The 54,758-nt window shown below is 54.1% G+C and carries 66 protein-coding genes (1 of these 66 running past the window's edge); 45 read left to right on the top strand and 21 right to left on the bottom strand.

The window, feature by feature from the left end:
- The 16 genes from fabG to BTJ39_RS06150 all read left to right on the top strand — a co-directional run.
- On the top strand, positions 1–223 hold the end of the coding sequence (fabG, locus tag BTJ39_RS06225; RefSeq protein WP_078001821.1) for a 3-oxoacyl-ACP reductase FabG. It extends 512 nt beyond the left edge of the window; only the last 223 of its 735 coding nucleotides appear in the window; the start codon falls outside the window, past its left edge; the stop codon is at positions 221–223.
- A gap of 154 nt (positions 224–377) precedes the next feature.
- The gene (gene acpP, locus BTJ39_RS06220) at positions 378–614 is read left to right on the top strand and encodes an acyl carrier protein (RefSeq protein WP_078001820.1); all 237 of its coding nucleotides are present in this window, start codon (positions 378–380) and stop codon (positions 612–614) included.
- Positions 615–704: 90 nt separating this feature from the next.
- Entirely contained in the window at positions 705–1,946 is a 1,242-nt protein-coding gene (fabF, locus tag BTJ39_RS06215; protein ID WP_078001819.1) for a beta-ketoacyl-ACP synthase II, read from the top strand.
- Between the two features lie 140 nt (positions 1,947–2,086).
- Positions 2,087–2,896: an aminodeoxychorismate lyase gene (gene pabC, locus BTJ39_RS06210; protein ID WP_078001818.1), complete on the top strand. Its 810-nt coding sequence runs from the start codon at positions 2,087–2,089 to the stop codon at positions 2,894–2,896.
- 1 nt (position 2,897) lies between these two features.
- Entirely contained in the window at positions 2,898–3,914 is a 1,017-nt protein-coding gene (mltG, locus tag BTJ39_RS06205) for an endolytic transglycosylase MltG (RefSeq protein ID WP_078001817.1), read from the top strand.
- Positions 3,904–4,536, top strand: coding sequence for a dTMP kinase (gene tmk, locus BTJ39_RS06200; RefSeq protein ID WP_078001816.1), 633 nt, complete (start codon positions 3,904–3,906; stop codon positions 4,534–4,536). The genes mltG and tmk overlap by 11 nt, the downstream gene beginning before the upstream one ends.
- On the top strand, positions 4,533–5,528 hold the full coding sequence (gene holB / locus BTJ39_RS06195; protein ID WP_078001815.1) for a DNA polymerase III subunit delta': 996 nt from the start codon (positions 4,533–4,535) through the stop codon (positions 5,526–5,528). The genes tmk and holB overlap by 4 nt, the downstream gene beginning before the upstream one ends.
- A gap of 2 nt (positions 5,529–5,530) precedes the next feature.
- Positions 5,531–6,346 carry a metal-dependent hydrolase gene (locus BTJ39_RS06190; protein WP_078001814.1) on the top strand — a complete coding sequence of 272 codons (816 nt, stop codon included), beginning with the start codon at positions 5,531–5,533 and terminating at the stop codon, positions 6,344–6,346.
- A gap of 188 nt (positions 6,347–6,534) precedes the next feature.
- Complete coding sequence (hinT, locus tag BTJ39_RS06185; RefSeq protein ID WP_078001813.1) at positions 6,535–6,885, top strand: purine nucleoside phosphoramidase; 351 nt, start codon at positions 6,535–6,537, stop codon at positions 6,883–6,885.
- Positions 6,886–6,901: 16 nt separating this feature from the next.
- Positions 6,902–7,270, top strand: coding sequence for a YcfL family putative periplasmic lipoprotein (locus tag BTJ39_RS06180; RefSeq protein ID WP_078001812.1), 369 nt, complete (start codon positions 6,902–6,904; stop codon positions 7,268–7,270).
- An 11-nt stretch (positions 7,271–7,281) separates the two neighbouring features.
- Positions 7,282–7,887 carry a penicillin-binding protein activator LpoB gene (lpoB, locus tag BTJ39_RS06175; RefSeq protein WP_422386013.1) on the top strand — a complete coding sequence of 202 codons (606 nt, stop codon included), beginning with the start codon at positions 7,282–7,284 and terminating at the stop codon, positions 7,885–7,887.
- Positions 7,874–8,722 carry a phosphotransferase gene (locus BTJ39_RS06170; RefSeq protein ID WP_096777695.1) on the top strand — a complete coding sequence of 283 codons (849 nt, stop codon included), beginning with the start codon at positions 7,874–7,876 and terminating at the stop codon, positions 8,720–8,722. The genes lpoB and BTJ39_RS06170 overlap by 14 nt, the downstream gene beginning before the upstream one ends.
- Complete coding sequence (gene nagZ, locus BTJ39_RS06165; RefSeq protein WP_078001811.1) at positions 8,723–9,763, top strand: beta-N-acetylhexosaminidase; 1,041 nt, start codon at positions 8,723–8,725, stop codon at positions 9,761–9,763.
- Positions 9,764–9,802: 39 nt separating this feature from the next.
- Positions 9,803–10,345, top strand: coding sequence for an alpha/beta hydrolase YcfP (gene ycfP / locus BTJ39_RS06160; protein WP_078001810.1), 543 nt, complete (start codon positions 9,803–9,805; stop codon positions 10,343–10,345).
- A gap of 301 nt (positions 10,346–10,646) precedes the next feature.
- The gene (locus tag BTJ39_RS06155) at positions 10,647–11,951 is read left to right on the top strand and encodes an NAD(P)/FAD-dependent oxidoreductase (RefSeq protein ID WP_078001809.1); all 1,305 of its coding nucleotides are present in this window, start codon (positions 10,647–10,649) and stop codon (positions 11,949–11,951) included.
- A gap of 284 nt (positions 11,952–12,235) precedes the next feature.
- Complete coding sequence (locus BTJ39_RS06150; protein WP_078001808.1) at positions 12,236–12,775, top strand: glycine zipper 2TM domain-containing protein; 540 nt, start codon at positions 12,236–12,238, stop codon at positions 12,773–12,775.
- Positions 12,776–12,834: 59 nt separating this feature from the next.
- Here BTJ39_RS06150 and mfd read toward each other — a convergent pair whose 3' ends face one another.
- On the bottom strand, positions 12,835–16,278 hold the full coding sequence (gene mfd / locus BTJ39_RS06145; RefSeq protein ID WP_078001807.1) for a transcription-repair coupling factor: 3,444 nt from the start codon (positions 16,276–16,278) through the stop codon (positions 12,835–12,837).
- 169 nt (positions 16,279–16,447) lie between these two features.
- Positions 16,448–16,645 (bottom strand): hypothetical protein, encoded by a 198-nt coding sequence (locus BTJ39_RS06140; RefSeq protein ID WP_078001806.1) that lies wholly within the window; start codon positions 16,643–16,645, stop codon positions 16,448–16,450.
- 245 nt (positions 16,646–16,890) lie between these two features.
- Between BTJ39_RS06140 and lolC the strand changes: the two genes are divergently transcribed.
- From lolC to pepT, 5 genes are all read left to right on the top strand, one after another.
- The gene (gene lolC, locus BTJ39_RS06135; RefSeq protein ID WP_078001805.1) at positions 16,891–18,090 is read left to right on the top strand and encodes a lipoprotein-releasing ABC transporter permease subunit LolC; all 1,200 of its coding nucleotides are present in this window, start codon (positions 16,891–16,893) and stop codon (positions 18,088–18,090) included.
- Positions 18,083–18,787: a lipoprotein-releasing ABC transporter ATP-binding protein LolD gene (gene lolD / locus BTJ39_RS06130; protein ID WP_078001804.1), complete on the top strand. Its 705-nt coding sequence runs from the start codon at positions 18,083–18,085 to the stop codon at positions 18,785–18,787. The genes lolC and lolD overlap by 8 nt, the downstream gene beginning before the upstream one ends.
- Positions 18,787–20,031, top strand: a complete 1,245-nt coding sequence (gene lolE, locus BTJ39_RS06125; RefSeq protein WP_078001803.1) for a lipoprotein-releasing ABC transporter permease subunit LolE — start codon at positions 18,787–18,789, stop codon at positions 20,029–20,031. Before lolD ends, lolE begins: the two co-directional genes overlap by 1 nt.
- A 72-nt stretch (positions 20,032–20,103) precedes the next feature.
- A complete protein-coding gene (gene cobB, locus BTJ39_RS06120) occupies positions 20,104–20,937 on the top strand; it encodes a Sir2 family NAD+-dependent deacetylase (RefSeq protein WP_078001802.1) in 834 nt (277 codons plus the stop codon).
- A gap of 146 nt (positions 20,938–21,083) precedes the next feature.
- Positions 21,084–22,319: a peptidase T gene (gene pepT / locus BTJ39_RS06115; RefSeq protein WP_078001801.1), complete on the top strand. Its 1,236-nt coding sequence runs from the start codon at positions 21,084–21,086 to the stop codon at positions 22,317–22,319.
- 91 nt (positions 22,320–22,410) lie between these two features.
- On the opposite strand, the gene BTJ39_RS06110 is transcribed toward pepT, so the two are convergent.
- From BTJ39_RS06110 to rluE, 8 genes are all read right to left on the bottom strand, one after another.
- Positions 22,411–23,535, bottom strand: a complete 1,125-nt coding sequence (locus tag BTJ39_RS06110; protein ID WP_078001800.1) for a ribosomal protein uL16 3-hydroxylase — start codon at positions 23,533–23,535, stop codon at positions 22,411–22,413.
- A gap of 54 nt (positions 23,536–23,589) precedes the next feature.
- Positions 23,590–25,053: a two-component system sensor histidine kinase PhoQ gene (gene phoQ, locus BTJ39_RS06105; RefSeq protein WP_078001799.1), complete on the bottom strand. Its 1,464-nt coding sequence runs from the start codon at positions 25,051–25,053 to the stop codon at positions 23,590–23,592.
- Complete coding sequence (phoP, locus tag BTJ39_RS06100) at positions 25,053–25,727, bottom strand: two-component system response regulator PhoP (protein ID WP_078001798.1); 675 nt, start codon at positions 25,725–25,727, stop codon at positions 25,053–25,055. Before phoP ends, phoQ begins: the two co-directional genes overlap by 1 nt.
- Before the next feature lie 132 nt (positions 25,728–25,859).
- On the bottom strand, positions 25,860–27,230 hold the full coding sequence (purB, locus tag BTJ39_RS06095) for an adenylosuccinate lyase (RefSeq protein WP_078001797.1): 1,371 nt from the start codon (positions 27,228–27,230) through the stop codon (positions 25,860–25,862).
- A gap of 20 nt (positions 27,231–27,250) precedes the next feature.
- A complete protein-coding gene (gene hflD / locus BTJ39_RS06090) occupies positions 27,251–27,901 on the bottom strand; it encodes a high frequency lysogenization protein HflD (RefSeq protein ID WP_078001796.1) in 651 nt (216 codons plus the stop codon).
- A 37-nt stretch (positions 27,902–27,938) separates the two neighbouring features.
- On the bottom strand, positions 27,939–29,048 hold the full coding sequence (gene mnmA, locus BTJ39_RS06085) for a tRNA 2-thiouridine(34) synthase MnmA (RefSeq protein WP_078001795.1): 1,110 nt from the start codon (positions 29,046–29,048) through the stop codon (positions 27,939–27,941).
- 61 nt (positions 29,049–29,109) lie between these two features.
- On the bottom strand, positions 29,110–29,586 hold the full coding sequence (locus BTJ39_RS06080) for an NUDIX domain-containing protein (protein WP_078001794.1): 477 nt from the start codon (positions 29,584–29,586) through the stop codon (positions 29,110–29,112).
- Between the two features lie 78 nt (positions 29,587–29,664).
- The gene (gene rluE, locus BTJ39_RS06075; RefSeq protein ID WP_078001793.1) at positions 29,665–30,264 is read right to left on the bottom strand and encodes a 23S rRNA pseudouridine(2457) synthase RluE; all 600 of its coding nucleotides are present in this window, start codon (positions 30,262–30,264) and stop codon (positions 29,665–29,667) included.
- Positions 30,265–30,412: 148 nt separating this feature from the next.
- On the opposite strand from rluE, the gene icd reads away from it, so the two are divergent.
- A complete protein-coding gene (icd, locus tag BTJ39_RS06070) occupies positions 30,413–31,663 on the top strand; it encodes an NADP-dependent isocitrate dehydrogenase (RefSeq protein ID WP_078001792.1) in 1,251 nt (416 codons plus the stop codon).
- A 112-nt stretch (positions 31,664–31,775) separates the two neighbouring features.
- Here icd and BTJ39_RS06065 read toward each other — a convergent pair whose 3' ends face one another.
- The 7 genes from BTJ39_RS06065 to BTJ39_RS06035 all read right to left on the bottom strand — a co-directional run bounded on the left by BTJ39_RS06065 (position 31,776) and on the right by BTJ39_RS06035 (position 36,005).
- Complete coding sequence (locus tag BTJ39_RS06065) at positions 31,776–32,903, bottom strand: site-specific integrase (protein ID WP_078001791.1); 1,128 nt, start codon at positions 32,901–32,903, stop codon at positions 31,776–31,778.
- Positions 32,884–33,129, bottom strand: a complete 246-nt coding sequence (locus BTJ39_RS06060; RefSeq protein WP_078001790.1) for an excisionase — start codon at positions 33,127–33,129, stop codon at positions 32,884–32,886. The genes BTJ39_RS06065 and BTJ39_RS06060 overlap by 20 nt, the downstream gene beginning before the upstream one ends.
- A 43-nt stretch (positions 33,130–33,172) precedes the next feature.
- Complete coding sequence (locus tag BTJ39_RS06055; protein ID WP_078001789.1) at positions 33,173–33,742, bottom strand: 3'-5' exonuclease; 570 nt, start codon at positions 33,740–33,742, stop codon at positions 33,173–33,175.
- 2 nt (positions 33,743–33,744) lie between these two features.
- Positions 33,745–33,918 (bottom strand): hypothetical protein, encoded by a 174-nt coding sequence (locus BTJ39_RS24785; protein ID WP_176110247.1) that lies wholly within the window; start codon positions 33,916–33,918, stop codon positions 33,745–33,747.
- A gap of 165 nt (positions 33,919–34,083) precedes the next feature.
- Positions 34,084–34,617, bottom strand: a complete 534-nt coding sequence (locus tag BTJ39_RS06045) for a hypothetical protein (RefSeq protein WP_078002098.1) — start codon at positions 34,615–34,617, stop codon at positions 34,084–34,086.
- A 131-nt stretch (positions 34,618–34,748) separates the two neighbouring features.
- On the bottom strand, positions 34,749–35,576 hold the full coding sequence (locus tag BTJ39_RS06040; protein WP_078001787.1) for a YfdQ family protein: 828 nt from the start codon (positions 35,574–35,576) through the stop codon (positions 34,749–34,751).
- Positions 35,577–35,633: 57 nt separating this feature from the next.
- Positions 35,634–36,005, bottom strand: coding sequence for a hypothetical protein (locus BTJ39_RS06035; protein ID WP_078001786.1), 372 nt, complete (start codon positions 36,003–36,005; stop codon positions 35,634–35,636).
- Positions 36,006–36,610: 605 nt separating this feature from the next.
- On the opposite strand from BTJ39_RS06035, the gene BTJ39_RS06030 reads away from it, so the two are divergent.
- Positions 36,611–37,237: a hypothetical protein gene (locus tag BTJ39_RS06030; RefSeq protein WP_241825881.1), complete on the top strand. Its 627-nt coding sequence runs from the start codon at positions 36,611–36,613 to the stop codon at positions 37,235–37,237.
- Between the two features lie 145 nt (positions 37,238–37,382).
- Here BTJ39_RS06030 and BTJ39_RS06025 read toward each other — a convergent pair whose 3' ends face one another.
- Complete coding sequence (locus tag BTJ39_RS06025; RefSeq protein WP_078001785.1) at positions 37,383–37,844, bottom strand: hypothetical protein; 462 nt, start codon at positions 37,842–37,844, stop codon at positions 37,383–37,385.
- 125 nt (positions 37,845–37,969) lie between these two features.
- Here BTJ39_RS06025 and BTJ39_RS06020 point away from each other — a divergent pair, with 125 nt between their 5' ends.
- On the top strand, positions 37,970–38,209 hold the full coding sequence (locus BTJ39_RS06020) for a transcriptional regulator (protein WP_078001784.1): 240 nt from the start codon (positions 37,970–37,972) through the stop codon (positions 38,207–38,209).
- 259 nt (positions 38,210–38,468) lie between these two features.
- On the opposite strand, the gene BTJ39_RS25400 is transcribed toward BTJ39_RS06020, so the two are convergent.
- A complete protein-coding gene (locus BTJ39_RS25400; RefSeq protein ID WP_096777694.1) occupies positions 38,469–38,927 on the bottom strand; it encodes an ECs1072 family phage-associated protein in 459 nt (152 codons plus the stop codon).
- Between the two features lie 87 nt (positions 38,928–39,014).
- On the opposite strand from BTJ39_RS25400, the gene BTJ39_RS06010 reads away from it, so the two are divergent.
- The 3 genes from BTJ39_RS06010 to BTJ39_RS05995 all read left to right on the top strand — a co-directional run bounded on the left by BTJ39_RS06010 (position 39,015) and on the right by BTJ39_RS05995 (position 40,632).
- On the top strand, positions 39,015–39,572 hold the full coding sequence (locus BTJ39_RS06010) for a YmfL family putative regulatory protein (protein ID WP_078001782.1): 558 nt from the start codon (positions 39,015–39,017) through the stop codon (positions 39,570–39,572).
- Positions 39,573–39,746: 174 nt separating this feature from the next.
- Positions 39,747–40,451, top strand: coding sequence for a phage antirepressor KilAC domain-containing protein (locus tag BTJ39_RS06000; protein WP_078001780.1), 705 nt, complete (start codon positions 39,747–39,749; stop codon positions 40,449–40,451).
- A gap of 1 nt (position 40,452) precedes the next feature.
- Complete coding sequence (locus BTJ39_RS05995; RefSeq protein WP_078001779.1) at positions 40,453–40,632, top strand: DUF4222 domain-containing protein; 180 nt, start codon at positions 40,453–40,455, stop codon at positions 40,630–40,632.
- A gap of 43 nt (positions 40,633–40,675) precedes the next feature.
- Here the strand turns inward: BTJ39_RS05995 and BTJ39_RS05990 are convergent, their stop codons facing one another.
- The gene (locus BTJ39_RS05990; RefSeq protein ID WP_078001778.1) at positions 40,676–40,846 is read right to left on the bottom strand and encodes a BrnA antitoxin family protein; all 171 of its coding nucleotides are present in this window, start codon (positions 40,844–40,846) and stop codon (positions 40,676–40,678) included.
- Between the two features lie 6 nt (positions 40,847–40,852).
- Positions 40,853–41,200 carry an HVO_A0114 family putative DNA-binding protein gene (locus BTJ39_RS05985; protein ID WP_078001777.1) on the bottom strand — a complete coding sequence of 116 codons (348 nt, stop codon included), beginning with the start codon at positions 41,198–41,200 and terminating at the stop codon, positions 40,853–40,855.
- Here BTJ39_RS05985 and BTJ39_RS05980 point away from each other — a divergent pair.
- From BTJ39_RS05980 to BTJ39_RS24290, 18 genes are all read left to right on the top strand, one after another.
- Positions 41,199–42,383, top strand: coding sequence for a Rha family phage regulatory protein (locus BTJ39_RS05980; protein WP_422386022.1), 1,185 nt, complete (start codon positions 41,199–41,201; stop codon positions 42,381–42,383). The two genes, BTJ39_RS05985 and BTJ39_RS05980, sit on opposite strands and share 2 nt — an antisense overlap.
- The gene (locus tag BTJ39_RS05975) at positions 42,380–43,294 is read left to right on the top strand and encodes a conserved phage C-terminal domain-containing protein (RefSeq protein WP_078001776.1); all 915 of its coding nucleotides are present in this window, start codon (positions 42,380–42,382) and stop codon (positions 43,292–43,294) included. Before BTJ39_RS05980 ends, BTJ39_RS05975 begins: the two co-directional genes overlap by 4 nt.
- Positions 43,291–44,019 (top strand): replication protein P, encoded by a 729-nt coding sequence (locus tag BTJ39_RS05970; RefSeq protein ID WP_078001775.1) that lies wholly within the window; start codon positions 43,291–43,293, stop codon positions 44,017–44,019. Before BTJ39_RS05975 ends, BTJ39_RS05970 begins: the two co-directional genes overlap by 4 nt.
- Positions 44,016–44,921 carry a DNA adenine methylase gene (locus tag BTJ39_RS05965; RefSeq protein ID WP_078001774.1) on the top strand — a complete coding sequence of 302 codons (906 nt, stop codon included), beginning with the start codon at positions 44,016–44,018 and terminating at the stop codon, positions 44,919–44,921. Before BTJ39_RS05970 ends, BTJ39_RS05965 begins: the two co-directional genes overlap by 4 nt.
- Positions 44,918–45,985 (top strand): DUF968 domain-containing protein, encoded by a 1,068-nt coding sequence (locus BTJ39_RS05960; protein ID WP_078001773.1) that lies wholly within the window; start codon positions 44,918–44,920, stop codon positions 45,983–45,985. Before BTJ39_RS05965 ends, BTJ39_RS05960 begins: the two co-directional genes overlap by 4 nt.
- Positions 45,986–46,006: 21 nt before the next feature.
- Positions 46,007–46,702 (top strand): bacteriophage antitermination protein Q, encoded by a 696-nt coding sequence (locus BTJ39_RS05955; protein WP_078001772.1) that lies wholly within the window; start codon positions 46,007–46,009, stop codon positions 46,700–46,702.
- Positions 46,703–47,452: 750 nt separating this feature from the next.
- Positions 47,453–47,740 (top strand): DUF4406 domain-containing protein, encoded by a 288-nt coding sequence (locus BTJ39_RS05950; RefSeq protein WP_078001771.1) that lies wholly within the window; start codon positions 47,453–47,455, stop codon positions 47,738–47,740.
- A 226-nt stretch (positions 47,741–47,966) separates the two neighbouring features.
- Positions 47,967–48,308, top strand: a complete 342-nt coding sequence (locus tag BTJ39_RS05945) for a phage holin, lambda family (protein WP_078001770.1) — start codon at positions 47,967–47,969, stop codon at positions 48,306–48,308.
- Positions 48,295–48,705: a structural protein gene (locus BTJ39_RS05940; protein WP_078001769.1), complete on the top strand. Its 411-nt coding sequence runs from the start codon at positions 48,295–48,297 to the stop codon at positions 48,703–48,705. The genes BTJ39_RS05945 and BTJ39_RS05940 overlap by 14 nt, the downstream gene beginning before the upstream one ends.
- Before the next feature lie 3 nt (positions 48,706–48,708).
- On the top strand, positions 48,709–49,245 hold the full coding sequence (locus BTJ39_RS05935) for a DUF2514 domain-containing protein (RefSeq protein ID WP_078001768.1): 537 nt from the start codon (positions 48,709–48,711) through the stop codon (positions 49,243–49,245).
- Between the two features lie 45 nt (positions 49,246–49,290).
- A complete protein-coding gene (locus BTJ39_RS05930) occupies positions 49,291–49,830 on the top strand; it encodes a hypothetical protein (protein ID WP_078002096.1) in 540 nt (179 codons plus the stop codon).
- Between the two features lie 7 nt (positions 49,831–49,837).
- Entirely contained in the window at positions 49,838–50,491 is a 654-nt protein-coding gene (locus BTJ39_RS05925; RefSeq protein WP_139356319.1) for a hypothetical protein, read from the top strand.
- A complete protein-coding gene (locus tag BTJ39_RS05920; protein WP_078001766.1) occupies positions 50,488–51,552 on the top strand; it encodes a phage baseplate assembly protein in 1,065 nt (354 codons plus the stop codon). Before BTJ39_RS05925 ends, BTJ39_RS05920 begins: the two co-directional genes overlap by 4 nt.
- Positions 51,552–52,082, top strand: a complete 531-nt coding sequence (locus tag BTJ39_RS05915) for a phage baseplate assembly protein V (RefSeq protein ID WP_176110245.1) — start codon at positions 51,552–51,554, stop codon at positions 52,080–52,082. Before BTJ39_RS05920 ends, BTJ39_RS05915 begins: the two co-directional genes overlap by 1 nt.
- Positions 52,083–52,086: 4 nt before the next feature.
- Positions 52,087–52,500, top strand: a complete 414-nt coding sequence (locus tag BTJ39_RS05910) for a phage GP46 family protein (RefSeq protein ID WP_078001764.1) — start codon at positions 52,087–52,089, stop codon at positions 52,498–52,500.
- Positions 52,493–53,572, top strand: coding sequence for a baseplate J/gp47 family protein (locus BTJ39_RS05905; RefSeq protein WP_078001763.1), 1,080 nt, complete (start codon positions 52,493–52,495; stop codon positions 53,570–53,572). Before BTJ39_RS05910 ends, BTJ39_RS05905 begins: the two co-directional genes overlap by 8 nt.
- A gap of 2 nt (positions 53,573–53,574) precedes the next feature.
- Positions 53,575–54,162: a YmfQ family protein gene (locus BTJ39_RS05900; protein WP_078001762.1), complete on the top strand. Its 588-nt coding sequence runs from the start codon at positions 53,575–53,577 to the stop codon at positions 54,160–54,162.
- Positions 54,149–54,758, top strand: a 610-nt coding sequence (locus BTJ39_RS24290; protein WP_096777691.1) for a phage tail protein, incomplete at its 3' end; no start/stop codon positions are given. The genes BTJ39_RS05900 and BTJ39_RS24290, both read left to right, overlap by 14 nt.

The following is a 54,758-nucleotide window of genomic DNA, read 5'->3' as shown; positions in this document are numbered from 1 at the left end:
ACGGGGTATTACCGTTAACGTCGTGGCGCCAGGTTTTATTGAAACCGATATGACACGTGCATTGAATGAAGATCAGCGGGCAGGCATTCTGGCCGAAGTTCCGGCGGGGCGCCTCGGTGACCCTCGGGAAATCGCCAATGCCGTTGCATTTTTAGCCTCTGACGAGGCAGCGTACATCACTGGTGAGACGCTTCACGTCAATGGCGGAATGTATATGGTCTGATAATCACGAAATCTATTTGCGTTATTTGTGGTGATTCACGCAAAATAACGTCAAATCGTGGTTAGACCAGCCGGGATTTAGTTGCATCTTTTTCAACTTTTTATACACTACGAAAACCATCGCGAAAGCGAGTTTTGATAGGAAATTTAATAGTATGAGCGACATCGAACAACGCGTTAAGAAAATCATTGCTGAGCAGCTGGGCGTGAAAGAAGAAGAAGTGACTAACAGCGCTTCTTTCGTGGAAGATCTGGGCGCCGATTCTCTTGACACTGTTGAGCTGGTTATGGCTCTGGAAGAAGAGTTTGATATTGAGATTCCGGACGAAGAAGCAGAGAAGATCACTGACGTTCAGAAAGCGATGGATTACATCAACGCAGCTAAGCAATAAGTTAGTGAACTTCCCAGGCGGTCATTTGACCGCCTGAGTTTTATGCAGCGTCCCATATTATTCTAAGTTTACCCTCCCTGGAGGACGAACGTGTCTAAGCGTCGTGTAGTTGTGACCGGTCTTGGCATGTTGTCTCCTGTCGGCAATACCGTAGAGTCAACCTGGAGTGCTCTCCTTGCCGGACAGAGTGGCATCAGCCCGATCGACCATTTTGATACCAGTTCATATGCAACGCGTTTTGCAGGCCTGGTTAGAGATTTTAACTGTGATGACATCATCTCGCGCAAAGATCAGCGTAAGATGGATGCCTTCATTCAATATGGGATTGTTGCGGGCGTGCAGGCCATGCAGGATTCCGGTCTGGTTGTGACCGACGAAAACGCCGGGCGTATCGGTGCGGCAATTGGTTCCGGCATCGGTGGACTCGGGCTGATTGAAGAGAATCATAGCTCTCTGGTCAACGGCGGTCCGCGCAAAATCAGTCCGTTTTTCGTTCCTTCTACCATCGTTAATATGGTCGCAGGGCATTTGACGATTATGTATGGCCTGAAGGGACCGAGCATTTCCATCGCCACGGCCTGTACCACTGGCGTGCATAACATAGGTCATGCGGCGCGCATCATCGCTTATAACGATGCGGACGCGATGCTGGCCGGTGGTGCGGAAAAAGCCAGCACCCCACTGGGCGTTGGCGGCTTTGGCGCCGCGCGCGCGCTGTCTACGCGTAATGAAGACCCTCAGGCGGCCAGCCGCCCATGGGACAAAGACCGCGATGGCTTCGTGCTGGGTGATGGTGCCGGTATCCTGATGCTGGAAGAGTATGAGCACGCGAAAAAGCGTGGTGCCAAAATTTACGCTGAAGTCGTTGGTTTCGGCATGAGCAGCGATGCTTATCATATGACCTCGCCGCCGGAAAACGGCGCCGGCGCCGCGTTGGCGATGGTTAACGCCATTCGCGATGCGCAAATTAACCCTGAGCAGATCGGCTATATTAACGCCCACGGCACCTCAACGCCGGCCGGAGATATTGCTGAAGCCCAGGCGGTGAAATCCGTATTTGGCGCTGCCGCTGGTAAGGTGATGGTCAGCTCGACGAAATCGATGACCGGCCATTTGCTCGGCGCGGCCGGTGCGATTGAAGCCATATACTCGATTCTGGCGCTGCGTGATAACAGTATTCCGCCGACGATCAATCTGGATAATCCGGATGAGGGCTGCGACCTGGATTTTGTACCGCATACGGCACGTCAGGTTGATGCGCTGGAGTACACGCTGTGTAACTCCTTCGGCTTTGGTGGTACCAACGGCTCGCTTATCTTCCGGCGGGTTTAGTCGCTGCTTACCCGAAGTCATAAATCAGGGCCCGCCGCAGCGCGGGCCTTTTCATTTGCCAACAAATCCTTACCCTACAGGGATGACTCCTTCCTCCGGTGCGGGTACGCTTAGGCTAAAAGTACGACACGGGAAAGCCAATGATGCTGATTAACGGGGTTGCGCAACATCAGCTTGATGCCAGCGATCGCGCAATACAGTTTGGCGATGGCTGCTTTACCACCGCCAGAATACGCCGGGGAAAAGTGGTCTGGCACGAGGCGCATCTGGCGCGCCTTAAGCTGGCCTGTCAGCGGCTGATGATCGAGCAGACAGACTGGTCGCAACTTGACAGCGAGATGCGTACGCTGGCGTCGCAGCAGGATGATGCGGTGCTGAAAGTTATTATCACGCGCGGCGCCGGCGGCCGGGGTTACAGCATGGCCGGCTGCGGCTTACCAACGCGTATCCTCAGCTGCGCGCCTTATCCTGCCCATTATCCCGCTCTGCGTGAAAGGGGCGCCCGCCTGGCGCGGGTATCGACGCCGCTGGGGAGTAACCCCGTGCTGGCGGGGCTAAAGCACCTGAATCGTCTTGAACAGGTACTGATTCGCGCCGAGCTGGATGCAAAGCCAGCAGACGAAGCGCTGGTGCTTGACACTGAAGGTCGGCTGGTGGAATGCTGTGCGGCTAACCTGTTCTGGCGTAAGGGCACACAGCTTTTTACCCCCGATTTATCCCTCTGCGGCGTGGCCGGGCTTGCCCGTCAGCACCTGATACAGCAGGCGCAAACGCTGGGATGGCCGGTGGCATATGTGCGTCAGACGCCGGATGCACTGAGTGATGCCGACGAGGTGTTAATTTGTAACGCCCTGATGCCGCTGGTGCCGGTTATTCAGGCGGAGACATACCGTTATCAGTCCCGGGAATTTTACCATCAGCTGACGACAAACAACGACGAATGGAAATAACATGACGAAAAAGCGCAAAGTATTATGGAGCGCGCTGGTTGTGCTGGTCATTGCGACCGGCGGCGTTTACTGGAAGGTCAAACAGTTTGCGGCGTCACGATTGACGCTTAGCCAGGAGTTAATTTTTACGCTGCCCGCCGGCACCGGCCGGGTAGGGCTTGAAGATCTGCTTGAGCAGCAAAAGGTAATCGGTTCCGGTCCCTGGTTCGATCTGCTGTTGAAAATTGAGCCAGCCCTGGCGAAATTTAAAGCGGGAACCTACCGTTTTCAGCCGTCGATGACGGTGCGGGAAATGCTGGCGCTGCTGGTCAGCGGCAAAGAGGCGCAGTTCCCCATTCGCTTTGTCGAAGGTTCCCGACTGAGCGAATGGCTACAGCAGCTGCGGGCGGCACCCTATATTAAGCATACGCTTAAGCAGGATGATGCCGGGGCGGTAGAAAAAGCGCTTAATCTGAAAAACGGCGCCGAAGGCTGGTTCTATCCGGATACCTATTCCTATACCGCGAATACCAGCGATGTGGCGATCCTCAAGCGCGCTCATGAACGCATGAAGCAGATAGTGACCCCGCTGTGGGAGCAGCGCAAAGAAGGGTTGCCCTATGCTGACCCAACGGCAATGATAACCATGGCTTCGATCGTGGAAAAAGAGACGGCGCTGCCGGCGGAGCGCGCGCGCGTGGCGTCGGTGTTTATCAACCGGCTGCGGCTGGGGATGCGGCTGCAAACGGACCCGACGGTGATTTACGGTATGGGCGATAAATACAAAGGCATGCTAACGCGCAGCGATCTGGAAACGCCCAGCCCTTATAATACCTATACCATTAGCGGCCTGCCGCCCGGACCGATTGCGATGCCAGGTAAGGCTTCGCTGGAAGCCGCCGCGCATCCTGACACAACCGACTACCTTTATTTTGTCGCCGATGGTAAGGGTGGCCATACCTTTACCACCAATCTGGCCAGCCATAACCGCGCGGTAGATATCTGGCGGCAAATAGAAAAGGAAAAGCATGAAAAGTAAGTTTATTGTCATTGAAGGGCTGGAGGGCGCAGGTAAAACCACAGCCCGTGATGCGCTGGTGGCGGAACTGCAGCGTCACGGTATTACCGATCTGGTTTTTACCCGCGAACCGGGCGGTACGCCGCTGGCGGAAAAGCTGCGCGAGCTGATTAAACAGGGCATTGACGACGAGGTTATCAGCGACCGGGCCGAACTCCTGATGCTGTACGCCGCGCGCGTGCAGCTGGTAGAAAACGTGATTAAACCGGCGTTGGCGCGAGGCTGCTGGGTGATTGGCGATCGTCACGATCTCTCTTCGCAGGCTTATCAGGGAGGAGGGCGCTGCATGGACAGCGCGCTGATGACGACGCTGCGTCAGGCGGTGCTGGGGGATTTTACGCCGGATTTAACCCTTTATCTCGACGTTACGCCGGAAACCGGCCTGCAACGCGCGCGCGCGCGCGGTGCGCTGGACCGGATTGAGCAGGAATCGCTGAATTTCTTCCATCGCACCCGCGAGCGCTACCTGGCGCTGGCCGCTGCCGATGCTGATATCAGGACCATTGACGCCATGCAGCCGCTGGAGGCGGTAAGCGCGGATATTCGCCGCACCCTGGCGCAATGGCTGAAGGAACAGCAATGAATTGGTATCCCTGGCTGAACGCGCCTTACCGACAGCTGATTGAGCAGCATCGGCAGGGGCGAGCGCATCATGCGCTGCTGATACAGGCACAGCCGGGCATGGGTGAGGCGTCGCTGGTTTGGGGGATCAGCCGCTGGCTTATGTGCCAGCAGCGTGAAGGCCTGAAAAGCTGCGGCCGCTGCCACAGCTGCCAGCTGATGCAGGCATCCACGCATCCCGACTGGTACAAACTTAGCGCCGAACAGGGCAAAAGTTCGCTGGGGATCGATGCCGTGCGCCAGGTGGCGGAAAAGCTTTACCACCGTTCACAGCAGGGTGGAGAAAAAATCGTCTGGCTGCCGGATGCCGGTCAGCTGACGGAGGCCGCCGCTAATGCGCTGTTAAAAACGCTGGAAGAGCCGCCGGCTAATACCTGGTTTATTCTTTGCAGCCATCAGCCCGGACGCCTGCTGGCGACGCTACGCAGCCGCTGCATCTGTTGGCATCTGGCGCCGCCCGACGAGTCTTTCAGCCAGAATTGGTTGCAGAATCAAACGCAGAAAAGCGCGCAGGAAATCACCACGGCACTGCGTCTGAGCGGCGGAGCGCCGGCCGCGGCGCGCGATCTGCTACAGGATAAACCCTGGGCTGCCCGCCAGTCGCTGTGCCAGGGCCTGTATGACGGCCTGTCGCAGGATTTGTTAAGCCTGTTGAAGCATCTTAACTATGATGATGCGCCAGAACGCATTAGCTGGCTGAGCACTCTGCTGCTGGACGCGCTGAAATGGCAGCAGGGCGGCGAGATGGCGCTGGCTAATATTGATAGCCAGCCGCTGGTGGAACAGCTTGCCAGCCGTCTGCCGGCGAGCGTGTTGGATGAGAGTTTGCGCCAGTGGCTGCGCTGTCGCGAGCAGCTGCTCACCGTCACTGCCGTTAACCGCGAACTGCTGCTGACCGATCAATTATTACGCTGGGAGCAGCTGCTTGCTTCCAGCCCGCTACAGGGAAACTGACGATGTTCTTAGTTGACTCCCACTGCCATCTTGATGGCCTGGATTATGAAAACTTACACCATGATATCGATGATGTTCTGGCGAAAGCCGCCGCGCGTGACGTGAAGTTCTGCCTGGCGGTGGCGACGACGCTGCCGGGCTACCGGGCGATGGTGGAACAGATCGGCGAGCGGGCGAACGTAGCCTATTCCTGCGGGGTTCATCCGCTTAATCAGGATGAAGAATGGGATTTTAGCGAACTGCATCAGCTGGCGGCCGATCAGCGCGTGGTGGCGCTGGGAGAAACCGGGCTGGATTATTATTATCATCCGGAAACCCGTCCGCGCCAGCAGGCCTCTTTTCGTGAGCATATTCGCGTCGGCCGCCAATTAAACAAGCCGGTTATCGTGCATACCCGCGATGCGCGCGAAGATACTCTGGCACTGTTGCGCGAAGAGCGCGCCGATGAATGCGGCGGCGTTCTGCATTGTTTTACCGAAGATCGGCAAACCGCTGAACAATTGCTCGATCTGGGCTTTTATATCTCTTTTTCCGGCATCGTAACGTTTCGCAATGCAGAGGCGCTGCGCGATGCTGCGCGCTACGTACCGCTTGATCGCATGCTGGTAGAAACTGACTCGCCTTATCTGGCGCCGGTGCCGCATCGCGGCAAGCAGAACGAACCGGCCTTTACCCGCGACGTCGCCGAGTATATGGCGGTGTTAAAGGGCGTAAGCGTAGAGCAGCTGGCACGGGTAACCACAGAGAATTTTTCCCGACTGTTTCACGTTGCTCCGCAAAGGCTGGGGCTGAGCGCCGGTGGCCGATCATCCGACTGACGTCGACGGCGGCCTTTTCCGACTATGCTTAATGACTCACTATTGAATAATCCGGCGGCGCGCTAAAATACATTTTCCGCGCCTTAAGCCGGTTTTCAGCTTGAAAGAAAACAAATTTTTCGCTCATACTGACAGAATGAACCTACGGAAGTGTTTTCACATCCATTCTACCGCTAAGGATTTGCATCATGGCCGAAGAAACGATTTTCAGTAAAATCATTCGCCGCGAGATCCCCGCCGATATTATCTATCAGGACGAACTGGTGACGGCGTTTCGCGATATTTCACCGAGAGCGCCGACCCACATTCTGATTATCCCTAACGTTGAGGTGGAGACCAGTAACGATGTGCTGCCTGAGCATGAGGCGGCGCTGGGCCGTTTGTTTACCGTTGCGGCGAAAATAGCCCGTCAGGAAGGCATCGCCGAAGAGGGTTACCGGCTGATCGTTAACTGCAATAAGCACGGCGGTCAGGAAGTTTATCACATCCATATGCATCTGCTGGGCGGGCGTCCTTTAGGGCCGATGCTGGCTAACTGATCCGGAGCAAAATCCTATGCGCCTGGCCCTGCTTTCCCTGGTGATGCTACCGCTGCTGGTCGCCTGTAGCAGCGATCGCACCGTGATCAATACGTCGCAATCGCTGGTGATGGAGTCCGGCGTATTGTCTGCCGGTATTACAACTGACCAGCCCGCTATTTCAGAGAATAATGGCCAGCAGCAAGCCTCGGCAACGCTTTATAATGAGCAGGAGCATCCGGTGCGGGTCAATTATCGTTTCTACTGGTATGACGATAAAGGACTGCAAATCCTGCCCTTTGAAAAGCCTCGGCAAATTACGGTGCCGGCTCATGGCAAGGTCGACATTTCATCACTAACAGGGAATCTGACGGCCAGTAAGGTCAGACTTTATCTTTATCTTTGAGGGGGAAAGGCGTGGAAAAGCGTATAACCAGATTGGCCGGGTTGCTGTCGCTGTCATTGCTGCTTAGCGGCTGTATCGTTCAACAGCAAAAACCCGCACCCGTTGAGCCGACGCAGCCGACACCAACGCAGCCACCCGTTACGGCGCCTCAGGAACCACAGCAGCCTCAGCAGCCGCCCACCGTTCCTCAACCGCCTAAGCTCCAGACCCTTAACTGGGAGGCCAGCGTCCAGCCACTGATCGCGCAAATGTTGCATGCCGATGGCGTCACGCCCGGCAGCGTACTGCTGGTCGCCGGGACGCGCAACAACACCAATGGCAGCATCCAGTCAGCAAAAGTGACTAATGCGGTGGTCAGCGCGCTGAGCAATCAAAATCAGTTTAGCCTGGTGCCGCCGGAGCAGCTGCAGGCGGCGCGTCAAAGCCTCGGCCTGTCCGCTGAAGACAGCCTGTCTACGCGCAGTAAAGCCATCGGTATTGCCCGCGCGGCGAATGCGCAGTATGTGCTTTATACCACCGTCAATGGCGACGTGAAGAGTCCGACGCTGCAAATGCTGTTAATGCTGGTGCAGTCCGGCGAAATCGCCTGGTCTGGCAACGGCGTTGTACAAAACTGATCCCGCGCTGCAGCGCGTTATGCATCAGGTGTTTCCGGCGGCGCAGGCCGCCGGTTCTGTTTCCTCCCTGCACGGGCTGACCGGTCTGACTTATCAACTTGAGTGCGCCGGTCGCCCGCTGCTAGCGCGGCGTCAGCCAGAAGCAGGGCAGGAGATCCCCGGCGTTAATCGCCAGCGGGAATATCGTCTGCTGCGCAAGCTGTCTGCCGCCGACCTTGCTCCTGAACCGCTGGGCTGGCAATCGCCCTGGCTGCTGCTGGCGTGGACCCCGGGGGAGAACGCGGCAGAGATGCCGGGCGATAGCTTTGAGCAGCAGCTGCTGCCGCTATTGTGCCGCCTGCACCGTCAGCCGCCTGTTGGTGCTCCCCTTAATCTGCCGGCGTTGCTCTGGCGCTACTGGCAGCTTTGCCATCCGCGTGATAAAAGCGCCCGCTGGCTCAGGCAGTTGCGCCGGCTGACAAACCGGGGGGTGCCCTGTGCGCTGCGCAAGGCGCCCTTGCATCTGGATATTCACCGGGGAAATCTGCTGCAGACCCGCCAGGGCTTGCAGCTGATTGACTGGGAATATGCTGCTGATGGCGACGTGGCGCTGGAGCTTTGCATGCTGCAATATGGCGAGGTTATTACGCCCGCTGGCTGGGCGCGTTGGCTGCAGCGCTATGCCAGCGCAATGTCGCTCAATGCCGGGGTACTTTCGCAGCAGGTTGAACATTGGCGTCCCTGGGTGCGATTATTAATCGCCAGCTGGTACCAGCTACGCTACCAGCAGAGTCAGGATGGCGAATTAAAAATTCTGGCGCGCGAAGCCTGGCGTCAGATTGAAAAGTCACAATGAATGAAAGAGGTTGATGTGGGTCCGGTAATGCTAGATGTCTCCGGCTATGAGCTGGATGCCGAAGAGCGCGAAATGTTGCAACATCCGCTGGTCGGTGGGTTAATCCTGTTTGCTCGCAATTATCACGATCCGGCGCAGCTGCAGGCGTTAATCGCGCAGATACGTCAGGCTTCCCGTCAGCGGCTGGTGATCGCCGTCGATCAGGAAGGCGGGCGGGTACAGCGCTTTCGCGACGGCTTTACCACGCTGCCGGCCATGCAGTCATTTGCCGCGCTTTACCCGCAGCCACAAGCGCAACAGCTGGCTCAGGAGGCCGGCTGGCTGATGGCGGCGGAAATGACCGCGCTGGATATTGATATCAGCTTCGCACCGGTGCTGGATATCGGTCATATTTGTACGGCGATTGGCGACCGTTCATTTCATGAAACGCCGGCGATTGCCTTAGAAATGGCCCGTGCATTTATTGATGGTATGCACAGCGCCGGTATGAAATGCACCGGCAAACATTTTCCCGGTCACGGGGCAGTCACCGCCGATTCTCATAAAGAGACGCCGCGCGACGGCCGTGCTGCGGAACAAATTTTTAACCATGACATGACGATTTTTCGCCAGCTGATCGCAGAGCGCAAGCTGGATGCCATTATGCCGGCGCACGTTATTTATACTGATGTTGACCCGCGCCCCGCCAGCGGCTCTGAATACTGGCTACAGCAGGTGCTGCGCCAGCAGCTGAATTTTGACGGTGTTATTTTCTCTGATGATCTCTCTATGGAAGGCGCAGCCATTATGGGAAGCTATGCCGAGCGGGCAGCGGCATCCCTTAGCGCTGGCTGCGATATGATTCTGGTCTGTAATAATCGTCAGGGGGCGGTCAGCGTGCTGGATAATTTGCCGCAGATTAAGGCAGAGCGCGTCAGCGGGTTATATCATAGCGCGCGACATGACCGCCGACAGCTGCAGGAAAGCAGCCGTTGGAAAAGCGCCAGCGCAACGCTCAGCGATTTACAACAGCGCTGGCTGGAGTACAAAGCAGCCCGGTAGTGTTGATGCCGCCGGGGTGTATAGCATTGGAGGAAAGCAATGATTATCTATCTGCACGGTTTTGATGCCAATAGCCCCGGCAACCATGAAAAAGTACTTCAATTACAGTTCATCGATCCTGATGTGCGGCTGCTCAGCTACAGCAGCCGCCATCCAAAACATGATATGCAGCACCTGCTTAAAGAGACCGATAAAATGCTGCAGCTCAATGTCGATGAGCGACCGCTGATCTGCGGCGTTGGCCTGGGGGGCTACTGGGCTGAGCGAATTGGTTTTTTGTGCGACATCCGTCAGGTTATGTTTAATCCCAACCTGTGGCCGGTCGAGAACATGGTGGGAAAAATTGACCGCCCGGAAGAGTATCAGCATATCGCCACCAAATGCGTCAGCAATTTTCGCGAAAAAAACCGCGACCGCTGTCTGGTGGTTCTCTCGCGCCAGGATGAAGCGCTGGACAGCGCGCGCAGTGCTGAAGAACTGCATCCCTTCTATGAAATCATCTGGGATAATGACGCCGGACATAAATTCAAAAATATCTCTCCCCATTTACAGCGTATTAAAGCCTTCAAAACCCTTGGTTAACGCCCGTAACCGCGGGCGGGCTAATGACGCCGCGCCGCCTGTGTATCGCGTCCCGCGTGCTTTACCGTGCGGGACCCCTTGTTTCAGCCTGGCCGGTATTTTTCAAGCCTGAAAGCGCCCGTAAAGTCGTATTAATCTGAGTTATCAGCAATAAAGTTTGACCTGCGTCAATATTTGTACCCGTAGACAACGCCGCGTGATATTCTCCTCCCAGCTTGCGATTTAATGTCGCCAACCCTATGTTTAGTAAGGATATTTTTAACCTTTACTTAACTGTTGATTTACATTTCAAGGGGGTCGTTTGACTACAACTATGAAAAAAATAGTAATTATCGGCGGGGGAGCCGGTGGTCTGGAGCTGGCAACCCAGCTCGGAGACAAATTAGGCCGGAAGAAAAAAGCAGAAATTACCCTGGTGGATCGCAATCACAGCCATCTGTGGAAACCATTACTGCATGAGGTCGCCACCGGTTCACTGGATGAAGGCCTGGACGCGATAAGCTATCTGGCTCATGCGCGCAACCATCACTTCCTGTTTCAGCTAGGCACGCTTACCGATATCAATCGCGAAAGCAAATCATTACAGCTGGCTGAAATCCGTGATGAACAGGGCGAGCTGCTGGTTCCCGCCCGCGAGCTGCCCTACGATACGCTGATTATGGCGCTGGGCAGCGCGTCGAATGATTTCGGCACGCCGGGGGTAAAAGAAAATTGTATTTTCCTCGATAACCCACACCAGGCGCGGCGTTTCCACAATGAAATGCTGAATCTGTTTTTGAAATTCTCCGCCAGCAACGGGGCGCGTGAAAGGGTTAATATCGCCATCGTCGGCGGCGGCGCCACCGGCGTTGAACTCTCGGCAGAGCTGCATAACGCGGTTAAAGAGTTGCACAGCTACGGCTATCGGGGACTGGATAACCGGGCGCTGAACGTCACGCTAGTCGAAGCTGGCGAGCGCATTTTGCCGGCGCTGCCGCCGCGCATTTCGGCCGCTGCCCATCAGGAGCTAACCAAGCTGGGGGTGCGGGTATTAACCAAAACCATGGTGACCAGCGCCGATAGCCACGGTATGCATACTCAATCGGAAGAATTTATCGAGGCTGACCTGATGGTATGGGCGGCGGGTATTAAGGCGCCGGACTTTATGAAGGATATCGGCGGCCTGGAAACTAATCGTATTAATCAGCTGGTGGTGACGCCGACGCTGCAGACCAGCCGCGATCCGGCTATCTATGCCATTGGCGACTGTGCTTCCTGCCAGCTGCCTGACGGTAAGTTTGTACCGCCGCGCGCTCAGTCAGCCCACCAGATGGCTTCCTGCGTACTGGCCAACATACTGGCCGATATGAAGGGCGGCAGCATGAAAGCGTACGTCTATAAAGACCATGGCTCGCTGGTTTCTCTTTCCCGATTCAGTACCGTTGGCAGTCTGATGGGCAATCTGACCAAAGGCTCTATGATGATCGAGGGGCGAATTGCGCGTTTTGTCTACATTTCACTCTACCGTATGCACCAGATTGCGCTGCACGGTTACTTTAAGACCGGCTTAATGATGCTGGTGGGCAGTCTTAACCGTGTTATCCGGCCCCGGCTGAAATTACATTAATTATCAATGTGACCACTTGTGACGTGGTCACAAAATTTTATATTAAAAAGCAATATCTTAAGTTAACGTGTGACATTGTCACTTATATTAAGAGTCCTCTGAAAACCAGTTTTTCTTATCATCTTCTATGTATTTCCTCCCTTTTTCTTATAGCTCGCCTTAACAATTTCTTTCAAAATTTTGCTAAATACAGCGACGCGTCGCGCACGTCGGGTAGCCAACACCAGGACCATAGAGTTCGGAAGGCCATAATGCGCGGTAACTGTTTTTTCAGGAGGTTCCCTGTGAACAAATCAATGTTGGCGGGAATTGGAATCGGTGTCGCAGCGGCGCTGGGCGTTGCGGCTGTCGCAGGCATGAATGTTTTCGATCGCGGCCCTCAATACGCTCAGGTGCTCTCCGCAACACCCATTAAAGAGACAATTAAAAATCCACGTCAGGAATGCCGTAACGTCACCCTGACCCATCGCCGGCCAGTTCGTGATGAAAACCGCATTGCCGGATCGGTGCTGGGAGCGGTAGCAGGCGGCGTGCTGGGCCATCAGATTGGCGGTGGACGCGGTCGTGATGTCGCAACCGTTGCCGGCGCGCTGGGCGGTGGCTATGCCGGTAACCAAGTTCAGGGCTATATGCAAAATAGTGATACTTACACGACGCGTGAGCAGCGCTGTAAGACGGTCTACGACAAGCAGGATAAAATGTTGGGTTATGATGTGACCTATAAAATTGGTAACGAGCAGGGCAAAATCCGCATGGACAAAGACCCCGGCACCCGTATACCGATCGACAGCAACGGTCAGCTGGTGATCAACGATCAGGCATGATTTCAGCAGGGCGAAGGCTCAGCACAGCATCGCCGCCGGTTTCCCGGCGGCTTTTTTATTTATTCAGCCAGCAAAGGCATGTCATTTAGCAGGGTTTGCAGCCATTCCATGCGCACCTTGCGCTCGGTCAGGTCGCGGATAAATTTGAGCCGCGTCGGACCGTCCAGTTTCCACTGCGCAGGATCTTTTTGCAGCAGACCAATGAGCCAGTTTGGATCGACATTGTTTTTTGCCGCGAACTCGATGTAACCCCCTTTATCGCTGGCCTCAATACGGCGGATGCCGATACGCTGCGCCGTCAGACGCAACGCCGCGCAATCAAGCAGGTTACGGGCGGCATCAGGCAGTTTGCCAAAGCGGTCAATCAACTCTACCTTCAGCTCATTGAGCTCGGACTCCGTTGCCGCGCTGGCGATGCGTTTATACAGCGACAGCCGGGTATTCACATCGGGTATGTAGTCATCCGGCAGCAGCGCAGGCATGCGCAGCTCAACGTCGGTCTGATTGTTGATAAGATCTTCCAGCGACGGTTCGCGCCCGTCTTTCAGCGCCTCAACGGCGTTCTCCAGGAGTTCCATATAGAGCGAAAAGCCAATGCTTTCCATCTGGCCGCTCTGGCCTTTGCCCAGCAGCTCGCCCGCGCCGCGTATTTCCAGATCATGGGTTGCCAGCGCAAAGCCGGCGCCCAGATCCTCAAGGCTGGCGATGGCTTCCAGCCGCTTATGGGCATCAGCGGTCATAGCTTTCGGATGGGGCGTCAGCAGCCAGGCATAGGCCTGGTGGTGAGAGCGACCAACGCGTCCGCGCAGCTGATGGAGCTGAGCCAGACCGAAGTGATCGGCACGCTCAATAATGATGGTATTGGCGGTGGGAATATCAATCCCGGTTTCGATGATGGTGGTACATACCAGCACGTTGAAACGCTGGTGGTGAAAATCATTCATCACCCGTTCAAGGTCACGCTCGCGCATCTGACCATGACCCACGGCGACGCGGGCCTCCGGCACCAGATCGGCCAGGCGCTTAGCGGCCTTGTCGATGTTTTCCACATCGTTATACAGATAGTAAACCTGGCCGCCGCGCAGCACCTCACGCAGGATAGCCTCGCGCACCACGAGCGCATCATACTCGCGCACAAAGGTTTTTACCGCCAGGCGACGGGCGGGCGGCGTAGCGATAATCGACAGATCGCGGATGCCACTCATGGCCATATTAAGCGTGCGTGGGATCGGCGTCGCGGTCAGCGTCAGAATATCGACGTCGGCGCGCATGGCTTTGATTCGCTCTTTGTGCCGCACGCCAAAGCGGTGTTCTTCATCGACGATCAGCAGGCCGAGATCGCGCCACTTAATATCGCTTTGCAGCAGCTTATGGGTGCCGATGAGAATATCGATCTTGCCTTCGGCCGCCGCCTCTAATACCTGACTTTGCTCTTTGGCGCTGCGAAAGCGCGACAGCACTTCAATACGCACCGGCCAGTTGGCAAAGCGGTCACGGAAGTTTTCATAGTGCTGCTGAGCAAGCAATGTGGTTGGCACCAGTACCGCAACCTGCTTGCTGTTTTCTACCGCCAGGAACGCGGCACGCATCGCCACCTCCGTTTTGCCAAAGCCGACGTCGCCGCATACCAGACGATCCATTGCCAGCGGCTGGCACATATCGCTCAGTACCGCGTTGATGGTCTGAGTCTGATCGATGGTTGCCTCAAACGGGAAGCCTTCGCAAAATAGCTGGTATTGCTGTTTGTCGTGCTTAAAGGCAAAGCCGGGCTTGGCGGCGCGCTGGGCATAAATATCCAGCAGTTCAGCCGCCACATCGCGGACTTTTTCCGCCGCCTTTTGCCGGGCGCGCTGCCAGGCATCGCTACCCAGCTTATGCAGCGGTGCATTTTCTTCCGCGCCGCCAGCGTAGCGGCTGATCAGATGCAGCGATGAAACCGGCACGTAGAGCTTCGCATCGCCTGCGTAAGAGAGCATCAGATATTCTGCTTTGACGCCGCCGGTTTCCAGGGTCGTCAGGCCGTTGTAGCGTCCTACACCGTGTTCAAGATGTACTACCGGCTGGCCGGGGCGCAGTTCCGCGAGGTTGCGGATAAGCACGTCGGGATTAATGGTGCGGCGATTATCCTGACGTCGGCGATTGACGCGTTCGCCCAGCAGGTCGCCTTCACAAATCAGCGCGCGCTGGCGTTCGGCATCGATAAAGCCCTGCTCGCTGGCGCCCAGCATCAGCCAGTGTCCGTGCTGACCTGCATCGTCGATATGATCCAGCGCCTGCGGGCGCAGTTTGATGCGCGCCAGCAGCTCCTGCAACGTTTCACGCCGTCCTTCCGATTCCACCGAGAAGATCACCGCGCCGTCAAACTGCTCGATAAACTGACGCAGCGCATCCAGCGGCGCTTTGGCCTGCGGCTCAACCGCCAGCGGCGGTAGCGGCCGGTAATCGAGGTTGGTCACGCCGCCGCGCTGCTCAAGGGTTTGCTGACTAAGCTGAATGCGCGGCCACTTTTTCAGACCGGCAAAAAGCTGATCGGTTTTCAGCCACAGGCTCTCCGGGACCAGCAGCGGGCGCATCGGATCGACTCGCCGGCTTTCGTAGCGCGAGGTGACGTCCAGCCAGAAGCGGTCGGCGCTACTCTCAAGATCGCTACAGCAGATCAGCAGCGTATTGGCGGGCAGGTAGCTGAACAGGTCGGACAGGGGCTGTTCAAAAAACAGCGGTTGCCAGTATTCGATGCCGGCAGGAAGCGTGCCTTTACTGACCTGCTGATAAACATGCTCCGCGTCGCGCCTGACGTCAAAGTGTTCGCGCCAGCGGCTGCGAAACAGCTCAATGGCGTTTTTATCGGTTGGAAATTCGTGGGCCGGCAGCAGGTTAATTGCCGGAACTTCTTCCAGCGTACGTTGAGTATCAACATCGAACAGGCGCAGGCTGTCAATTTCGTCATCAAAAAAATCAATGCGATAAGGCTGTTCACTGCCCATCGGGAATAGATCAAGCAGCGCGCCGCGAGTGGCGTACTCACCATGTTCCATCACCTGATCAACATGCCGGTAGCCCGCCTGGTCGAGCTGCGTTATGAGCCGGTCACGAGCCACAGCCTGGCCTTTTTCCATCACCAGTGCATGGCCGTGCAGATAGCTGTGGGGACAGACGCGCTGCATCAGGGTATTGACCGGTAAAATCAGCAGGCCGCTCTTTAGCGTGGGGAGCTGATACAGAGTTGCCAGGCGCGAAGAAATAATTTCCTGATGGGGAGAAAAGCTGTCGAAAGGGAGGGTTTCCCAGTCTGACAGGCTGAAAACGGGCTGTTGGCTAAACTGGCTGATTTCGTCCTGCAGCCGCAGAGCGCTTTGCATATCCGGCGTAATCAGCAGCGCGGGTCCATCATGACGAGTGAGTATTTCTGCGCATTCTACCGCGCTGGCAGCGCCGGTGAGCTGCCCTAGCTGGCGGGTGTCGCCAGCTTTTACCGGCAAGGTATAACGATTTTTTTGTGGCATAGTCAGTTAAGCGATCTCTTCTCTGAATGGAGAGCGGTACAAACCTTTTCAGATCAGGCAATAAGCATACCGGCGGGAGTTTACGCAACTTCCGCCCGGCGGTCCAGTCTGGTCAATGTGGCTTGTTGCTGTTGGCTAACCTCAGTGTATCGCTATTAAGACGGTGCGGTTATTGCTGTGGATGGAACATCGGCCGGTTGGCGTCAGCCCAGTTAAGCTCCTGCTCTGCATGATAGCTGTGGCTGCCATCATCCCATTTTATATAGTAGCCGCAGGATTTTTCGCCCTGTTCAAAGGTGTTGACCACCTCGCCGGTGATATCACCGCTTTTGTGCTTAACGATGCTGCCTTTCGGGTATTTGATCATCGTATCACCTCCTGGTTAACCCTCCGTCGCGCTACGCAGGGTATAACCATCAGGGTAAGGCAGGGCGAGTTAATAATCCGTTAATAGCGACGCTTTTTGCTGGTTTTTTATGCGCCGGGCCATCGCCGTTAATAAGTTGACAAAACAAAGTCCTTAACTCAGAGGCTTAGAGGTTCCATATCACGCAGCGGTACTTTATGATGCGGGGTTAATTTCTCGCTTTGAGCGCCACAAAGACGGATCTCATGTATCAACCTGTTGCGTTATTCATTGGTCTGCGTTACATGCGTGGACGCGCCTCCGACCGCTTCGGGCGGTTTGTCTCCTGGCTATCTGCTATTGGTATTACGCTTGGCGTAATGGCGCTGGTAACCGTTCTGTCGGTGATGAACGGCTTCGAGCGGGAGCTGGAGAAAAGCACCCTCAGCCTGATGCCGCAGGCGCTTATCACCAGCGAGCAGGGATCGATTAATCCCGCCCAACATCCGGCCAACGAACTGAAACTTCACGGCGTCAGCGATATTACGCCGCTAACCACCGGCGATGTGGTTATGCAGAGTGCAGCCAGCGTTGGCGTCGGCGTGATGATCGGCATCAATCCTGGCGAAAAAGATCCGCTGCTGCGTTTTCTGGTTAACAGCAATGCCGATGTGCTGCAGCCCGGTAAGTACAATGTGATCCTCGGTGAACAGCTTGCCAGCCAGCTCGGCGTCAAGCGCGGCGACCGGCTGCGCCTGATGGTGCCCTCGGCCAGCCAGTTTACGCCAGTGGGGCGCATTCCCAGCCAGCGGCTGTTTACCGTTGCAGGTACTTATGCCGCTAACAGCGACGTCGACAGCTATCAGATTTTGGTTAATCAGCAGGATGCTTCGCGGCTGATGCTCTATCCGCCCGGCAATATTACCGGCTGGCGTCTGTGGTTGAATAAGCCGCTGGATGTTGACAGCCTCAGCCATCAGGCTTTGCCTGCCGGGATGGTGTGGAAGGACTGGCGCGAACGCAAAGGCGAGCTGTTCCAGGCCGTACGGATGGAAAAAAATATGATGGGCTTGCTGCTAAGCCTGATCGTTGCCGTCGCGGCTTTCAATATTATTACCTCCCTTGGGCTGCTGATTATGGAAAAACAGGGTGAAGTCGCTATTCTGCAAACGCAGGGCCTGACCCGTCGCCAGATCGTGGCGGTATTCATGGTTCAGGGCGCGAGTGCGGGTATCGTCGGATCGCTGTTGGGAACGCTGCTCGGCGTGCTGCTGGCCAGCCAGCTGAATAACCTGATGCCGATGATTGGCCTGTTCCTTGAAGGCGCGGCGCTGCCGGTGGCGATCTCGGTTTCGCAGGTGGTGACTATTTTACTGGTGGCGATGCTGGTCGCGCTGCTTTCTACGCTTTATCCCTCCTGGCGCGCCGCCGCCGTTCAACCCGCTGAGGCTTTACGTTATGAGTGATACATTACTGTTGCAGTGCGACAAGCTGTGTAAACGCTATCAGGAGGGCAGCGTGCAGACGGACGTGCTGCGCGATGTGTCATTCGGCATCAACCCCGGAGAGATGATGGCCGTAGTGGGAAGCTCAGGATCGGGTAAAAGCACGCTGATGCATCTGCTGGGAGGGTTGGATACGCCAACCTCCGGCGAGGTGATTTTTAACGGCAAAGCCCTGAGCAAGCTGTCCCAGGCGGCGCGGGCCGATTTGCGCAATAGCGATCTCGGTTTTATTTATCAGTTTCATCACCTGCTGCCGGATTTTAGCGCCCTGGAAAACGTGGCGATGCCGCTGCTTATCGGCAAAAAAAGCAGCGCTGAGGCCCAAAAACAGGCGCTGGAAATGCTGAAAGCGGTTGGTCTGTCACAGCGCGCAGCGCACCGACCCTCAGAGCTTTCCGGCGGCGAGCGCCAGCGGGTGGCGATTGCGCGGGCACTGGTCAACAATCCGCGCCTGGTGCTGGCCGATGAACCGACGGGGAATCTTGATGCGCGCAATGCCGATGCGGTATTCGATCTGCTCGGTGAGCTGAATGCGCGCCAGGGAACGGCTTTCCTGGTGGTGACGCACGATCTGCATCTGGCAAAACGTCTGCCGCGCCAGATGGAGATGCGCGATGGGCAGCTAAGCGCCGACGTTACCCTGGCGGATATGTTGTAATGGCGGGCTCTCTCTCTTTTCTGCTCGGATTGCGCTTTAGCCGCGGCCGACGTCGCGGCGGCATGGTGTCGCTGATCTCCGTCATTTCTACCGTTGGCATCGCGCTTGGCGTCGCGGTGCTGATTGTTGGTCTTAGTGCGATGAACGGTTTCGAACGCGAGCTGAATAACCGTATTCTTGCCGTGGTGCCGCAGGGGGAAATTGAGCCGGTCAATCAGCCATTTACCGGCTGGGCGCAGATGCTGCCGGTGGTGCGTAAAGTGCCGGGCGTGGCAGCGGCGGCGCCCTATATCAATTTCACCGGTTTGATTGAAAGCGGCGCCAAACTACAGGCTATTCAGGTTAAGGGCGTTGACCCGCAGCAGGAAATGCAGCTCAGCGCGCTGCCGCACTATGTGCAGAATAACGCCTGGCAAAGCTTCGCGGCGGGAAAACAGCAAATAATCCTCGGCCACGGCGTGGCCAACAGCCTGAAGGTGAAGCAGGGCGACTGGATCTCGATTATGATCCCCAACAGCGATCCGGCGCACAAATTATTACAGCCAAAGCGCGTTCGCCTGCAAGTCAGCGGTATTCTGCAGCTTAGCGGCATGCTGGATCACAGTCTGGCGCTGGTGCCGCTGGCCGATGCGCAAAAATATCTTGATATGGGCGACAGCGTCACCGGCATAGCCATCAAGGCGCAGGACCCGTTCAGCGCCAATAAGCTGGTGCGCGCGGCGGGAGAAGCGACCCGGGCTTACGTTTATATCCGCAGCTGGATTGGCACCTATGGCTATATGTACCGCGATATCCAGATGATCCGCGCCATTATGTACCTGGCGATGGTGCTGGTGATCGGCGTTGCCTGTTTTAACATCGTCTCCACGCTGGTGATGGCGGTGAAAGATAAGAGCAGCGATATTGCCGTGCTGCGAACGCTGGGCGCCAAAGATGGTCTGATCCGCGCTATATTTGTCTGGTACGGGCTGCTGGCCGGGCTGGTAGGCAGCCTGAGCGGGGTAGTGGTCGGCGTGCTGGCGGCGCTGAATCTGACGCCGATCATGCGCGGAATTGAAGCCGTTACCGGCTTTCATTTTCTGTCGGGCGATATTTATTTTATTGATTTTTTGCCCTCCGAACTGCACTGGCAGGACGTGGTAATCGTATTGGTAACCTCACTGTTATTAAGCTTGATCGCCAGCTGGTATCCGGCACGGCGCGCCAGCCGTATAGACCCGGCGCGGGTGCTCAGCGGCCAGTAACGGAGCGGCTATTGACCAGGGTAAGGCGGGCACATCCCGCCTTATCTGATTTCAGGAAGCAGAGGATTTTTTATGCGCATTTCCCGTCGGCGCCTGCGACTGGCTCGATATAAAAAGAGCCGCCGCCTGATGCATCAACGCTTCAGGCAGCGAATTTTTGAACGCGACCGCAACCTTGAAATCGCCCGCCATCCTTTACCCAGGGTGGTTGTGCTTACCGGCGCAGGGATTTCTGCGGAATCCGGTATCCGTACCTTTCGTTCAGCGGATGGCTTATGGGAAGAGCATCAGGTAGAAGATGTCGCCACGCCGGAAGGGTTCGCCCGCGATCCGGCACTGGTGCAGGCGTTCTACAATGCCCGCCGCCAGCAGCTGCAACAGCCTGACATCTCGCCTAATCCGGCGCACCAGGCGCTGGCCAGGCTGGAAACGGTGCTGGGCGATAACCTGCTGGTGGTAACGCAGAATATCGATAACCTGCACGAGCGCGCCGGCAACGGCAACGTAATCCATATGCATGGCGAACTGCTGAAGGTGCGCTGCAGCCAGAGCGGCCAAATTCTGCACTGGGCCGGAGACGTCGGCGTGAATGACCGCTGTCATTGCTGTCAGTTTCCCTCGCCGCTGCGCCCGCATGTGGTGTGGTTTGGTGAAATGCCTCTGCAAATGGATGATATTTATCAGGCAATTGCCGAGGCGGATTATTTTCTGGCTATCGGCACCTCAGGCCACGTTTACCCCGCGGCGGGTTTTGTACACGAGGCTAAGCTGCAGGGGGCGCACACCGTTGAACTCAATCTGGAACCAAGCCAGGTAAACAGTGAATTCGACGAGAAAATATACGGCCCGGCCAGCGAGGTGGTGCCCGCCTGGGTGAGCGAATTTCTCCAGCAGGTCGAGCGCTGAATCCCCGCCAGCCTGAGGCGTTTAAAGGCCGCCGTTTGCCGGTAGTTTGCGCCGGAAGAAATATAATTGCGCTTATATTTAACCTGCCGCAACATTTCTTTGTGAGCAGACGATAATAATAAACTCAATTCTCAACGGGGTGGCTTATGACGCAATTACTTGAACGTTTTCTTAATTATGTAGCGATCGATTCTCAGTCCAAACCCCAGGCAAAGCAGGTGCCCAGTAGTGAAGGTCAGTGGCAAATGGCTGAGCTATTGAAAAAGGAACTGCAGGAACTCGGCCTGGCAAACATTAGCCTGAGTGAGCACGGCATTTTAATGGCGACCCTGCCGGGTAACGTTGACTGGCCAGTGCCGACGATTGGTTTCATTGCGCATGTCGATACCTCACCAGATTTTACCGCTAAACACGTAGAGCCGCAGGTCATTGAAAACTATCGCGGCGGCGATATTGCGCTGGGCATTGGTGATGAAATCCTGTCGCCGGTGCGCTTTCCTGCACTGCATCAGCTAACCGGCCATACGTTAATCACTACCAACGGTAAAACGCTGCTCGGCGCCGATGATAAAGCCGGCGTGGCGGAAATCGTTACTGCGATTGCTGAACTCAAGGACAGCAATCAACCTCATGGCGATATTCGCATCGCTTTTACCCCGGACGAAGAAATCGGCCGCGGTACGCACTATTTTGACGTCGGCCTGTTCGGTGCCGATTGGGCCTATACCGTTGACGGTGGCGGCATGGGTGAATTTGAATATGAGAATTTTAATGCCGCTTCGGTGACGGTGAAAATTACCGGTAATAACGTCCATCCCGGTACGGCGAAAAACGTGATGGTCAACGCGCTGGAATTAGCGGTGCGTTTTCAGTCCGCGATCCCGCAAAAAGAGCAGCCGGAGCATACCGAAGGCTATGAAGGGTTTTATCATCTGCATGGCATAAAAGGCACGGTGGAATCGGCGGAAATGCATTACATCATTCGCGACCACCAGCGTGAACGCTTTGAGGATCGCAAGGCGATGATGTCGACCATTGCTAACGGCATCAACAGCACGCTCAGCGACGGCTGCGGTATCGAGCTGAGCATCAGCGATAGCTATTACAATATGCGTGAAAAAGTTGAAGCGCATCCGCATATTATTGAGCTGGCGCTGCAGGCGATGCGCGACTGTAACATCGAGCCGGACGTTAAGCCTATTCGTGGCGGCACTGATGGCGCCGCCTTATCCTTTAAGGGGCTGCCCTGCCCGAATTTGTTTACCGGCGGCTTCAATTACCACGGCAAGCATGAGTTTGCCTCGCTGGATATGATGCAAAAGTCGGTCGAAGTGATTAAGCGTATTGCGCTGCTGACCGCCGAAGGCGTGCGGCGTCGTTAACCGCAGCGGGATTGATGTGATGACATTGATGCCGTAGCGGGCATCAATCTGACCGGGCCTGATTTAAATTCAGGCCCGTTTTATTAACCGCTTACTCTGCGCTGAAATACCAGTAACCGCCGTTGACCAACGCGGTCAGCTGCGCCAAAAATGAGGGATCGTCCAGCGTTGCGCCCAGCGCGACCTTATCTAAGGTCAGATGCTGTGCCAGCGCTTGCAGACCGGCCTGATTGTCGCACTCCAGACGCTCGCCGTTAACAAACACGCTGTCGGCAATCATCAGCACCCGCAGGCCGCCCAGCCTGAACAGACTGTCGCCGTCGGCCAGCGCTTCGTAAACCTCATTTGGCTGATAGGGCGGTTCCGGCGGGGCGATGTCCAGCTCATGACGCGACTGCGAAATAAACTCACCGAACCACTGGCGGAAGCTTTCCGGCTGCTGAATTAACTGCAGCATTTTGGCCTGAATGCCCTCCAGCTCCTGCGGCAAAATCACGGCGGCCTGGCTGCGCTGCTGAATATCCGGATCGCTGTAGCGCTCGCCGCCCAGCTCATGCTGCAAGGTGTAATCGGCAAAGCCGCTGATAAGTTCGCGTCCGCTTGGCGCGCGAAAGCCAACAGAGTAGTTAAGCGCATTCTCCAGCGAGTATCCCTCATGAGGGAAGCCCGGTGGAATATAGAGTATATCCCCGGTCTCCATCTCTTCATCAATGATGGCATCGAACGGGTCAACCTGAAGCAGGTCGGGGTGAGGGCAGTGTTGCTTCATCGGGATCTTTTCCCCGACGCGCCAGCGCCGGCGACCGGCGCCCTGAATAATAAACACATCGTACTGATCGAGATGCGGACCTACGCCGCCGCCCGGCACGGAAAATGAAATCATTAAATCATCGATGCGCCAGTCCGGCAGCGTGCGAAAGGGATGCATCAATAAGGCCGCAGGTTCATGCCAGTGGTCGACCGCCTGCACCAGCAGCGACCAGTTTGTTTCGCCGAGATGATCGTAGCTTTCAAAAGGACCGTGGCTGACCTGCCATTGCCCCTGCTGGTGACTGACCAGACGACTGTCAACCTCGCTCTCCATTGCCAGCCCGGCCAGTTCGTCCGGCGAGATCGGGTCGACAAAGTTTTTAAAGCCCCGTTTTAAAACCACCGGACGTTTTTGCCAGTAGCGCTGAAGAAAGTCGGGCCAGTTTAGATCGAGCTGATAGTCCATATTGGCATCCTGAAGGCGGTAAATGACGGAAATTATAACAGCCTGGCCGGTCGGTCACACATTGTTATCGGCGATTTCCTGACGATGGAAATAAACTTCCATGCGCGCGCCGCCGAGCGCAGCGGCGCTGATTTGTATATCGCCCTGGTATTGTTCAAGTATCTCGCGCGCCACGGCCAGTCCAAGGCCCTGGCCGGGACGCATGGTGTCGACCCGCTGACCGCGCTGAAAGATGATATCCCGCTTGCTTTCCGGAATGCCGGGGCCATCATCGTCGACAATCAAACAAAGGGTATCGCCGTCCTGACGCGCGCTGATTTCGACAAACTCCAGGCAATATTTGCAGGCATTATCCAGCACGTTGCCCATGACTTCCATAAAGTCATTCCGTTCGCCGATAAAGGTAATTTCCGGGGAAATATCCAGCGTGAGATCGACACCTTTACGCTGATACACTTTATTCAACGCAGAGCAAAGGCTATCGAGTAAGGCCGGCACCGAGTGCAACTCGCGTTTCAACACGCTGTGGTCGGCCTGCATGGTGGCGCGGTTCAGGTAGTAGCCTATCTGATGAGAAATACGGCTGATTTGCTCCAGCATCACTGGCTCTGCCTGTTCGATTGACAGCGTTTTGCCGCCGCGCAGCGCGCGCAGGGTGCTTTGCAGCACCGCCAGCGGCGTTTTCATGCTATGCGTCAGGTCCGCAAGGGTGGTGCGGTAGCGGGTGTAGCGCTTGCGCTCATTTTCCAGCAGCAGGTTAAGATTGCGTACCAGACCGCGCAGTTCGCGCGGAGGCTGTGGATCGAGCGTTTCCCGCTGGCCGGTTTCCAGCTCGCGAACCTGACTGGCCAGAACGCCAATCGGGCGCAGGCTCCAGTTAGCCGCCAACCAAAGCAGCGGCACGACCAGCAGCAGATTAAGCAGCAGCACATAGCTAAACCATGACCAGACAACGTCTGAGTGCTGTAACTCCTGCGGCATTGAGTCGATCACCACGATGGTCAGCGCCGGCAGGCGTCCCGTTGCGCGGTAGCGGTTTACCGCTACCGAGTGCGTAAAGGTATCGTTGCCGTCATCATCATAAGCGGTAATTTGGTTCTGAGCGTCGGCGTTATTCCCCAGGGCTTCCCGGCTAGTCTGGTTGGTGGTATCGATCTCGTAGAAGTTAGACTTTTTCAACCATTCGGGCTGAATCTTATTGCGTATATCGGGCACGCTACGCTGCTGCCATAGCAGCTGCCCCTGGTCGTTATAAATGAAGATCAGGGTTGGGAAGTTAAGGTTAAAACCCTGTGGGTGGGCAATAGTCAGCTTGCCATCGCGCCACTGTGCCAGGCTGTAAACCAGATTGCTTTCACCACGCATGATGCGGTAGCCGTTCTTATCAAAGCTGACCACATAGCCCACGACCGCCACCATGCCATATGCCAGCGATAAAACCAGTACGATGACTGCCGTAGCCAGCAGGAAGCGCGCACGCAGTGAAAAGGGCCTGGCGCCCGTAAACCACCCTCTCATCAGGCTGGCAGATCGAAGCGATAGCCCTGACCTCTGACGGTGGTGATCACATCCGTCGGATATTGAGCCAGCATTTTTTTGCGCAGCCGACCCATCAGTACGTCGATGGTATGGCTTTCGCGCAGCTCGGCATCCGGATAGAGCTGTAGCATCAGCGAGTCTTTGCTGACGACTTTACCGGCATTGCGGATCAGCGTTTCAATGATGGTATATTCGAAAGCGGTCAGCTTGATTGGATGTTCACTAATGGTCAGCTCACGGCGTGATAAATCGACCTGGAAGGGGCTTAGCGTGATCACCTGTGAAGCCAGGCCGCTATTGCGCCGCATCAGCGCCTGCAGGCGGGCTGAAATTTCTTCAATATGAAAAGGTTTGGTGACGTAGTCGTCGGCGCCGGCTTCCAGCGCTTCGACTTTAGCCTGCCAGCCGTCACGGGCGGTCAGTACCAGTATCGGCTGCTTAATGCCATCGTTGCGCCAGCGGCGGATCAGACTCATGCCATCCTCATCCGGCAGGCCGAGATCAACCAGCGCAATATCCGGAATGTGCTCCTGCAGAAAGTAGTCTGCTTCCCGTGCGTCCTCGGCAGCGTCGACCTGATGGCCTAACTCACGCAGCTGCACGGCCAGATGGTGACGCAGCAGGGCATTATCTTCCACTACCAGAACGCGCATAGTCTGTTCCTTATTTATGACTTTAACCAAATGTATGATAACTGAATAATTATAGTCGTAGTGAGATAAACCACAGATTAACGTAAACGGGAAGTCAACCCCCTCATAAACGAAGGGGTGAAAAACTAGCGCTTATTTCAGATCGTCAACCATCTGACTGGCGCGTCCGAGATAATTTGCCGGGGTCATTTGCTTCAGGCGATCTTTTTCGTGCTCAGGCAGCGCCAGACCGTCGATAAACGCCCGCATTCCTGCGGCATCGACACGCTTGCCACGGGTCAATTCTTTCAGCTTTTCATAGGGTTTCTCAATGCCATAACGGCGCATTACCGTCTGCACCGGCTCGGCCAGTACCTCCCAGTTGACATCCAGCTCCGCAAGCAGGCGCTCATGGTTGACTTCCAGTTTGGAGATGCCTTTCAGCGTGGCCTGGTAGGCTATCAGCGCATAGCCGATGCCTACGCCGAGGTTACGTAACACCGTGGAGTCAGTCAGATCGCGCTGCCAGCGGGAAACCGGCAGCTTGCTGGCCAGATGCTGCATCATGGCGTTGGCCAGGCCAAGGTTGCCTTCGGAGTTCTCAAAATCAATCGGATTGACTTTATGCGGCATGGTTGATGAACCAATTTCCCCGGCGATGGTTTTCTGTTTGAAGTGATTCAGCGCGATGTAACCCCAGATATCCCGATCAAAATCAATCAGGATGGTATTGAAGCGTGCAATACAATCAAACAGTTCGGCAATATAATCGTGCGGTTCGATCTGGGTGGTGTAGGGGTTCCAGCTGATGCCCAGCGACGTGACGAAGTCTTCACTTAGCTGATGCCAGTCGACTTCCGGATAGGCGGCAAGATGGGCATTATAGTTGCCGACCGCGCCGTTGATTTTGCCGAGGATCTCTACGTGCTCCAGCTGGCGCAGCTGGCGTTCGAAGCGATAGGCGACGTTAGCCATCTCTTTACCCATGGTAGATGGCGTCGCCGGCTGGCCGTGAGTGCGACACAGTAGCGGAATATCGCGGTATTCCACTGCCAGCTTTTTCACGGCGCTGATAATCTGGTTCCAGAAGGGGATCAGTACCTCACGGCGAGCGGTTTCCAGCATCAGCGCGTGGGACAGATTGTTAATATCCTCAGAAGTGCAGGCAAAGTGAATAAACTCTGAAACCGCCTGTAGCGCCGGCACCTGCGCGACTTTCTCTTTGAGAAAATATTCCACTGCCTTAACGTCGTGGTTAGTGGTGCGCTCAATGGTTTTAATTCTGGCCGCGTCCTGTTCGGAGAATGTGCTGACTATTTGATCAAGGAAAGCGTTTGCGTCGCGATCAAATAGGGGAACTTCCTTAATTTCTGCGCAGTCGGCCAGCTTCTGTAACCAGCGAACTTCCACCTCAACGCGAAACTTCAGTAAGCCAAACTCACTGAAAATTGCGCGCAGCGGGCTGACTTTGTCGCCGTAACGGCCATCGACGGGGGATACGGCGGTCAGAGAGGATAACTCCATGGGGGCAACTCCTGGATTGGTTAACAGTTAGTTGAGTGCGACGTTAATCGGTCTAACATCTTTTTCGCCTCGCCGGTCAGGCGGGCGCGTGAAAACATCAATTGCAGGCGGCCTCCGCCAACCTGATGCCAAAGTACGGCTGAACGCATACCGGCCAGCAGCGACGCCCGCACCTTGCTTTGCAGCTGTGCATTTTGCAGCACCGTCGGTGAGCCGGTGACCTGAATGCGCGGACCTAGCGGGCTAATGACATCAACGTAGATGCCGGCCATGGCGCTGAGCAGGGTGGGCGACATCAACTCATAGTGCGCCAGCTGGCGGTCCAACTGGGCAATACGCTGGCCAAGTTCGTCCAGCGCGGTCTGATTTTTACTTAACTTGCGCTCCAGCATCATCAGACTCAGGGTATAGCGCGTTAGCTCGGCGCCCAGCCCCTGACGACTGCTGCTGTTAAGCACCGCCATCAGCGTTTCCAGCCCCGGACGCAAATTGGCTTCATCGTTGCCAAAAACCGCCAGGGTCGACGAAGGGCTGAGATCCAGCAAGCTGCTTAGCGATACTTTTAGCGCCTGCGAATCGCAGTGCCCATGATGCGCTAGCTGCTGAACCAGATGCGCAGCCTGGCAAATCCCAGCCAGCGCCAGGGTAATCTCATAATAGTTTTTTGCCATGTCCCGCTTACTCCATTAGCAGCCTTTTTACTGTGCTTCAGGCGTCGATCAGCGGCAAACGCTGTTCAATAATACCGCCGCCAAGACAAACTTCATTCAGATAAAATACCGCCGACTGGCCGGGAGTGACGGCCGCTACCGGCGCGTCGAAGCGCACTTCAATGCGATCTTCATCCAACGGCGTGACGCGGCAAGGGATATCAGCCTGACGATAGCGCGTCTTCACCGTGCAGCGTAGCGGCGCGTTCAGCGTCTGGCGATCAACCCAGTGTAATTGCTGGGCTATCAGGCCGACCGACATCAGCCGTGGATGATCGCCACCCTGAGCGACAATCAGCTGATTATTAGCGAGATCTTTGTCGACCACATACCAGGGTTCATCGCCGGCTTCTTTCAGCCCGCCGATGCCAAGCCCTTTGCGTTGGCCGAGCGTATGGTACATTAGCCCCTGATGTTCACCGACCACCTCGCCATCGACGCTGAGGATTGCGCCGGGCTGGGCTGGCAAATAGCGGCCGAGAAAGTCGCGAAACTTACGCTCACCGATAAAACAGATGCCGGTTGAATCTTTTTTCTTTGCGGTTACCAGCTGCTGCTCTTCGGCCAGACGGCGCACCTCAGGCTTTTCCAGCTCGCCGACCGGAAACAGGCTTTGGGCTAGCTGCTGGTGGCTCAGGGTATACAGGAAATAGCTCTGATCTTTATTCTCATCGCGTCCGCGTAGCAGCTGGCTTTTGCCGTTGCTGTCGGCACGACGAACGTAGTGTCCGGTAGCAATAAAGTCGGCGCCAAGATCTTCGGCGGCATACTCCAGAAAGGCTTTAAACTTGATTTCCTTGTTGCAAAGAATATCCGGGTTTGGCGTGCGGCCCGCTTTATATTCGGCAAGAAAATGTTCGAATACATTATCCCAGTATTCGGCGGCAAAATTAATGGTGTGCAGCGGAATGTTCAGCTTATCGCATACCGCCTGGGCGTCGGCCAGATCCTCAGCGGAGGTGCAGTATTCCTCTCCGTCATCTTCTTCCCAGTTTTTCATGAACAAGCCTTCCACCTGGTAGCCCTGCTGAAGCAGTAACCAGGCGGAAACGGAGGAATCAACGCCGCCGGACATGCCGACGATCACTTTTTTCTGGCTGTCATACATGGGTATTACTCAAGATTAGGGTCGTACTGGCGACCGCGAAAAAAACAGGCGGCATAGTCTATCATGCGTTGCCGGCCTGCGCATCTTCGTTGAATGGCCACTGAAAGGCGCTAAGCAAGGTGAGCGGATAGCGGGTTCCCTGCTGATAAATACGCAGGCTTTCGGCAACCAGCGGCGAGCGTAACTTCTTGCCAGCGTTGAAAATATCCTCTGCGCTTAGCCACCAGCCGCAGTCAATATCGCGATCGTTTGGATGCGGCTCCACGCGACGTGGCAGGTCGAGGGCAAAAAGAAAGCGCAGAAAAGGCGTATTATCCGGCGCGATCCACTGATGAAGGTGCAGGAAAGCTTGCGGAACCGCCTCGATGCCGGTTTCCTCATACAGTTCGCGCACGGCGGCCTGCAGCAGCGTTTCGTCCGCTTCAAGGTGGCCGGCCGGCTGATTCCAGGTCGCGCGGCCGCGTACCCGTTCTTCTACCACCAGAAAATGATTCTCAGCTTGTACCACGGTAGCGACGGTGACGTGGGGTTTGAACATACCAGGTTTCCTCAGGCAGAAGGCATAAATAGTTTTTGACAGTAGCAGAGTCGCCGGCAGTTCTAAAGCCGGGTGCCCTCAGGATAACGCCAGCCACTCACCGCAGGCCAGTTCCCCCAGGCTGTATTCACCCAGCGCATAGCGGATCAGGCGCAACGTCGGGAAGCCGATATGCGCTGTCATCCGCCGCACCTGGCGGTTACGTCCTTCATACAGCGTCACTTTCAACCAGCTGGTGGGGATCGATTTTCTTTCACGGATTGGCGGCTGGCGCGGCCAAAGCCAGTCGGGGGCGGCGACAAGCTCCACCAGTGCGGGCAGCGTCGGGCCATCTTTCAGATTAACGCCATCGCGCAGCTGTTGCAGCGCCGGTTCATCCGGTTCGCCCTCGACCTGAACGTAATAAATTTTGCCGGTTCGCTTACCCGGCTGGGTCAGCCTGGCCTGCAACGCGCCGTCATTGGTCAGGACCATCAGTCCTTCGCTGTCACGGTCGAGGCGGCCAGCGGCATAAATATCGCTGATGGCGATGTAATCTTTCAGCGTGGCGCGGCCTTGCTGGTCGGTAAACTGGGGCAGTACGTCGTAAGGCTTATTAAACAGCACGATGCGCTGCGGGGCAGCGGCTTTTTTACGCGGCGCCGCCTTGCGGCTGAAACGTTTAGGTTTATGAATCATAAAGGAAGCTTTTCACAGATCTATGCAGTGACGGATAACAAGCGCATTATAGCTTAACGGTGAGAAGATTGGCGCGAGGGTAATATTCAAGTAGTATTGACGCGCATCTTACAAATCATTAACAAAAGAGCGCTCGAAGGAGAGGTTAATGGAAAGCAAAGTAGTTGTTCCGGCGGAAGGTAAAAAAATCACCCTGGATCAGGGCAAACTCAACGTTCCAAATAATCCCGTCATCCCGTTTATCGAAGGGGATGGTATCGGCGTTGATGTCTCGCCTGTGATGATCAAAGTGGTTGATGCCGCCGTACAGAAAGCTTACAACGGCGAGCGTAAAATCTCCTGGATGGAAATTTACACCGGTGAGAAGTCCGTTGAGCTGTACGGGCAGGATGTCTGGCTGCCGCAAGAGACCCTCGATCTGATTAAAGAATATCGCGTTGCGATTAAAGGTCCGCTTACTACGCCGGTCGGCGGTGGTATCCGCTCCCTGAACGTAGCCCTGCGCCAGGAGCTGGATCTTTACGTATGTCTGCGCCCGGTTCGTTATTACAAAGGCACGCCAAGTCCGGTAAAACGTCCTGAAGATACTGACATGGTGATCTTCCGCGAAAACTCAGAAGATATTTATGCCGGCATTGAATGGAAAGCCGGTACGCCTGAAGCGGATAAAGTGATCAAATTCCTGCGCGAAGAGATGGGTGTGAAGAAAATCCGTTTCCCGCAGCAGTGCGGTATCGGTATCAAACCCTGTTCAGAAGAAGGCACCAAACGTCTGGTGCGCGCTGCAATTGAATACGCCATTACTAACGACCGCGACTCTGTGACCCTGGTACATAAAGGGAACATCATGAAGTTCACCGAAGGCGCGTTTAAAGACTGGGGCTACCAGCTGGCGCGTGAAGAGTTTGGTGGCGAGCTGCTGGACGGCGGTCCGTGGGTGAAAATCAAAAACCCGAAAACCGGCAAAGATATCGTGGTAAAAGACGTGATTGCTGACGCCTTCCTGCAACAGATTCTGCTGCGTCCGGCTGAATATGACGTTATTGCCTGTATGAACCTTAACGGCGATTACATCTCTGACGCCCTTGCGGCTCAGGTTGGCGGTATCGGCATTGCGCCTGGCGCCAACATCGGTGATGAGTGCGCGCTGTTTGAAGCTACGCACGGTACGGCACCGAAGTACGCCGGTCAGGATAAAGTGAACCCGGGTTCCGTTATTCTTTCTGCTGAGATGATGCTGCGTCATCTGGAATGGTTCGAAGCGGCCGACCTGATTGTTAAAGGCATGGAAGGCGCGATCGCGGCCAAAACCGTGACCTATGACTTCGAGCGCCTGCTCGACGGCGCTAAACTGCTGAAATGTTCAGAGTTTGGTGATGCGATTATCGCGAATATGTAATTGCGATAATTGTTAAATATTTTAACGGGGGCTTAACGTCCCCGTTTTTATTATTAGCATTCGAACGGTTATCAAAATTTTATCAAAATAATTTATCAAAACCCCCCTCAATTCAGACTGCAATAGTGGTCCAGCCTTTACCCCGATCGTCGTGATAACGAGCCGTCTGGTTTGGTGATTTATGGCCGAGCAGCTTTTGAGTATCGATCCCCTGCACCTCATAAAGACGCTCAGCAAGAGAGCGTTGTTCATGGAAGGTTGCCGGCGTACCAGATCCCCAGTCAATACTCGCCTTATCTCGCGCTTTGCTGAAATTCATGGTAATGGTGTTGGACTTTACCTGCGCTCCACGTTCTGCCTGTGACGTAGCCCTGAAGAAGTGAACCAGATAGGGGCTTACTGCATAATCACGGCAACGAGACACCACATCACGTAAACTCCAGTTAATCGCATTCAGGCGCAGGGAAAGGGGGATCGCTATCTTGCTGCCTGTTTTTTCCTGAACCACATGCAGATGATCATCCCAAACATCGCTAAATTTCATATTAGATATATCACCCAGGCGCTGACCGGTGACGAGTGCGAGCAGCATAGCATTCCCCATATACCGATGGTTTGCATCGGCAATTTCGAAAATTTTCTGCCATTCTTCCAGACTAAGTCGCTGCCGGGTAATACGACGCCGTGGCTGCTTTGTTGCCAGGGCTGGATTGTAGCCCGGCGGAACCTCGCCGAAATGCTGAGCCTCTTTAAAGACATCGATCAGCACAGAGCGAATAACTTGTGCCATTCGTGGCTGCCCATCTGAAATATATCCTTCAAGAATCTCTGCAATATCACGAACATTCACTGATGAAATAATCTTTATTCCAACCCGCTCCCGAAGCAGAGCAACAGGCTTTGCTTTTTGTTTATGGGTATTTGGTCTTATATCTCCGCTTTCCAGTCTTTCATCCTGAATTTTCCAGTATCGGTCAAGCCATGTCGATGTGGTAATGGCCTTTCCTTTACTGGTAGCGATCTTGTCGCTGATTGCTAATATCTGGCGCGTGTGCTGTTCAGCCAACCGGGTATTTGCTTCACTCGCTATCGCAATAGCTTCTTCCTCATTTGTTCCGAGGCTGTGAAATTTACCCGTAATAGGGTGTTTATATCTCCAGTAAACTTTATTCACTTTACGGCTGTATAACGGGTAAAGGTTTGGTACCTTTACATTGTTTTTACGTGGTCTGGCAGCCATCGGATAATATCCTCTGAAGCAGTAATGGATCTGATTTTTTAATCACTGGTTGAGTTATATTTCCGGTTATTTCTGCATCTTCTCTTACCCTCCAGAATTTCCCCTCTTTCCGGGCTGGTGGGGTGAACATGCTTTGCTTGGCATACCGTCGTAACGTATTAAGACTTGGTGGATTACTCCGGTATTTTTCTGCGGCCCATTCTTCTAAAGTCATCATCTGAAGCATGGTGATTTCTCCATATAGCCCGGCTGCACCCGGGCTGTCAGGTTTATTCTTCAGTGTTAGTAAGCAGCAGTCGCTGCCAGATTGCCGATACATATTTCACCTGGTGGCGGGCATCGGCCAGTGCGTTGTGGGCCACACCGTCAAATGGCATATCACGTTTGGGGTCGAAACCAACCTCTTTGCCGAGCAGCACCATGGTGCGCACATCACTATCGTTCCAGAATTGCCACGGACAGATTAGGCCGGCACGTTCATAGGCTGAACGCAAAATAACGTTGTCGAAGTTGGCGCCATTTCCCCAGACTTTCAGATAACGCGGGTTGTCAGAGTTACGGCTGATAAACGAGTTCAGTTCAGAGAGAACTTCGGTGATGTGTCTGGTATCGTCGGTACAAATTGCGGCGCGAGCCTCCTCTGATTGCTTCAGCCACCACAAGATCGTGTCACCGTCAGGCGTTGCCCCCTGATCCATGGCGCTGGCGAGGTTGACGGCCACATGGAACTCGGCGCCCAGCTCACCGCTTTTAGGGTCGAAGAATACAGCGCCGATCGCAACTATTGGCGCGGCAGGCTTATTGCCCATTGTTTCGAGGTCAATCATAAGATGGTTCATTTTTAGCTCTCAAATTTCCAGGTATGGTTAACGATTTCAGTGGCACCGCCACGGCATGGGTTGTCCAGCTTCATCCCGTTACACTGACCGTACTCAACATCCACCCAATCAGAAATATCTTTGTCGGTAGCGTACTCAGGAACGTCAATTTCCAGTGTTATGACGATGGTTTTCATGCCAGTATTCTCACAGGCAGAGGAGATAAACCTGGAAAACATAATAACCCGGCTGTCAGCCATGTCCCTGCAAGACTTGAAAAGAACATGGTAAACATTACCGGTTCAGCTATTTTTTTCATTACTGAGGCTCCCAAAACGGTTGCTTAATATGTTGTTGTGGTATCAAAGTCTTCTTCCTGTAAGCTCGTTATATCGGGCTAAAAAAAGACCATAAGCCTGACCGGGCTTGAGCGGGTTAGTGATGATAATAAGGTCGGAGGGAGGGATCCCTTCCAGCACTGGCCAGCCAGAGCCATCATCCAGATCAAGGTCACGGCGTTCTGTTGCCAGCATGACGAGATCGGCATATCTGACCGGCCCGCTCATGGTGGCGGGTAATCCGTATCTCTCGCGGATCACAATATCCACCGTTTCTTCCAGACGCTGGTAATCAGGCAGCAGACGCTTTAAGGGTGCCGGAATATCCTGGCAATAAGCCTCTGCGGCATCGTGCAGCAGCGCTTCCAGTGCAAATTCAGCCGGTACAATTTGGCTACATAACACTGCATGCTGAGCGACGCTGTAAAATTCCGGGACATGCCCTGCAAAACGGCAAATATTAGACAAAGCAACGGCTATATCTTCCGTGATGATTTGACTGGTCGTCATATTCCGGTAATCAATATGTTGTCCGGTAAAGGTTGTAAGGAAAGGCATATATTCTCCATATATTTGCAGCTGCACCTGCGGCCGATTTCGGGTGTGCGCATCCCTCGCCAGATGGCGATAAATAATGGAATTACGCTTCACTAATTGCCCCGCAGGGCAGGGCAATTAAGGCTGAGCAATTACGCTTTAAAGTTACCGATAAAGGTTTCCACTTGCTCGCCGTCGAATTTACCGATCAGCAGGTCGCGGAATTCATTGGCGATCGCTTCTTCCTGCGCTTCCAGTTGAACAATGCGCAGTACAAAACGCGGTTCGTCACCAGTGAGCAGACTATTGCGAAGGCTGAATGCACGCTCACCGAGTCCTTCATACGGCACGCATTTGAACTCAAACGCTACCGGCATAACATCTTTGCTGCTGGCCTCAACACTCTGCATCAGCGATTTTTTCCCGCTGAAATCACCGTCTTCATGATCCTGCTGGGTGGCCTGCTGTATAGTGATGCGTCGAACAGCCTGAGCAGCCTGTGAAATTTGCATGGTATTTCCGTCAGCATCAAAGGCCAGCAGGTAATCACTCCAGTCTTCCAGCCATTCAGCGATTTGCTTTTGCTTCAGGCGGTCGCCGTTAATCGCCAGCAGCGCGCGGAAAGGCGCAGTCTGCTTCAGGGTGATTGCAGCAACGTTATCAGCATGGCCCGGATTATCCAGCGTGCCGATATTGAACACGGAACGTGCAGTCATATTGTCCGCATCAATAAAGCAGCGGGCAGGTTCCTCAGCGCTGGCGTAGCCTTTAGAATAACGGGCAAAATCATCGATGCTGGTTGTGGTCATGGCGCCACGGAAACGAAAGCGCTCAAGAGAAAAGCGCTCGAGGCTTTCAACGCGAGTTTCTTCCGGGAGTAATGCTGTTGGGCAAGCAAGGCCGTTAATATCATTCAGGTGATAACCAGAAAGAACCAGATCTTTAACCTGCTTAAAAGTACCGCTGTCTACCTGAGACATAAAAATTCCTTATTAACAAATGATCGAATTGGTGGCAGTGAATTAGTTGTCAGCGGTTCACTGAGCCGCTTTAAGCTTTCCGTCTGTGGCACCGTTGATACTGAACAATTGCCCCTGATCCTCCTGCAGGATGGTGAGCTTGCCACCTTTGTTAACCCACATTGGCGTTTCAGTGGTGTCCTCTTCGGAGGCTTTACCGCGCGGTGTCGGGGTGCTGAAGTTCAGCTTGTGCTTGATCTTGACGCGCTTCTCTTCAACGGAATTACCCATACGCTCAAAATCAAAGGTGAGGACCACTTTGCCTTTGGTGCCATTATTCAGAACGCCCAGCGCGGTGATATTCAGCGCGGCGGCGATTTTGTTCATGAATACGCCGGCATCCAGCTCGCCCAGAAAGTCGGGCACTACGGTCATGCGATCATTACTCATAGCATTTCCTCTCGGTTAAGCGGCTGCCGCCGCCGTAAGTTTCTCCATACACAACAGAGAAGGGCACCTGCGTAGCACTGACGTTGGCAACCGCCATTTCTGCGCCCGGGTGGCTTGGGTTATGAACCCGTCGCCTGGTGATGCTCTTTTCTGTTGCGTAAAAAGGACGGTGATCGGCAGAACATTATCTTCGCTCCTCCTGGTGTTGGTTGGTTGAAGATCCGATCACCGCCAAGACTACACACAGCAATACACAACGGAGTGTTGTGGCGGGGTAACCACTGAGGCGTATGGTCAACCTGGTTACCCGGTGTACAAATTCAGGGAAGGAAGGCCCTGCCATACTTACCGCCGCGCCATTTCACGGATTACCACAACGAAGAGAGCACTGCCGGTGTCCGAATTGAACGGACCTTTTCGCTGCCCATCACCGCCATCTGTATAGCGGTGGCAGGAATTGAACCTGCCGTTATGCCTTGCTCGTCAATGCTCTCATCGTTGTGTGCCTGTCTTTTAACCACATCAGGCTCGGTGGATCCTGCTATTCCCCAACAACAAGGATTCGGTTAATCTGGATATCCCCAGCAATAAGATGAGTATTAAAAGTGATCGCTGAATTCACAGCGGCAATGTCCGCTATTAAAGAAACAGCAAGCCTGGCAAAAGTTATTTCTGATGCGAAAACAGAGTCAGAGGTGAATGCTGCTGTAAGTGATTTGGTATCAAAACTTACGTCGGTGCAAAGAGAATGCATGTCTCTCATTGAGCTTGCACGCTCTTATCAGGAAGAAACCGTAACGCTCAAAGCAAAAATTACAGAGTTCGAAGACTTTAAAGCCCAGACGGAAGGTTATGTGTTGTATCAGCTTGATTCTGGTTCTCTTGTTTACTCGAAGAAGCAAGCCGTGGGCGAACTGGAAATAACTGTGCATCTTTGCCCACAGTGTTTTCAGCAACATGTAGTAGCGATACTTCAGCCAATGTCTGTAAATTGGGCGGCTGTATACGGTCAATGTTTTTGCCCTCATTGCAAAACAGAATACCGAATGAACAAACTTCCTCCGGTACAAAAAAAAGATGCCTTCACCGTCGAAAAGACTGCCTTATTAGGAATATCCAGATTGTTAAAGAGCGAAGCGTTCATTGGGCGCTTTTTTGTTACCCGCGAATCAACCGGTCATTCTTATGCCCCGGGCGGCTACTTCGTGGGCGTCCTGCCTCTTCGCTGTTGATGATCTAAATGTAGCGCCGCGCTATTATTAAGTCAATAGCGTTGCGCTATTGTTATTGCGGGGGATAAAAAAAAATCCCGAAATTCGGGATTGGGTGCGGCGTGGGGGGGGTTAAGAAATCATATTGCCGTCTGACCAGACGAGTTTAAGCTCTCGCTTTATGCTGACTGCCGGAGCTTTTATTTTGATCTAACCATTTCCTGATCTTTAGCTCAATAGAGTCGATGTAGGCCCTTGCGTCGCCATCCGCCCAGGCTGGGATATGTGAATTATCACCTTCTAATAGGTAATCAACCAGAGCTTTAATTGCTTCATCTGCATTTTGGTATGCTGCCCATTGATCCGTTTCTTGCTCAGATAAAGGGTGATCTAGAGCACCAAGCTGAAGCCCTAGCTTATTTTCAATCTCTCTGGCAAGAGGTGACCCCATGTTACGCGGTTTACCACTTTTACTGTCTACGGCCTGATTTTTTATCTGAGAGAGCGTTGCATCAGTTTTAGTTCTACCGAGTGCAAGGTTCAAATTGGCGATAGTCTTATGCCGCTTAATAAGCTCAATCAGCCACTCACGCCTGATTTCCTCAACTGTCTGCATATCAACCGTCATTGTTTAATTTTAACTTCCCCTATTGAATAGCACTTCGCTAAGCATAGGAAGAAGCGCATCGCTATTGACTATTAATAGCGTGGCGCTATTATAATTATGTTGTTAATGGAGAGAGCCTAATCCACATGAACTTAAAAAAATACACCACACAAGAGCGGGGTAAAGCAGCGAACTTAGGCCGCAAACTGGACGTACCGTCTGTTCTCATCTCCCAATGGGCAAATGGCACACGGCAAGTCCCTGCTGAACGATGCCCGGAAATAGAGAAAGCTACACAAGGCGATGTTACATGCGAGGAATTACGTCCTGATGTCGATTGGGCATATTTGCGGCGTTCTAACGATCATAAAACAAACGCAGCCTAGCACGCACTCAGGCTGTTTCAGTACTACAGAAATAAGGGGATAACCGTGGGTAACAACAGTGAGGTAAGCAACGTTAACGAAAAAGTAACCCTGACAGTTTTCAGGGCCAGCCCGCACGTCTGGGCTGGCGGGCTGGAAGGAGAAGAGTTAGCTAACTGGCTTATCGGTAAAGCTAATGCAATCCGTTGGTTGGTATCACAACAAAGCAGAGCAGAAATCTGTCGGCAACATCTTGATGATCTGCAGATGACGGAGTCACTCACGATGGCTTACGCAAACCTTGGATTATCTCATAGCGAACAGGATCCCATTCGTCCGCTGAGTGAGGAGGCCATTCAATTTGATAAGGCTGTCGTTGCCTCTGCATTAGATCATAAGAAATGTGCTGAGGATACTGTAATTCCCCCTCTGGAATACTCGCTGTTACCAGATCTCGCTGAAGAACGAGAAGTATTTCTTCAAAAGAAAGAAGCGAAATCTGCTCCGGACTCCAGCCAGTTTTCACAAAAAGAAAATGAGTTAGCGCCTTGTTGCCGGAAAGTGGCTCCCATAACGTGCCGTGTTCTTTCCGGTGCAGATTGAGCAGGACATCAAGCCTTACGAGTTGCTCAGCCCGAACCCACGCTTTGAGTGTCGGTGTTCCTTCTTCTGTGTGCCACTTGTGGGATATTGCAACGTTCCGGGAGTGGTGGTTGAAAAGTTCTTGTAATTCAGACATGTCGAACCTCCTTTGGTTCTTATTGGCCCAGGAACCATAAGGATATACCGGAGGAAGGTTCGGCACCAATTAAGTGAGGTGGTAATCATGAGACAAAAACCAAATTGGCAAGCGGAGAAACAACCAGCATGGCTGGTGGCCGCCATCAGGAAAACCATTGCCGCTTTACCTGGAGGTTATTCCGAGGCTGCAGAGATATTAGATGTCACCCAGGACGCTATTTTCAACCGCCTGCGTGCCGATGGCGATCAGATTTTCCCGCTTGGCTGGGCAATGGTGCTGCAGCGTGCTGGTGGCTCAAACCACATTGCCAACGCCATAGCACGCCATTCCAACGGTGTATTTGTCCCGATTGCGGATATTGAAGACGTTGATAACGGCGATATCAACCAGCGTCTGTTAGAGGCAATAGAGCAGATTGGTTGTTATTCGCAACAGGTAAGAATGGCAATTGAGGACGGCGTAATTGAGCCGCACGAACGCGCTGTTATTGAGGATGAGCTTTATCTGGCCATCGCCAGATTGCAGGAACATACGACGTTGCTTTATCGCGTGTATTGCAGACCAGAAAAGAGTGACGCCCGCGAGTGTGCAGCTCCGGGCGCCGTGGCAGATAAATCTATGTGTATGGAGAAATCCGCATGAGCAATTTAACAGCAAATTATCAGTGTTCGCAACTTCGCGTATTACCGATTCGGGGCGGTAAAGGCAAGGTCGCGTTTTGCTATGCCGCAAGAGTACCCGGTGGCTGGGCATCGGTGAACCACAGCTTCACTGAGTGGGCTGTGGGTGACTTTATTTATAGGGGAGGGCAGCAGCATGTCGCAGCAGCTAAATAATTTGACTGCATCGCCAGGCATTATGCCTTTAGTTGGTGGCGCTGTGACGATGAGCAGCCGGGAAATTGCCGCTCTGGTTCAGAGTAAACATGGTGATGTGAAGCGGTCAGCCGAGCGTCTTAATACTGCTGGAATTTTAACCGCGCCGTTGGCGCAGTTCGATTTTGAGCACAACGGCAACGTGTATCAGGAGTATCGGTTTAATAAACGTGACTCTCTCGTATTGGTTGCCCGTCTGTCCCCTGAGTTTACTGCGGCGGTTGTTGATCGCTGGCAGGTGCTGGAGAGTACGGCTGGAATTCCTCAAACCCTCCCCGAAGCGCTCCGACTGGCCGCTGATGTGGCAGAACAGAATGCGCATCTGTCGCAGAAGGTACAGCAAGACGCGCCAAAGGTGGCGTTCGTCAACCACTACGTGGAAGCCAGCGGTGCGAAAAGTCTGCGTGAGACGGCAAAAATCATGAATATGCCGGAAAAGTCGATGATCGACGCGCTGGTGCGTGACAAGGTTCTGTTCCGTCAGTCTGGCAATCTTCTGCCGCACGCCCTGCGCCAGCGTGATGGCTTGTTCAGCGTCAAAACCGGCATGTCCGATTTCGGTCATGCCTACACCCAGACGCGCGTCACGCCTCGCGGCGTCCAGTGGATAGCTGAACGTTACGCTTCTGAACTGATGGGAGGCTAACGTGACAGAGCATATTCAACCCCTGAACGGATATTACCGGGATCATCACGGCATCATTGTGAATGTTATTGACTATGACGCCGCCGGGCAGCGTGTGATTTATCGTAGGGATGGCTATGAGTGGGAATACGCGGCACCGCTTATTGTGTTCCGGGCAAGATTTAAGAGGATGGAAAAGTGATGGAGAAAGTAAGAAGCGGCGCCGTGCAGGGCGCCGCAAAGGGTCAGATTTTTACATCTGAAGGATTGTGGTGTTTCAGCCAGTCTTTAAGTGCTGCGTTTATCCGTTCTTCCCAGCGATCACCAGTAGACTGGAAAGCCTCAAGCACTTCAGTGGACAATTCCATCGTGATCGCTATCAGGCCATCACTTCCTGCTATATCGTCGTCATTCATTGCCGATCAGGCCGCCTTGCCGAGAGTGAAGTCGAAGTGGATATCATCGTATGGAAAAACGATGCCACTTTCCCCTTTATCAATGACACCCTGGGTAATTAGTTTCGTTATATCAGAATGCACGGCCCGGACATCACGATTAACACGGCGGGCAACCTCACGGATAGAGAGTTCCCCTGCACCGGTCATAGCATTGATGATATTCATTCGGTTAGGGGATAGCGTGTCGTGCAATGATTCCCAGCTCAGAAATGAGAGGAAATGTCCCCTCGCTGACTTATCGCCATCCCATGCAGCTGCATATCGCGAACTGATTTCATCAATCGTGGTTACGGAAATGTGTAATGTGGTCATGTTGTTACCCTCCATACATTTTGACATCAGCCCAGAAATCGTTAAGAAGTTGCTGGACGGTTGTGAACGTAGTTTCAACTTCGTCATCGCCGATATGTTTATGATCGCCTTTGCCTGCCTCGTTGTCGTAGCGCAGAACGCATGTATTGGACACGATATAGGCCAGTCGGTATTTATATTTGTGGTTGCTGGCTCTTACTGCTGGATCAACTTCCCAGATAACCAGTTCCGCTTTGCTGTCCGGGGAGATAGTAACCACTTCTCTCATAATCAGTTTGGATGGCATGGTGCTCTCGTTGCTTCCCTTCGGGGTGTTGCTAATGATAGCAACACTGAAAGCGTGTTGTCAACAAAAGCAACACTTGATTCTCTGAATTCCGGGCGCTATAGTGCTCTGGCAGCGGCAAAATTCGCTGTCGGGCGTGAGAACCCGGATTTCACCATAGCGCACAACCGCGCTTACGCGGTTTTTTTGTGCGCTAAGCATTGTCACATCAGCACAATGGTGGGGCGTGCAGGGCAGCCGAAAGGCTGGCCGGGTTCTATGGTGACCGGTTTCTCACCCCTGTACGTCTCACCACCCTTAGCCGTGAGAAGCCCCGGTGGTGAGTTATCAAAATTCACCATAGAGGCTGCCATCATGGCTACTGTCCCCGCTATTACTCAACCTGAAATCACCGTTATCAAAGGCCAGGCCGTTACTTCTTCCTTGGCTGTCGCCGACTACTTCACCAAGCGTCACGACGGTGTACTGAAAAAAATCCGTTCGTTGGAATGCTCGCCAGACTTCACTGCCCGCAATTTTGCGGTGAGTGAATACACCGACGCTACCGGGCGCAAACTACCCTGCTACCAGATTACCCGCGACGGCTTCGCGTTTCTCGCTATGGGCTTCACAGGTAAACGTGCCGCGCAGTTCAAAGAGTCGTACATCACGGCCTTTAACGCCATGGAGCAGAGCCTGATTAAACATCCGTATCAGGCGGACCCTCGTTTTGGCTGCATTCTGACCGACGCACAACGCCTGCACGACAATCTTGGCGTCCTCATGGCTATCTGGACCGATAACGTTCAGCCTCTGAATCCGCCGATAGTTGTGAGTGGCACGGTCATGGACTCGTATCACCGTTCCGGCTTGATAGCTGCGGATATAGCCCGGGCAATGGGGAGGGATGCCAGGTGAGTCTGTTAATGACATCTCGTCCGATAGTGATAAATCCTGATCTTGCACATAACATCGGCCTTAATGAAGCGATTGCCTTGCAACAGGTTAACTATTGGCTGAAAGAAACGACCTCAGGACTTGAACGTGACGGTGTGCGCTGGATTTATAACACCACAGAGCAGTGGCTGGAGCAGTTCCCCTTTTGGTCAGAGTCCACTCTGAAGCGTACCTTCACCCGCCTGAAGTCTCTCGGCGTGCTCAAAATTGAGCAGTTGAATAAGTCTCAGCGTGACATGACTAACTACTACACGATCAACTATGAGAGCGATCTTTTAGATGAAGTCAAAGTGACTAAATCGAACGGTTCAAAATGCACTCTTCCATCGGGTCAAAATGACACGATGGAAGATGCCAAAGTGAAACGATCCAATGGGCCAAAAAGAACCGCTGTCATCGGGTCAAATTGCACCGATGATCCTACAGAGATTACAACAGAGAATACTACAGAGATTAAAACCCCTTCTTGTCCGGTTGCGGCGCAACCCGACCCGGAAGTGTTGATCACCGATCAGGCGAAGATTGCGTTATCGAAACTGAACCTGGCGACCGGTTCACGTTTTCAGGTATGCAAAACCTCTCTCGAACATATCCGCGCCCGACTCCGCGAGCAGTTCACCCTCGACGAACTGGTGCTGGTGATTGACTACAGCACGGAGAAGTGGGGCAAAAGCATCAAGATGGCGGAATACCTTCGCCCGACCACGCTATTCCTGCCGTCAAATTTCCCTGGTTATCTCCAGTCCGCGACGAAGTGGGCCGCTGCTGGCCGCCCGCAGTGTGTGAACGGCAAATGGCAAACGCAGCAGCAATCCGGCCCCGTCAGCGGCGGTCACTGGAATAGCCCTGAAGCCTGGGAGAACACGCTATGAACAAACTGATTTCAGCAGTCAATAACCGTGACGCTGGCATGCTGGCGCACATGATGGGCCACCAGCCACAGCGAGTGGTCAACGCCGATGCCGAAAAGCTGGTGGATGCTCTGTTTGAAAACCTCCTGCGGATCTTCCCGGCGGCGCAGAACACGGTATTGCGGACGGCTGAGGATGTGGCCGCTATGAAGCGGCAGTGGATTCTGGCTTTTGCCGAGAATGGTATTACGACCGTTGAGCAGCTTCGTGCCGGGATGCGCATGGCGCGCCAGCAGGGTAATGACTTCTGGCCGTCCTGCGGAAAATTCATCGGGTGGTGTCGTGAGAGCGCCCGCCTCGCTGCTGGTTTGCCTTCTGATGATGACGTTATGGCTGAATTTCAGCGCTATGCGCGCGAGCGCAATCAATACGCAACGCCGGAAGCCTTCCCGTGGGCCCATGATGTGATGTACTGGGTTGTCCTGGATGTTCGCCATCTGATGCGCCAGCACAACTACACCGAAGCTGAGGTGTTACGGTCGATCAAATTCCATATGCGCAAGTGGGAGCGTGAGATGGAAGCCGAAAGGGGGATCCCGAAACCAGTAATGCAACTGGCGGATAAACGCCGCCCACCATCAGCGGCAGACCTTCTTGATCCTACAGGCTCAGCGGCATTTCGGCAGTCCGGTGAGGCATTTCTGGCACGTATCAGAGCAAGACAGCAGGGCGGGGCGGGTAAATGAGATACGGATCTGTATGTAGTGGCATTGAAGCCGCAAGCGTTGCCGCTGCACTGCCAATAGAAGAACCCTCCCCACGCAGCTGGCAGCGCCCGTTCCTGAAATGGGCTGGCGGCAAATATTCGCTGCTGCCAGAACTGGATCGCCTGATCCCTGCGGGTAAACGGCTGATTGAACCATTTGTGGGTGGCGGTGCAGTATTCCTGAACAGCTACAACCACGCTGATTTTCTGCTGGCAGACGTTAACGCCGATCTGCTCAACCTGTATCAGATGCTGGCTGTGGTGCCTGATGAAGTTGAGAAACACGCTCGCGTAATGTTTGAAAGATTATGTAATCCGGAGGGTTACGAGTCGATCAGGAGTGAGTTCAATGCACAGACATTAAGCGCTGTTGAGCGCGCTGCCGCATTCCTGTATCTCAACCGGCACTGTTTCAACGGATTGACGCGATATAACCTGTCGAACCAATTTAATGTTGGCTGGGGCAAGCCAAAAGCGCCGTATTTCCCGGAAAGCGAGATCAAAGCGTTCGCTGAAATGGCTCACAACTGCGTGTTCATGAATGCCGGGTTCCGTCACACTCTGGCCTTGGCCGGTTCCGGGGATGTGGTTTATTGCGATCCTCCGTATGAGCCGTTGCCTGGAACCAATGGGTTTACGGCCTATGCTGCTGGTGGGTTCAATTGGGATGAGCAGGTAGCGTTGGTTGAATGCTGTGTTGCTGCTCACCAGCGTGGAGCCAGCGTAGTCATTAGTAATTCCGGTTCCCCGCGCATAGCCGAACTATACAGCCAGTATGGTTTTACGCTGCATCATATCAAGTCCCGTCGCTCTGTATCCTGTAAGGGCGCCACTCGTGGTACTGCAACGGATGTTATAGCAACGATGGTAGGTTCTGTATGAGAGCGCTGCTAACCCCTGAAGTTGTGCCACGCCTTGGCGTGGTCCTGCTCAAACCGGGCAAAGAGTTAATGCGCCTTTTTTCCGCGGGGCGGGTGCTGGTGGAGCCTGAGCCGGAGCACATGACCAGGCTGTCAACCGGGCGTGTACCAGACGCCCGACAGCCGCTGGCGGAGGATGAAGCGCTGATACCATTTTTCACTGATGAGCGGGTTATCTGTGCCGCTGGTGGCCTTTCAGGCCTGGAATACTGGCTGAAGCGTAACGCCTGTGAATGTCAGTATCCGCGCTCGGATTATCACCATCATGAGCTGGTGACCATGCGACACGCCCCGGGCGCGATGATGCTTTGCTGGCACTGCGATAACAAACTTCGTGAGCAGTCAACCGGGCTGTTGGCTGGTATAGCGCGCCGTAACGTTATTGACTGGATTATTGATACCGTGCTGACCGGTCTCCGATTTAACCGCGAACGGGAATTGTCGATCGCTGAGCTGTGCTGGTGGGCTATTTATGTCGGTGTGGTTGATGCCATCCCTGAATCACTGGCGGCCCGGGCGATGCAGATGCCCTGTGAAACGTTTCCATCTGTATATAAAGAAAGCGACATTATTGCCGTAGATAACAGGTCAACCGTCGCTCTGCAGAGGAGGATAAAAACTGCTGGATCGTTAAAAAGGTGCAGGCCCCAGGGAAATCAGCAGGTAATGCAGGAGCAGCAGCCAAAGGTTTTAGCATTGAGCGCAGATCCTGAGTCACCGGAGTCGTTCATGTTACGGCCTAAGCGCCGCCGCTGGGAGAATGAGAAGTACACGCGCTGGGTAAAAAGCCAGCCCTGCGAGTGTTGTCGCCGTCCGGCAGATGATCCGCATCATGTCATCGGTCATGGGATGGGTGGCACCGCGACCAAAGCCCACGACCTGTTCGTGTTCCCTCTGTGCAGAGAGTGTCACGACAAATTGCATGCCGATGTTGCGGCGTTCGGGCAGAAACATGGCACGCAGCTGGAACTGCTGTTTCGTTTTCTGGATCGGGCGCTGGCGATCGGCGTAATTGTTAAAGCGTAAGTGTATGGAGCGCTGATCTGAATGAACTTACAGGCCATTGAATATACCCGTACAGAAGTAAGGCGCGCCCTGGCGAATTTATCTGAAGGGACAAAGGGGCAGCTGCAGGCGTTTAGCGAACATCCACCGGCAGACAAAAATAAAACGCCCCGCTGCGGGCAGCCTCTTATCGAACTGGAGGGCGGGGAAGGCTGTGGACACTCGCTTGTAAAGGCATTAACCACGCCTGTTTATGTGCCGGAAACGAGAAGCCGGCGGCGACCATTCCCGCCAATGCAGGATCTGGAATTCAGTTACGCACCGTGGCGCCGGGTAATCAATTCCCTGGATGACTACCAGCAGGCATGGATCCGTTACTGCTATGGTTTCGATCTGAACTTCAGGTACCAGACGCTGATGTGCCAGCATGTATGGAATGAGTTTCAGAATTGCCGGGTGGAGAAGAAGCTGCAATCACGGGTAGTGAAAAAACTGGTCGGCCTTGTCTGGCTGGCCGCGCAGGAGGTGGCAGCGGCCAGAAGCAATGACACCTGTAAAGAATACGCCGGCGCGGCGCTGGCACGTATGATGTCTGTGGAGCGTTCAACCTGGTTACGGGTGTATGCATCGCACTGGGCGAGATTTAAAGCGGCATTCGTCGAACTTGACAATCAGGCGCTGCAAACGATCCTCATCAGGCGCGAAGGGCTGGAAGTGGCTAATGCGCTGGAAATGTGAACTGAATTTCCTTATCTCCGCCTGACGGGCTTGCAAAATGCAACAAAATAAGCCATATTCAGGACTAATTTGAGATAATGTTGATATTTTAATCAGAGTTTTTTTGTGACTGTCCGCATAGCGTATTGACACGACAGAATCAGTATTGTAGAAAATAATCACCTTCCGTTACCTGTTTAACCCTGAGTCCAGTCTGTAGCGTGTACGGAAGGTAACAGCCCCGGCAGAAATGTGCGGGGCTTTTTAATTTTCAGGCAGAAAATTTATTCCGGGTATGCAGGCATTTATTTGGTCTTTACTGGACTTAAGTTCAGGTATGGACGACCCTTAAGTGCAGGTGGCTGTCTTATGGAAATGCGACTAATATAATTTTTTCTTATAAAAAAATCCCCGCAGTCATCACGTCGGGTCAGACAGTGGAATGAAAGCGGGGTGCCACATTGGCCAACACCAGGGAAATACTCAGGTACTGCGTGAGTAATGTTTACTCTTTTTGAAACGTCAGTAAAGTGAAAAGTTAAGAAAAACTGATCAATATCAGTTGGTTATTAAATTTTTCATGTCAACATTCAGGTTTACTCATTGATAAGGCTCATTTTTTTGTGGGCTTTTTTTATTTCGTGTCAGAATTCAGCCGCCGGTAGTCAGTTGCGGCAGCAGGTTATCCGCTGACGCTATTTCCCCCATCGACATCGCGACCATGACAGCCCGGGTACATGCCCGGGCATTTTTATTTCAGGAACCCGACACATGAAAACCTATATTGCCGGCCCGATGACCGGTCTGCCCGATTATAACCGTGCTGCATTTTTCGCAGCGGCAGAGGAAATTACGGCATCCGGCGGAATTCCGCTGAATACCGCATTTTTACCCGACGGGCTTAGTGACGCTGATTACATGGCGATTTCGCTGACGATGCTGCAATGCGCCGATGCGATTTATCTGCTTGACGGCTGGCGTGGTAGTGCTGGCGCACGCGCTGAGTATGCCCTGGCCGAAAAGCTGGGTATCAGAATTTTACCGGCGGGACATGCGTGACCTCAACTGCGGCGGGCAGCGCATGCCGGCCATTACGGTATTTAAAATACCGCATCGATATACTGCCATTTAAGTCTGGTTCCTTTGTCTGAGGGGAATTTCCGGCGATTTAACAATAATCAGACACGGGAATACGCTGCCAGACGCACTCTGGCACTTAACTCAGGGCTGCGCTGATGCGTGGCCTTTTTTATTTTAACGGCACCACCCGTCCGGGAGGTGGAGAATGAAAATGCACAATAACCCTCACTCCTGGCCGGGCCTGTTCGAACTTTTACAGGACTGGTGGCGGGGAGAGACCCCACTGGGTGCGGTACTCATGGCCGTTATCATGGCAACACTGCGCATTGCCTACACGGGCGGGGGCTGGAAGAAGATGATACTGGAAGGACTGCTGTGCGGTGCGCTGACGCTGACGTTTGCCTCCGCGCTGGAGTATCTGGAATGGCCGAAATCCATCTCAATTGCGATAGGTGGCGGCACGGGTTTTATTGGTGTGGATGCTTTTCGCGCCTTCGCACTGCGTTTTATTGGTAATCGTTTAGGTGTGGACAATGACAACAGGTAGAGGCATTCGCAACAACAACCCGGGCAATATCCGCCGTGGCGACGACTGGAAAGGGCTTGTGGCGGCATCACAGTGTACGGACAAATCATTCTGCCAGTTCACCGCGCCGGAGTACGGCATCCGGGCGATGATTATCATTCTGCGCAACTACCAGCGTAAGCACGGGCTGAAAACCATCGGCCAGATAATCAGTCGCTGGGCGCCACCGGATGAGAACGACACGCCGGCGTATATCAGCAGCGTGGCGATGTCAGTGGGTGTCGGGGCGGACCAGCCGGTTGACGTGGCGGACAGCCGGGTAATGGTCCCGCTGCTGGAGGCTGTCATCAGACACGAAAACGGGAGCCAGCCGTACAGCTTTGATGTTTTTGTTAAGGCTATCGATCTGGCGGGGTGACAGATGTTCTCTCTGCTGAAGAAATTCTGGAAGCCGTTGATGATCATACTGCTGGTGGTCATTGCGTTTGTTGCGGGAGATAGCTGGCGCGATCGAGCGTGGCAAATAAAATGGGCCGATCGTGACAGCGCAGAGTCCTCACAGGCTGCTAACGCGCAGACTGCTGCCCGAATGATTGAACAAGGGCGCATTATTGCCCGTGATGAGGCTGTGAAAGATGCACAAACGCAAGCCGCAAAAGCTGCTGCCACTGCTGCTGGTCTGTCTGCCACTGTTAGCCAGTTGCAGCAACAAGCCAAAAAACTTGCCACCCGTCTGGACGCCGCAAAGTACACCGCAGATCTTGCCGCTACCGTCCGAAGCAAAACAGCCAGCGCCAACGCAGGAATGCTCGCCGACGTGCTCGGAGATATTGCAGCAGAAGCTCAACGTTATGCTGAAATCTCTGACGAACGCTACCGCGCCGGAATGACGTGTGAACGCATTTATGACTCGGTGAGAACATCCAACAATCAGATTGGTTTAATCCGTAAGGACTGAGTGCCGGAGATCAGCACCGACCACCACACCATTCAGGACACGCATATGGTTACAATCGCATGTGCGGCCAGCGGCCCATCACTGGCATCAACTGATTGCCTGACTCTCCATCGTGCAAATATTCCGATAATCGCCGTGAACAGTTCATGGCACGCGGTGCCGTACTGTTCTGCAATATACGCGGCGGATTGTTGCTGGTGGGAAGAGCATTACAGCGCTATCACATCATCAGCTGCACGGTGGTGCGGTGATCAGTTTACCGCTCGCCGCTTTGGCATTAACTGCTTTCCTTCGACGTTGCCTGGTTCCTATAACTCCGGGCAGCGGGCTATTGAACTCGCAATCCATCTGGGAGCCAGCAGGATCCTGTTGCTGGGCTATGACTGCTCAATACGGCACGGCATCCACTGGCACGGCAACCACAAGCTGCTGGCCAATCCGGATAAATTCAGCGTGGCTCGCTGGCATGACGAATTCAGCCGCCTTAAAGCCATCGCTGGCAGTACTGAGATAATCAACTGTTCCCGCTATACGCGGCTCACCTGTTTTCCTCGCCAGTCGTTAGAGGCTGTGCTTTCTCTGTAGGGTATTTATGGCATTTAGACGAAAAGTCAGCATTCGCGGGATGTACGGGCTTGGTGATTCTATTTATCAGCGTGCATTTGTACGCCAGTTCCCCGGTGCGTTCCTGCGTACACCGTGGCCTGAGCTTTATTGCGATCTGGATGTTCAGTTTGTTCGCTCCAACACCAGCCTGCGCACTCAGCGTAAAAACGAAGAGAGAACGGGCGTGACTTACGTTAGGGACCCGGCGCGACCGTCGGAAGTCCTGACCATCTTTTACGGTCCGGAAGAGCTGAAAAAAGGTTCCATTGTCGACGCCATGACGTGGCAGTTTGGCAAGGCGGCCAGCGTGTTCGATCTGCCGTCATATGGTGAATCTCCAGTGACGGAGGATAAGCCGATCGCCGTGATTCGTCCTGCAACCGTCCGTAAAGAGTGGGCGAACCCGGCACGTAATCCTGATCCGAAATATCTGACCGCCGCTGCGCGAGAGCTCCGCAAGCACTTCTACGTAGTCAGCCTGGCGGATCTGGAAGAGGACGAAGAATGGCTGGTTGGCGAACAACCGGAAGCCGATTTGCAGCTGCATCAAGGCGAGCTGTCAGTAACTGAAATGCTGGCGCTGGTTGAGCATGCGGCGGTGGCGGTTTCCGGCGTGGGCTGGGCGTTGCCGGTACGATGAACAATACTGTTTTTTTGCGCATCAACGGGCGCGAATGGGGCGGCTGGACATCGGTTCGTATCAGTGCCGGCATCGATCGTATTGCCCGGGATTTCAACGTTGCGATTACCAGCCAGTGGCCCGGTAGCCCTGATGGCTCCCGGCAGATTAAAAATGGCGATAAGGTAGAGGTGTTGATTGGTGAAGATCTGGTGATAACCGGATGGGTTGAAGCGCTGCCGCTGCGTTACGACGCCAGCAGTATTACCCGTGGTATCGTTGGCAGAAGCAAAACTGCCGATCTTATTGATTGTAGTGCGGCACCTGCTCAGCAGAGCGGGAAAAATTTGTTCCGTATTGCCAGCACGCTGGCCCAGCCATTCGGGATTGATGTTGTTGATGCTGGTGCCTCGGCAGCGGCTGTGATTGATGCTCAGCCTGAGCATGGTGAAACGGTAGTGGATTGTCTTAATCGCCTGCTGGGCCAGGTTCAGGCGCTGGCGTATGACGATGAGCAGGGGCGGCTGGTGTTGGGTACACCCGGAAGCGCCAAAGCCGTCACGGCGCTGGTGCTGGGGGATAATATCCTGTCCTGCGATACCGAGCGTAGCGTGCGCGATCGTTTCTCCAGCTATCTTGTCACCGGGCAGCGTCCTGGCACTGACGATGATTTTGGCGAAGCCACGATTGCCGCTATTCGCCAGAGCACCGCTGATTCTGGCGTAACCCGCTATCGGCCTCATACTCTCCAGCAGTCCGGCACGGCCACTACCGACAGTTGCAAATCTCGTTGTGAATTCGAGGCGCGCCAGCGTGCAGCTAAAACGCAGGAGACAACCTACACCGTCCAGGGCTGGCGCCAGGGAAACGGGAAATTGTGGAAGCCAAATCAGTCCGTGGTGGTTTATGACCCGCTGAATGGTTTTGATAATGAAACGCTGGTGATTGCCGAGGTGACTTACAGTCAGGACAATAGCGGCACGATCACTGAAATCAGGGTTGGGCCGGCGGATGCTTATCTGCCTGAGCCGACAAAGCCGAAGGCGAAGAAGAAAAAGTCCAGTGGGGGGATCGAATTCTGATGAATAACTCCCTCCGAAATATCGTGGCCCGTGCTGTTATTACCGCACTTAATACCGCGAAAAAATGCCAGACGGCCGGTCTGAGGCTGATTGCCGGTGACCCCAAGGAAGGCGTTGAGCATCTTGAACCTTATGGTTTCACCTCTGCCGCGAAAAACGGTGCTGAGGCGGTGGTGCTGTTTCCCGGCGGCGACCGCTCCCACGGCATGGCGGTCATTGTTGCCGACAGACGGTACCGGCTGAAAGGTCTTGCCCGCGGCGAGGTTGCCATTTATGACGACCAGGGCCAGTCCGTTACATTAACCCGCGCCGGGATCGTTGTTGATGGTGGCGGGAAGCCAATCGTGTTCAAAAACGCCCCTAAAGCCCGCTTTGAAATGCCGATCGAATCGACTGGCGACATCAAAGATAACTGCGACAGCAGCGGTAAAACTATGGCTCAAATGCGCGTAACGTATAACGGCCACACCCATAAAGAAAACGGCGACGGTGGTGGAACGACCAACAAGCCAGACCAACCCATGAGCTGACACCATGATCCTCTATGTTAATGGAATCCGAAAGGATGCCACGGATCCGCTCGACCTTTTGACGCGCGCCGTGGTGATTTCTCTTTTCACGTGGCGCCGCGCTGAGCGGGATGATAAAACCCCGCAGCCTTGCGGCTGGTGGGGCGATACGTGGCCCACTGTTCAGAACGACCGTATCGGCTCCCGCCTGTATCTACTGAAACGCCGGAAACTCACCAACAAAACCCCGCAGGATGCCCGCGAATACATGCAGCAGGCGCTGGCATGGATGACGGAAGACGGCGTGGCTGCACGCATTGATGTGACCTCTGAACGTACCGGTATAGATACACTGGCCGCTGGCGTAACGATTTATCAGCGAGACGGGGCCATTCACAACATTACCTTTGATGATATCTGGAGCGAACTGAATGGCTGACAGTCAATTTGCACGCCCTGAACTCCCGCAACTGATCGCCACTATTCGCAGCGATTTGCTGACGCGCTTTAAGCAGGATGCGGTATTGCGGCGCATGGATGCAGAAGTTTATGGAAGGGTGCAGGCCGCCGCCGTACATACACTGTATGGCTACCTTGATTATCTGGCACGCAACATGCTGCCTGATTTGTGCGATGAGGACTGGCTTTATCGCCACGCGCGCATCAAGCGGTGCCCGCGGAAAGATGCTGTTGCTGCTTCGGGGTTTATCCGCTGGGATGGGCTCGGCGGTACGCCAACCCTGCCGGCTGGCACGCAGATCCAGCGCGACGATCAGGTTACTTTTACCACCACCCAAACCGTTAAAGCCTCCGGCGGTCTTTTACGTGTGCCGGTTGTTACCGATGTGGCAGGGATGGCCGGGAATACTGACGACGGTATTGCGTTGCGCCTGGGCACGCCGGTTAGCGGTATTCCATCCACCGGGTACGCCGACACGCTGAACGGCGGGGATGATGTGGAGGAACTGGAGACGTGGCGTGCGCGCGTGATGGAGCGCTATTACTGGATCCCGCAGGGCGGCGCTGATCCTGATTACATCATCTGGGCGAAAGAGATTGCCGGAATTACCCGCGCCTGGACGTTCCGTCATTATCAGGGAACTGGCACCGTTGGTGTGATGGTTGCCACCAGTGATCCTGCTAACCCGGCACCTGCCGATGATGTTGTACAGGCAGTGCGCGCACATATCCTGCCGCTGGCGCCGGTTGCGGGAGGCGGTCTGACAGTATTTGCTGCAAGTGAGCATGTTATCCCGATGACAATTGCTCTGGCTAAAGACACGCCTGAAATCCGCACGGCGGTCACCGCTGAACTGAATTCATTGATGCTTCGGGATGGTCAGCCGGCAGGGAAGGTCTATCTGTCTCGTGTAAGCGAAGCAATCAGCCTGGCCACTAATGAAGTGGCACATCAGCTCCGCTCTCCGACGGTTGATATCGTGCTGGGGCAAACCGAACTGCCTGTGCTGGGAGAAATTACCTGGCAAACCTACACGGAGGCGACTGAATAGCCATGGCGCTGAATGATGAGTACACCCGGCTGCTTTACCATCTGCTGCCATCGGGACCCGCCTGGGATGGAAAGAATCCGCTCATTGAGGGGCTGGCTCCGTCGCTAACCCGCGTACACCAGCGTGCTGGAGCATTAATGAAGGAAATCGACCCGGGACAAACCACTGAACTTATTGATCGATATGAAGCGCTGCATGGCCTGCCGGATTCCTGCGCACCGGACGGAGTCCAGACATTACGCCAGCGCCAGCAGCGGCTGGATGCGAAAGCTAATGTTGCTGGTGGAATTAATGAGCGCTTTTATCGTGAGCAACTCAACGCGCTGGGCTACACCTCCGCCACTATTGAGCAGTTCCAGAATCTCGACAGCTCGCCTGACCCTGAATGGGGGCAGTTCTGGCGATACTACTGGCGTGTCAATATTCCGGCTGATGCAAATATCCACTGGCAGACCTGCGCCAGTACCTGTGATTCAGCGATCAGAACGTGGGGTGATACCGTTGCGGAATGCGTGATTGAAAAGCTCACACCGTCGCATACGGTTGTTGTTTTTGCTTATCCTGAAGGGACAGAAAATGCACAGAATTGACACACCAACAGCACAGAAGGACAAATTCGGGGCCGGAAAGAATGGTTTTACAAATGGTGATCCTGCCCTCGGACGACGCGCAACCGATCTGAACAGCGATATGTGGGATGCGGTCCAGGAAGAGATATGTAACGTCATTGAAGGAGCAAAATTTTCACTGGAGAAAGGTAAACATACGCAATTATTAGGTGCCATCACTTCTTTACTTGGTAAGGAGGTAGATAATGCACTGATGAAGGATGAAAATCTTGCGGATGTGAAAGATATTATCAAGGCCAGAAATAATCTCCGATTAGGGGAGCTTGCTACCCTTAATTTAAATGATGTTTATCCTGTTGGCTCTCCAATTCCCTGGCCTACTGAAACGGCTCCTTCCGGTTACGTATTAATGCAGGGGCAGGAATTCGATAAAACCCAATATCCCAGACTTGCGCATGCTCACCCTTCAGGCCGGCTGCCGGATATGCGTGGCTGGATTATAAAGGGTAAACCGGAAAGCGGTCGCGCCGTGCTCTCGGTGGAGCAGGACGGCATTAAAAGCCATGCGCACACGGCCTCCGTCAGCAATACCGACCTGGGAAGGAAGATGACCAGCT

Origin of the sequence: Izhakiella australiensis, assembly GCF_002006995.1 — a bacterium.
GTDB lineage: Bacteria > Pseudomonadota > Gammaproteobacteria > Enterobacterales > Enterobacteriaceae > Izhakiella > Izhakiella australiensis.
Note: the sequence above shows the minus strand (reverse complement) of the source record. Positions and strands in the feature narration are given on the sequence as shown.

Bases quoted from the DNA above. Each gene is read 5' to 3' on its own strand.
- hinT (WP_078001813.1), top strand. From the start codon at position 6,535: ATGGCCGAAGAAACGATTTTCAGTAAAATCATTCGCCGCGAGATCCCC.
- acpP (WP_078001820.1), top strand. From the start codon at position 378: ATGAGCGACATCGAACAACGCGTTAAGAAAATCATTGCTGAGCAGCTG.
- ycfP (WP_078001810.1), top strand. From the start codon at position 9,803: ATGATTATCTATCTGCACGGTTTTGATGCCAATAGCCCCGGCAACCAT.
- BTJ39_RS06000 (WP_078001780.1), top strand. From the start codon at position 39,747: ATGTCGCAGCAGCTAAATAATTTGACTGCATCGCCAGGCATTATGCCT.
- BTJ39_RS05910 (WP_078001764.1), top strand. From the start codon at position 52,087: ATGATCCTCTATGTTAATGGAATCCGAAAGGATGCCACGGATCCGCTC.
- mfd (WP_078001807.1), bottom strand. From the start codon at position 16,278: ATGCCACAAAAAAATCGTTATACCTTGCCGGTAAAAGCTGGCGACACC.
- cobB (WP_078001802.1), top strand. From the start codon at position 20,104: ATGCGCATTTCCCGTCGGCGCCTGCGACTGGCTCGATATAAAAAGAGC.
- BTJ39_RS06020 (WP_078001784.1), top strand. From the start codon at position 37,970: ATGAACTTAAAAAAATACACCACACAAGAGCGGGGTAAAGCAGCGAAC.
- BTJ39_RS06140 (WP_078001806.1), bottom strand. From the start codon at position 16,645: ATGATCAAATACCCGAAAGGCAGCATCGTTAAGCACAAAAGCGGTGAT.
- holB (WP_078001815.1), top strand. From the start codon at position 4,533: ATGAATTGGTATCCCTGGCTGAACGCGCCTTACCGACAGCTGATTGAG.
- BTJ39_RS05960 (WP_078001773.1), top strand. From the start codon at position 44,918: ATGAGAGCGCTGCTAACCCCTGAAGTTGTGCCACGCCTTGGCGTGGTC.
- BTJ39_RS25400 (WP_096777694.1), bottom strand. From the start codon at position 38,927: ATGTCTGAATTACAAGAACTTTTCAACCACCACTCCCGGAACGTTGCA.
- BTJ39_RS06025 (WP_078001785.1), bottom strand. From the start codon at position 37,844: ATGACGGTTGATATGCAGACAGTTGAGGAAATCAGGCGTGAGTGGCTG.
- BTJ39_RS05930 (WP_078002096.1), top strand. From the start codon at position 49,291: ATGGTTACAATCGCATGTGCGGCCAGCGGCCCATCACTGGCATCAACT.
- BTJ39_RS05955 (WP_078001772.1), top strand. From the start codon at position 46,007: ATGAACTTACAGGCCATTGAATATACCCGTACAGAAGTAAGGCGCGCC.
- BTJ39_RS06045 (WP_078002098.1), bottom strand. From the start codon at position 34,617: ATGCCTTTCCTTACAACCTTTACCGGACAACATATTGATTACCGGAAT.
- BTJ39_RS05985 (WP_078001777.1), bottom strand. From the start codon at position 41,200: ATGACCACATTACACATTTCCGTAACCACGATTGATGAAATCAGTTCG.
- rluE (WP_078001793.1), bottom strand. From the start codon at position 30,264: ATGATTCATAAACCTAAACGTTTCAGCCGCAAGGCGGCGCCGCGTAAA.
- BTJ39_RS05940 (WP_078001769.1), top strand. From the start codon at position 48,295: ATGACAACAGGTAGAGGCATTCGCAACAACAACCCGGGCAATATCCGC.
- BTJ39_RS05900 (WP_078001762.1), top strand. From the start codon at position 53,575: ATGGCGCTGAATGATGAGTACACCCGGCTGCTTTACCATCTGCTGCCA.
- BTJ39_RS06065 (WP_078001791.1), bottom strand. From the start codon at position 32,903: ATGGCTGCCAGACCACGTAAAAACAATGTAAAGGTACCAAACCTTTAC.
- BTJ39_RS05935 (WP_078001768.1), top strand. From the start codon at position 48,709: ATGTTCTCTCTGCTGAAGAAATTCTGGAAGCCGTTGATGATCATACTG.
- nagZ (WP_078001811.1), top strand. From the start codon at position 8,723: ATGAAAGAGGTTGATGTGGGTCCGGTAATGCTAGATGTCTCCGGCTAT.
- purB (WP_078001797.1), bottom strand. From the start codon at position 27,230: ATGGAGTTATCCTCTCTGACCGCCGTATCCCCCGTCGATGGCCGTTAC.
- phoP (WP_078001798.1), bottom strand. From the start codon at position 25,727: ATGCGCGTTCTGGTAGTGGAAGATAATGCCCTGCTGCGTCACCATCTG.
- BTJ39_RS06055 (WP_078001789.1), bottom strand. From the start codon at position 33,742: ATGAACCATCTTATGATTGACCTCGAAACAATGGGCAATAAGCCTGCC.
- BTJ39_RS06080 (WP_078001794.1), bottom strand. From the start codon at position 29,586: ATGTTCAAACCCCACGTCACCGTCGCTACCGTGGTACAAGCTGAGAAT.
- BTJ39_RS06035 (WP_078001786.1), bottom strand. From the start codon at position 36,005: ATGAGTAATGATCGCATGACCGTAGTGCCCGACTTTCTGGGCGAGCTG.
- phoQ (WP_078001799.1), bottom strand. From the start codon at position 25,053: ATGAGAGGGTGGTTTACGGGCGCCAGGCCCTTTTCACTGCGTGCGCGC.
- BTJ39_RS05945 (WP_078001770.1), top strand. From the start codon at position 47,967: ATGAAAATGCACAATAACCCTCACTCCTGGCCGGGCCTGTTCGAACTT.
- BTJ39_RS06010 (WP_078001782.1), top strand. From the start codon at position 39,015: ATGAGACAAAAACCAAATTGGCAAGCGGAGAAACAACCAGCATGGCTG.
- BTJ39_RS06180 (WP_078001812.1), top strand. From the start codon at position 6,902: ATGCGCCTGGCCCTGCTTTCCCTGGTGATGCTACCGCTGCTGGTCGCC.
- BTJ39_RS05905 (WP_078001763.1), top strand. From the start codon at position 52,493: ATGGCTGACAGTCAATTTGCACGCCCTGAACTCCCGCAACTGATCGCC.
- lolC (WP_078001805.1), top strand. From the start codon at position 16,891: ATGTATCAACCTGTTGCGTTATTCATTGGTCTGCGTTACATGCGTGGA.
- BTJ39_RS06040 (WP_078001787.1), bottom strand. From the start codon at position 35,576: ATGTCTCAGGTAGACAGCGGTACTTTTAAGCAGGTTAAAGATCTGGTT.
- BTJ39_RS05915 (WP_176110245.1), top strand. From the start codon at position 51,552: ATGAATAACTCCCTCCGAAATATCGTGGCCCGTGCTGTTATTACCGCA.
- lolE (WP_078001803.1), top strand. From the start codon at position 18,787: ATGGCGGGCTCTCTCTCTTTTCTGCTCGGATTGCGCTTTAGCCGCGGC.
- BTJ39_RS05920 (WP_078001766.1), top strand. From the start codon at position 50,488: ATGAACAATACTGTTTTTTTGCGCATCAACGGGCGCGAATGGGGCGGC.
- BTJ39_RS06110 (WP_078001800.1), bottom strand. From the start codon at position 23,535: ATGGACTATCAGCTCGATCTAAACTGGCCCGACTTTCTTCAGCGCTAC.
- BTJ39_RS05990 (WP_078001778.1), bottom strand. From the start codon at position 40,846: ATGAATGACGACGATATAGCAGGAAGTGATGGCCTGATAGCGATCACG.
- hflD (WP_078001796.1), bottom strand. From the start codon at position 27,901: ATGGCAAAAAACTATTATGAGATTACCCTGGCGCTGGCTGGGATTTGC.
- icd (WP_078001792.1), top strand. From the start codon at position 30,413: ATGGAAAGCAAAGTAGTTGTTCCGGCGGAAGGTAAAAAAATCACCCTG.
- BTJ39_RS06060 (WP_078001790.1), bottom strand. From the start codon at position 33,129: ATGCTTCAGATGATGACTTTAGAAGAATGGGCCGCAGAAAAATACCGG.
- lolD (WP_078001804.1), top strand. From the start codon at position 18,083: ATGAGTGATACATTACTGTTGCAGTGCGACAAGCTGTGTAAACGCTAT.
- pabC (WP_078001818.1), top strand. From the start codon at position 2,087: ATGATGCTGATTAACGGGGTTGCGCAACATCAGCTTGATGCCAGCGAT.
- BTJ39_RS05970 (WP_078001775.1), top strand. From the start codon at position 43,291: ATGAACAAACTGATTTCAGCAGTCAATAACCGTGACGCTGGCATGCTG.
- BTJ39_RS24785 (WP_176110247.1), bottom strand. From the start codon at position 33,918: ATGAAAACCATCGTCATAACACTGGAAATTGACGTTCCTGAGTACGCT.
- BTJ39_RS05980 (WP_422386022.1), top strand. From the start codon at position 41,199: ATGTTGTTACCCTCCATACATTTTGACATCAGCCCAGAAATCGTTAAG.
- BTJ39_RS05925 (WP_139356319.1), top strand. From the start codon at position 49,838: ATGGCATTTAGACGAAAAGTCAGCATTCGCGGGATGTACGGGCTTGGT.
- mnmA (WP_078001795.1), bottom strand. From the start codon at position 29,048: ATGTATGACAGCCAGAAAAAAGTGATCGTCGGCATGTCCGGCGGCGTT.
- mltG (WP_078001817.1), top strand. From the start codon at position 2,898: ATGACGAAAAAGCGCAAAGTATTATGGAGCGCGCTGGTTGTGCTGGTC.
- BTJ39_RS05965 (WP_078001774.1), top strand. From the start codon at position 44,016: ATGAGATACGGATCTGTATGTAGTGGCATTGAAGCCGCAAGCGTTGCC.
- tmk (WP_078001816.1), top strand. From the start codon at position 3,904: ATGAAAAGTAAGTTTATTGTCATTGAAGGGCTGGAGGGCGCAGGTAAA.
- BTJ39_RS06190 (WP_078001814.1), top strand. From the start codon at position 5,531: ATGTTCTTAGTTGACTCCCACTGCCATCTTGATGGCCTGGATTATGAA.
- BTJ39_RS05950 (WP_078001771.1), top strand. From the start codon at position 47,453: ATGAAAACCTATATTGCCGGCCCGATGACCGGTCTGCCCGATTATAAC.
- pepT (WP_078001801.1), top strand. From the start codon at position 21,084: ATGACGCAATTACTTGAACGTTTTCTTAATTATGTAGCGATCGATTCT.